Consider the following 56,476-nt stretch of genomic DNA (forward strand, 5'->3'; position numbering starts at 1 on the left):
AAGGAAGATTTGGACGACATCAAAAAACAGTTGGCGGAACTGCAGCAAAAGCTGTCCAAGCTTAACTGACGCGGCCAAAGATGCGCTGGTTGATCCTGAGTATCACGATACTTTGGACGCTACCCGCGCTGGCGCAAGGCGTTTTCTCGGACCAGTGGACCCAAGTTTGTACATTGGGGACACGGGCCGAAGCCGGATGTGACGCGATTCGTGCACGCGAAATTCTTGCGGCCGATCAGCCCCCGTGGCGCGCGATTGGACGTGTTAATTTTTCCAGTCGGGATCAGAAGTCTCACTGCACCGGTGTTCTTGTTTCGGACAATCTTGTCCTGACCGCCGCGCATTGCCTGTACAACACACCGCGTCAGCGGTGGATTCTACCCTCAAGCGTCCGTTTTGCCGCCGGTTATCAGCGCGGAGAAGCCGCTGCGGTTTCAGGCGTGAAAGGGTATCGGCTCCATCCCGAACAGGGCGTTGAAGGCCTGTTTGATGACAGAGCAGACCTGGATTGGGCGGTTCTCGAACTCAGTGCGCCGATTGGGCAGCAGGTCGGCTATCTGCCGCTGGGGGATGATAGCCCCGCGGGCACGTTTGTTGCGGGGTATCCCGGTATCCGGCCCCATGTGCTGAGCAAAACAAAGACTTGCCAGCCGCGCCGCCACTCAAGCGGAGTTCTGCTGGCGACATGTCCGGTCATGATGGGGGATTCCGGCGCGCCTTTGTTGGTCGAGATGGACACTGGTTTGCAGGTTGTCGGAATCCTATCCCGCGTGGCTGCAACCCCCAAGGGGATCACAGCACTGTTTCTGCCGGTCGATCTTTTTGACCTTGGACCTTAGTCGTCGTCAGGTTCCGTACACCGGAACCGGTCCCGTAACCTCGCCCACAGACGCCAGCAGGATATCCGAAATCACGTCCAGCTCTTCGCGCGTCAGGCGCACGGGCAGTCGGACGTCGCAGGCTTTCATAAGCATTGCACGAGTTTGCGGTAGCTCGAACTTTTCCGGCAGGAATTGCCAGTTCCAGAACGCGCGTGCGTTGTCCTGGCTCAGGCCAAAGACCTGAACTTTGACGCCACGCGCCTCAGTCGCCGCAGCGAAGGCGCGGATATCGTTGTCGTCCATGTCCACTAGGTTGAACTGTATGGAATCCGGTGCCCGGCGTTCAGGCGCCAGAGGGGCAGGGACGTCGATATGGGGCGATGTATTCAGCCGGTCTGCAACATAGTCGTGGTTGGACAGGCCATCACGCACACGACGCGCAAGTTCCGGGATTTGTGGCCGGATCACCGCAGCGCTCAGATTGCTCATCCGCAAGTTATAGAGCGGCAATTGGTTCTGCCAGCGGGCGAACGCCTGCTCCAACTCGGGCGAGTTGTCGCCTTGCGGCCCTTTGTGTTTCTTCCAGTTATGTTCATACGCGCCCGACATGATCACGGCTTGCGCCACCAGATCGGCGTCGTCGGTGATCAGAATACCGCCTTCGCCCGCGTTAATCATCTTGTAGGACTGGAATGAGAAACAGCCGATCTTGCCGATCGTGCCAATATTGCCCCCGTGCCAGGTTGTGCCTAGCGAGTGCGCCGCGTCCTCGATCACAGGGATGTCGCGTGCGTCACACAGCGCCATGATGGCATCCATGTCCGAGGTGTGGCCACGCATATGGCTGATGATCACGGCCTGAACGCCGTCCAGTTTGGCTTCGAAATCCGCCATGTCGATGCGATAATTCTCACCCACTTCGCACAGGACCGGGATGCAGTCCGCATGAACGACCGAGGACGGAACGGCGGCAAAAGTGAAGCCAGGAATCAAAACCCGCGCATCCCGCGGCAGACCGAGCGTCTTGAGCGACAAGAACAGAGCGGCCGAGCAGGAGGATACAGCCAGGGCAAATTTACTGCCCAGCAGCTTGGCAAACTCGGCCTCAAGCAAGGCAACCGGCGCGTCCTGCGGCGCGGTATAGCGAAACAGATCGCCTGACTGCATTAAGGCGTCGATGGCTTCTTTTGCTGCTGGGGGGATGGGTTCGGCGGCATGAACGTTTGGCGGAAGCGTCATATTTGATTTTCCCAAATTCTATCTTTGGGAAAGATAAAGCTAAACAAAATGCAATCCAAGCCTTCATTCGCCCCTAAGGCGAAATTTCACCGATCTGTCAAAATTCCTAAAGGTTAGAAACCCAACCGGTCCCGCAGCGCGAACCATGTCATCGCCAGCACCAATAGCGGGCTGCGCAGGGCGGGGCCTCCTGGAAAGGGAAGGGCGGGGACGCGGGCCATTGTGTCAAACCCTTCGGCTTGCCCCTGGATGGCCAGCGCCATCAGTTGACCCGCATGCGTGGCCGTGCCGACCCCGTGCCCGGAATAACCCGAGGCGGACAGGATATTGGGCGCGATCCGCGTCAGATACGGCATCCGACGCATTGTGATGGCCAGAGTGCCGCCCCAAGCGTAGTCGATCTTTACATCCCTCAAGTGCGGGAAAATCTCGGTCATCGGTTTGCGCACTGTTGCCGTGATGTCACTGGGAAAACGGTAGCCGTAGCTTTCGCCGCCGCCGAACAGCAGGCGGCCATCGGCGCTAAGGCGGAAGTAATTCACCACGAACTTGGTGTCGGCGACAGCCACGTCTTTTGTCAGAACGCGGGCGGCATCCGCGCCCAAAGGCTCGGTCGCGGCGATGAAGTTGTTGATGGGCATGACCTTGGTGGCCACCTTGCGGTTCAGATCGCCGAGATATCCGTTGCAGGCCAGAATGACGTGGTCTGCCGTCACATTGCCCTGCGCGGATTTCACAACGGCTGGGGTGGTTTCTTCGACGCCAAGAACCTCGGTGCTTTCATAGATGCGTACGCCTGCTTTTGCCGCTGCCTGAGCCAGCCCCAACGCAAAATTCAGCGGATGCAGATGCGCCGCGCCCATATCCAGATAGCCGCCCCGATAAGAGGGCGAAGGACACAATGCCTGACCTGCGCCTTCGTCCAGAACCTCCATCTGGTCATAACCATAGCGGTCGGACAGATGTGCCGCGTGATCGTGAAGCTCTTGCTGTTCACCATTGCTGAGGCCCAGAACGGCTACGCCGGGTTTCAGATCACAGTCGATCTGGTGCTTCGCGATCAGGGACTTGACCAGATCTTTTGCGTCTTCGGCTAGGTCCCACAGCTTGGCGGCGTCATCATCGCCGACCAGCCGCTCGAGGTCTTCCTGATCCATCCGCTGTGCGCTGCCCAATTGCCCGCCATTGCGGCCCGAGGCCCCAAAGCCAACGCGGTGCGCCTCAAGCAGAACAACATCGAACCCTGCTTCGGCCAGATGCAATGCGGCGGACAGGCCGGTATACCCGCCGCCGACAATGCAAACATCAGCCTTCACATCGCCGGACAGCGCGGGGAAGCGATCCACCGGATTGGCCGTCGCAGCGTACCAGCTGGCCGGATACTCGGCCTTGCGGTCATTGGAATAAAGCAGGTTCATCGGGTGCCTCAGACATTCATCAGCAGATGTTCGCGCTCCCACGGAGAGATGACCTGCAGGAATTCCTCGTATTCGGCCCGTTTGACGATGCCATAGACGCGGGCGAACTCAGGGCCCAGAACTTCGTGCAAGGCAGTGGCCTCATCAAACAGGTCCAATGCGTTGCCCATAACCTGCGGGATATCACCTTCGCCCTCATAGGCGTCACCATAGAATTGGCGGCGCGGGCGCTCTTGCTGGGTCAGGCCCAGATAACCACAGGCCAGAGACAACGCGATGCCCAGATAGGGGTTGCAATCCATGCCGGCGATCCGGTTTTCCACGCGGCGCGCCTCGGGGCCGGACAGGGGAACGCGAATGCCGGTGGTACGGTTGTCGCGCGCCCATTCCAGATTGATCGGCGCGGCGTGGTCTTTCACATAACGGCGGTAGGAATTCACGTATGGGGCCATCACGGCCAGGCCAGCTGGCAGGTGGTTCTGCAGCCCGGCGATGAAGTTGTAGAACGCGTCCGTTTCACCGCCCTGAGGACCGGAAAAGATGTTCTGGCCTGTTTCCATGTCGATAATCGAGTGGTGGATGTGCATGGCCGAGCCCGGCTCATCCTCGATCGGTTTCGCCATGAAGGTAGCAAAGCAGTTGTGGCGCAGCGCGGCCTCGCGGATCAGACGTTTGAAGTAGAACACTTCGTCAGCCAGCTTGACCGGGTCGCCATGGCGCAGGTTAATCTCTAGCTGACCCGCGCCGCCTTCCTGCGTGATGCCGTCAATTTCGAACCCTTGATGTTCAGCAAAATCATAGATGTCGTCGATCACAGGTCCGAACTCGTCCACCGCGGTCATCGAATAGGCCTGCCGCGCGGCTGCCGGGCGACCGGAACGGCCCATCATCGGTTTGATGCCCTGTGCCGGGTCGACATTGGGGGCGACCAGAAAGAACTCCATTTCCGGTGCTACGACCGGTTTCCATCCCTTGTCGTGATACAGCTGCACGACGCGTTTCAGAACATTTCGCGGGCTGAAAGGGATCGGGTTGTCGTCCCGGTCATAGGCGTCGTGAATAACTTGCAATGTCCAGTCACCCGTCCACGGCGCGGCAGATACGGTCGAGAAATCAGGTTTCAGGATCATGTCCCGTTCGATGAACCCGTCCTCACCGGCTGCTTCGCCCCAATCGCCGGTGATGGTTTGATAAAAGATGCTGTCGGGCAGGTGGAAATAAGTCTGCCGCGCGAACTTGCTGGCAGGTACGGCCTTGCCGCGCGCAATGCCCGGCAAGTCCGAAATGATGCATTCGACCTCATCCAGCCGGTGGCCGGAAATATAGGTTCTTGCTGCTTCTGGCAGCTGGTCTGTCCAGTCGGCCATCAGGCCCTCTCTTTCTTCAGAAATTCTGCCATGTGCCGTCCGATGGTCGAGTTGTCGTCGGGGCCGGGCAGCCGGTTAGCGGCAGCTTCCATCAACGGGTCGGGAACAACACCCTTGCCGCGCGTTTCCATCAGGCCCTGGATAAAGGCATCGCCGTATTCCGGGTGGGCCTGCACGGTCCAGATGTTGTCGCCATAACTTACCATCGCATTGCGGCAAAAGTCGTTGGTGCCGATCACACGCGCGCCTTCGGGCAGCTCAACCACCTGATCCTGATGCCAGGCATTCAGGGTGACGGATTGGCCTTCCAAGTCATATTCGGTGCGCCCCACGGCCCAGCCGCCGTTGAACTTTTCGACTTTGCCGCCAAGCGCCTGCGCGATGATCTGGTGGCCAAAGCACACACCGATCAGCGGACGACCGCTGCGTTGAATGGCGCGGATCAGATCCTCAAGCGGTGGTATCCACGCATGATCTTCATACGCGCCATGGCGCGAGCCGGTGATGATCCAGCCATCAGCCTGAAACGCGTCCTTGGGGAATTGGCCGTCTACAACGGCGAAGGTTTCGTAGGTAAAACCATTGCCGTCCAACAGCGCGGCAAACATCGCGTCATATTCGCTGAATTTGTCCTGCAGTTCATCAGGTGGATGGCCGGTCAGTAGGATGCCGATTTTCATGGGTCACCAAATTTGATCAAATTTATTCTAGCCCAGCGGATGCGGGCGGGCAAGGGGGCTCATACGGCTTCGACATAACTCAGCCAATGGTTTTCGGATGGACGCTCGGCGAACCGCTTGATTTCCTGTCGCTTGGTCATGGCGAAATAGCGGATCAGGTCGGCCGGAAAGATGCGCGCGACATTGGGGTCTGTTTCGAATGCTGCAATGGCTTGGGTCCAGTCGGCAGCCAATTGCGGCAGCCCGTCGATCTCATAGGCATTGCCCGAAATCGGGGCAGGCGGTTCCGACTGATCTTCGATGCCGTTCATAGCGGCCCCCAGAACAGCGGCCAACATCAGATAGGGGTTGATGTCCCCACCGGCGACGCGGTGTTCGATCCGCCGCGCAGCTGATGCACCACCGGGAATGCGCACAGCGGCAGTGCGGTTTTCATAGGCCCAGCACGCACCGGTCGGGGCGTGCGCGCCCGGGACCAGGCGCGTGTATGAATTCCCGTGCGGCGCAAAGACAAGCGTACATCCGGGCATCGCGGTCAGGCATCCCGCCACGGCCCAACGCAGTAGATCGGTGCCTTCGGGGCCGCCATTATCGAAAACGTTTCGGCCGTGTTGGTCCACGACCGAGAAATGGACATGCATCCCGTTACCAGCGTCATCGGCGTAGGGTTTCGCCATGAAGGTTGCGGTGAACCCGTGTTTGCGGGCAAGGCCACGCGCCAAGGCCTTGAAAAGCCATGTATCATCGGCACAGCGCATGGCGTTTTGGTGATTCAGGTTGATTTCGAACTGGCCGATACCGCTTTCCGAGATGGCGGTTTGCGCGGGAATATCCATCGCAGCGCACCCGTCATAAAGGTCGGTGAAGAACGCATCGAAGGCATCCATTTCGGCCATCGACAGGACTGCTTCATCCTCCAGTCGTCGCTGGGTCACAGGATTGACCGGCGGCTGCGGGTGCGCACCCGAGGCGTCGAGCAAGGTGAACTCCAGCTCTGTCGCCGCAATGACCGACCAACCGCGCTGTGCATAGCGATCAAGAACAGAGGCAAGTGCATGCCTGGGGTCGCCAGCAAACGGGGTGCCATCGTCGTCATACAGGCACATGGGGACAAGAGCGGTTTCCGTTTCCAGCCAAGGCACAGGCACAGGACCGCGCTCGGTCGGAAGCAAGACACCATCTGCGTCACCGGATTCGAATACCAGCGGGCTGCCGTCGATATCCGCGCCCCACAGGTCGACATTCAACGCTGAAAACGGCATGCGCAGCGTGCCTTTGTCCAGCTTGTCGGCGTAAGAGGGCGGCACACGCTTGCCTCGCATCTGACCATTCAGGTCACATGCGGCAACGCGAAAACTGTGCAGGGCGCTCAGATCCATCACTGACTCCATTACTTGGCTACCCGAGGTGTAATAGAGGAGTGACCTGTTGTCACGAAATTTGATCAAATTTTCTTTGGCTGAGAAAAACCCCGCGCACGTCCAGTGGGACAGGCGCGGGGTTGGCCGTCAGACGAAGCTGACGCCGTTTTCCACCATCGGCAGAGTGGTGACTTTCACGCCGGATAGCGCCCGGATCGCATTGGCCAGCGCGGGGGCCGAAGGCGGTGTGCCGGGTTCTCCAACACCAGTGGGGGCTTCGGCGGAAGGCACGATATGAACGTCAATCTCGGCAATATCGCCGATGCGCAGCGGTTCATAATCAGGGAAGTTGTACTGATCCACCGCGCCTTGGGTCAGCGTGATCTGATCACGCATGACGTGGCCGATACCATATCCGATACCGCCTTCCATCTGCGCGCGCACCACGTCGGGGTTCACAGCAATCCCGCAATCCACGGCGCATGTGACCTTCTCGATCTTGATGCCGTTTTCCGGATCACCGGACAGCTCAACAACCTGTGCGGCATAGGACCCAAAGGACTTATGCACCGCGATACCTTGTGCGCGACCCGCAGAAGCATTGCCCCAACCGGCCTTCTCAACAGCCAGCTTCAGAACTTCTGCTTTGCGTTGCTGATCCGCGTTGTTGGTGTCCGACAGATGGGACAGACGGAACTCTACCGGGTCACGACCTGCGGCCTCGGCAACGGTATCCATCATCGTCTCCATGACATATCCGGTGTGCGTGTGCCCCACCGAGCGCCACCATAGAACCGTTGTTGCCTTGGGGGTGTCGGTTAGGCCCAACGCCATTCCGGGGATGTCATACGGGCTGTCTGCAATGCCCTCGACAGAGCTGTGATCGACGCCGTCATGTACCGCGACGGCCTCAAACGGTGTGCCCTTGATGACCGACTGACCGGCGACCTGATGCTGCCAGCCGACGATTTTGCCATCGGCGTCCAGGCCAACGCGCACCCTGTGGCCGAAGGCGGGGCGGTAGTAACCGCTGCGGATATCATCTTCGCGGGTCCACACCAGTTTGACCGGGCGCGAGCGGTCGGTGACCACAAAGGCCAGCGCAGCCTCAACCTGATAATCCGCATCTGGCGTCGCCCGTCGTCCAAAGGATCCACCGGCCAGCATTGTCTTGATGTGAATCTTTTCTGGTGGCAGTTGGAAGATCTGCTGATAGGCCATATGCGGGCCGGTCGGCATCTGTGCACCATCGTGCAGGACAATGTCACCTTCGGCAGTTTGCTCGATGGTGCAGTTCAACGGTTCCATCGGGGCATGTGCCAGCAGCGGGAAATAGAAGGTCTTTTCAACAACCTTGTCCGCGCCATCAATGGCCGCCGACACCGCTGCGACATCCGCTTTGTTCACGTTATACGTCGCTTCGGCGTCCAGAGCGGCCATGATTTCGGCCTTGATCTGGTCCGAGTCGCGGGTCTCAGATCCGGACATGTCCCAGTCTACCTCAAGCGCGTCGCGCGCCTGAATGGCGGCCCAGGTGTTTTCGGCATAAACCGCGACGCCTGCCTGATTTGGAAGAACCGCCGCGCTGATAAATCCTTTGACCTCTTTTGACGCGCTGTCGTCAAATCCGTTGGCAATACCGCCTTTCGATTCAGGGCGCTTGATCATGGCGACCATCTGGTTCGGCAGATGGACGTCCATCGCGTACATTGCCTGACCGTTGCCCTTGATGGCCGAATCCTTGCGGCGCACCGTTTCGTTTCCGATCAGACGGAACTCTGACGGGTCTTTCAGGCGCGGCTCGGCCGGGGCCTCCAGTTGAGAGGCCGCGGCCATGAATTCAGCGATTGGGGCCGATTTGTCGCCTGCCTTGACGATACCTTCCTCAATGGTGATGCCGGATGCGTCCAGGCCCCAGCTTTGCGCGGCGGCATTGATCAGCATCTCACGCGCCGCCGCACCTGCCTGACGGTATTGCATCCACGAATTCGCCATTGCGGTTGATCCGCCAGTGCCCTGGAAGGGACCGAACAGCAGGTTGTTATAGACCTGCGGGTTGGATGGCGCGAATTCGTATTCGATCTGGTCCATGGTCAGGCCGATTTCCTCTGCGATCAGCGTCGGCAGCCCGGTTGCCGGACCTTGGCCCTTTTCAAAGTGTTTTACGATGGCTGTAACAGTGCCGTCGGCATCGATCTTCACGAATGGGTTGAATTGAGCGGCCTCTGACGAAGCAGCCGCCAGCGCCCCATCAGGGTGAGCGCCAACCAGCAGTACGGCACCGGCAGCAGCGGCACCTTTCAGAAATCCACGGCGGGAGGTGTTGATGGTCATGGATCAAGCCTCCAGAATTTCAGATGCGCGCTGGATGCCGGCGCGAATGCGTTGATAGGTGGCGCAACGGCAGGCGTTGCCATGCATGTAATCGTCAATCTCTTCGACGCTGGGTTTGGGGTTTTCGGACAATAGTCCAACCGCCGACATCACCTGACCCGACTGGCAATAGCCGCACTGGACCACGTCCAGCTCGACCCAAGCTTGTTGAATGGCCGCGCCGATTTTTTCGTCTCCAACCGCCTCGATTGTAGTGATCTCGGCATCTTCGACATCTTCGATATAAGTCTGGCACGAGCGCACAGGCTCGCCGTTCAGGTGCACGGTGCACGCTCCGCAAGATGCGACACCGCAGCCGAATTTGGTTCCGGTCAGCTTAAGCTCGTCCCGGATCACCCATAGCAGGGGCGTGCCGGGTTCGGCGTCGACCGAGTGGGTTTCGCCGTTCAGTTTTAATGTCAGTGCCATGAGGGGGCTCTCCGTGTTGGGCTGGTTACCTGAGTCGGTAAACTGGCGGGTTTACACTAGGCCAGAAATCCGCGCGTGTAAACTGGAGAGTTTACGTAGTGTTTGACCTTGATCTGTCAATGGGTCTATAGCTTTAAAATATGAACGAATGCACAGCGCCGAATGCGTCCAAACATGCCCAGATCATCGAAGCGGCCGTAGCGGAATTCCAAGAAAAGGGGTTCGCCGCTGCCAGCATGGATCGCATTTCTGCGCAGGCCGAAGTGTCCAAGCGCACGCTGTACAAGTACTTTGAAAGCAAGGAAAACCTGTTTAGATCCATCGTGTTGGAACTGTCTAACCGGTTCGCGGCCGTTCGGGACATCCGCTATGAAAAAGGGCGCGACATTCGTAAACAGCTGACCGATCTGGCCTGGGCCGAGGGGCGCATTCTGATGCTGCCCGAAGTGATGGCGATGGCGCGGATGGTGATCAGCGAAACCCTGCGCAACCCTGATCTTGCTGCCGCTGCGCAAGGCAAACTGGACAAAACAGCGATCTTTATCGAGATGCTGAGGGATGCAGCCGAAGACGGGCAGTTGCGGATCGAAAACCCCGAACAGGCGGGACAGGAATTCATCGGCCTGATTAAGTCCAGAGCTTTCTGGCCCATGGTTTTCACTGGTAATGTTCTGAATGAAGCCGAGATGACCGCGACCATAGAAAGCAGCGTCGCCATGATCCTCAGTCGCTATGGCGTCTAGGTTCAATGCAACGACGGGGCGCGCATCTAAGTCTGAAGAAAATGCCCGCCACAGTATTGTTCTTAAGCCGTCATGGCCTGCGGTAGAATGAACGGAACTTGAGCCTTAGGAAGGGTGCTGACCGGCAAGTCGATACCATAAACCTGCTGCATAGTCTGGTCGTTCAGGATCGCAGTTGGTGTGCCTGAGCCCCAAACAGATCCTTCCGATATGACGTACACATAGTCGGCAAACAGCGCCGTCAGGTTCAGGTCGTGCATAACCACAACAACGCCGCCGCCTTGTGTGGCGAAGTTTCTTGCGACGCCCAGCACAGTGAACTGATGCGCAATGTCCAGGCTTGCAACGGGTTCGTCCAGCAACAGCCATCTGGGTTGATCGTGGTATGTCGCGTCCCAGACTTGGGTCAGAACGCGGGCAAGCTGAACCCGTTGCTGCTCACCCCCCGAAAGGTTCTGATAAGACCGGTGCTCAAACCCAGCGAGGTCGACATAGGCCAGGGCCTGCGCTGGCAGACTGTCATCCGCCGCTGCTAGCCCGTTTGCTAGGCCCAGCCGGACGATCTCGAGCACGGTGAAGGGAAATGCAACGGTTGACGATTGCGGGAGAACCCCGCGCATTGCAGCCAATTGCCAAGGCTTCAGCTCGGACATGCTGTGCCCGTTCAGAGAAATCGCTCCATAAGATTCAAGTTCGCCTGATAAGGCTTTGAGTAACGTAGATTTTCCCGAGCCATTCGGGCCGATGATGGCTGTAACTTTTCCGGGTTCTGCGTCAAAGTCCACGCCGTGGAGAATCTCCTTACGGCCGAGTTTGACGTGTATGTTTTCGCCCTTCATCACTTACATTCCCATTGTTCCGTGACGCCGCAGCAGAATCCACAGGAAGACCGGTGCGCCTAAGATTGCAGTTACGATGCCAATCGGCAGTTCGGCCGGTGCCACGATCAGGCGACTGATCATGTCTGCACACAGCAGTAAGCTAGCCCCTAACAGGGCCGAGTTCATCAACAGGCGGTGGTGGTCCGGTCCGGTCGCCAACCGCAGCAGATGCGGCACAACGATACCGATGAAGCTAATGCCTCCGGAGACTGCGACGGCGGCTCCGGTCGCGCCGGCCACGGCCAGAATGGCGATGTTTTTGCTGCGCTGAACCGGGATTCCCATGTGGTGCGCCACGGCTTCGCCCATCGCCATGCCGTTCAGCGCACGGGCAAGGAACTGGGCCGTGAACACGGAAATCAAGATGATCGGAGCGGCCGTGGCTGCTTTGGTCCATGTTGCGCCGGCCAGCGAGCCCATGCCCCAGAACGTCAGGTCGCGCAGCTGTTGGTCATCGGCCATGTAGACCAGAACCCCGGACACAGCGCCCGACAGCGCACCCAACGCGATCCCTGCCAACAGCATGGTTGCAACCGATGTTTGCCCGCCTCGTGTTGAAACGCGATAGAGCAGCAAGACGGACGTCCACCCGCCCAGAAATGCCGCCACGGCGACCAAGCTATTACCGACCCAGGCCAGAATGGAGGCGGGCAGGTACGCACCGAGGATGATCGCGGAAATCGCGCCCAGACCGGCACCTGCGCTGACGCCCACAATTCCGGGGTCAGCCAAAGGGTTGCGAAACAGGCCCTGCATCACCACGCCGGAAACCGCCAAAGCGGCGCCGACAAGAACTCCCATCGCCAGCCGGGGCAGTCGGATATCCCACAGGACGATCCGGTCGAGGTCCGACATGTCCCGCCCTGCAATCAGGTCCGTGAATGCTGCGCGAACGGATGCGTCCGACGCGCCGACCGAGATGCTGCAGATGCTGGTGAAGACCAACAGCGCCATAAGGGCCAGAGTGACTCGGCGCGCCGTCACCCGCCGGTCGCGCCCGGCCACGTTCAGGCCATCGTGATCCATTGCAAGGGTCATGAGCCGCTTTTTCTCTGCAATTCCGCCGACAGATCAGCAATCGCCTCGGCCGTTCGGGGGCCAAAGCCCAGCAGATAGGCCCCCTGCATGCGGATTAGACGTTTTTTCTGTCCAGCGGGCGTTAGCTTGATGGCTGGCATGGCAAACAGGTCTTCATTGGCGGTGATGTGGTTACCTTGTCGATCCATCATCAGAATCACGTCCGGCGCGGTTGTGGCGATCGCTTCGGGTGTCATGGGTTTAAAACCCGATACGTTCCCAGCCGCGTTCACGCCGCCAGCCAGACGGATGATACTGTCCGCCTGTGTGTCCGCGCCGCCAACCATGATGCGATTATCCCGAGCCGACAGGATAAACAGAACCCGGAGTGTGCCGCCCACCGAAGCATCAACTGCATTCGAATGGGCCCCGTCAATCTTGGCACCGGTCTGAGTGGCAAGTTCTTCGGCGGCCTCTTCGACACCCAGCGCGGCCCCAACAGCCCGAATTTTGTCGACCACGCCGTCGCGTGAATAGTCTTCACTTATCGAGACAAAGGGCACACCGGCCTCTCTGAGAACCTCGACAGCTTCCGGTGGGCCGGACCCTTCCAGTGCCACGATCAGATTGGGTTTCACCGATAAGACCCCTTCGGGGGACAGCGCACGTATATAGCCGACATCGGGCAGGTCCAGCACATCAACCGGGTAGGTCGAGGTCCGGTCCCGCCCAACAAGGCGGTCCTGCTGACCTAGGGCATAAACGATCTCTGTCACGGAACTGCCGATGGCGATGATGCGGTTGGGTTCTGGCTCATCTGCTGCGAAGGCCGCTGTTCCGATCAGCGCGCCGGCTAGCGCGACGACCGATGAAAACCTGCAAAGGGGGCTCATCACGCCACCTCAGTTTCTTTTTTGGATTGCAGGCCTGCCACCAGTTGGTCCCAGGCCGGGCGGTGATCGTTTTCGCCTGAACGGCGACCAAATATCTGCAGAATAAGACCACCTTCGGCATCGAACGCCTCAACTGAAACGGCGGGTCCGCGTTGGGTGGGTTTGGTCACGGCCCAAACCTCGGCAATATGGTCTGAGCGCAGGTGCAAGTTGAAGCGCGGATCAAGCACGTTGAACCACGGACCCATCTGGTTAAGCGTCTCAACCGACCCACCGTGAATTTCGATGCACCCACGGTTGCCGACGAAGACCATGATCTCAAGCCCTTGGTCCCGGACCTGTTCGAACATCTGGGAAACCGTTGCCGGTTCAAGCGCGCGAACCAGCGGTTCACCAGCGACGCGGTAGGCGCCCAATCGGTTCATCTTCAGCTTTGAGGTCAGACGCAGGAACTGGTGTGTATCCGTCATCTTGCCCCATTCCGATCGCAGAAGTTCGACCTTGTCGGTGTTCACCTTGGCGACCTCGGTTGGCTTTCGCGGCTCGACACTCAGCGCCTGGGACTGGTCATCCGCCTTCAATTTGCTAACAAGCTCGTCCCAGTGGTTCAGGTCAGAGCTATCGCGCAGAAAGATTTTGTGCACGGCATCTCCGGCTGCATCAAAGACCTGCAGCGATCGTTTCGTCCCATTCTCTGTCTCACGCTCGACCGCGAAAGCATGCACCCAATGGCTGGGGAACATGCGCAGGTCGATATCATCGGTCAGAACCATCGAAGCATGCGCGCCAGAGTGGTAATTGTCATATTGCCCGACCTTTTCAATGACGCAGGAGAGGTTGCGCGTCAGCGCCATGACCTCACCCAGCCCGTTGAGCATCGGGAAGATATCATCAAGGCTTGCCGAAAGCCGCGTTACGTCGATACCCGCAAACGCCGCAACGAGTTGACCTTCGGTTATTCCAAGTGATTCCGCTAAGTCGCGGTCACGTTTTCCGGTGTTTTCAACATAGGCTGCACGAATTTGATCCGGGGCCAGAAGCACCTGTTCCGTCATGGGTTTTTCCATCTTCGATTGTCATGGGTGTCGGGCTGGCACGGCCACCGTTGAACGCGGTGTACTGCTGGCGGCGGTCGTAAGGACGACCAGGAATTTATGTTGACTGTTTTAGTCAACTTTATTAACGAGCACAAGTCGCCAAAAAAGGCGATTCCAAAAATCATAAAAGACTGACCAAGCCAGCGCGGAGCAAGCATTTCCGGTCCTCTTAAAATTTCGAAGGGACAGAAATGCGTTCGCGTATTCAAAAGATGGGGTTGCTTGGTACGGTGTCGTGCCTGAGCATGGTAGCGGCTGGTGCTTCGGCGCAGGAACTGGATGAAGGCTTCCTGGGCACGCTGGAACTGGGTGAAAGCAAACGGGAAATCCCAACGGATACCGCCGTGCCGGTCACCAATATCGATCAGGAAGAGATCAACGACCGTCAGGCCAACACCGTCGCAGAACTGATTGACACGGTGCCCGGTGTGACGCTGGTTAACGGCTCGACTCCGCAAGGGTCGGGGATCAATATCCGTGGGTTCGGTGCTAACGGCACCTTTGGGACCGATCAGAAAGTACTGATCCTTGTCGATGGGGCGACAACCGGCGCGGAAGAGCTGTATCGGATCGGCAATCAGTTGTTCACTGATCCGCAGCTATACAAAAGCGTCTCAGTCATTCGCGGCACAGTAGGCTCGTTCGAGTACGGCTCGGGCGTTGTTGGCGGCGTCGTTCAGCTGGAAACCAAGGACGCGTCGGACTTTACTGGTGGTGAGCCCGGCTTCCGGTTCCGTCAAACACTGGAGGGGTATTCTAACGGGAGCGGATTTGCGTCCTCGTCGATCCTGGCCTGGCAGCCAAACCGTCAGACCGAGTTCCTGTTCAACTATACCTATCGCGATCAGGACGATCAGAAGGATGGGAACGGGGACACGATTGGCAACAGCGCGTTCACGCTGCCGTCGCTTCTGGCAAAAGGCAAATACAGCTTCGGTGACGACCTCGAACACTCGATCACGGCGTCCTACAACCAGTCGACGTCGGAAGAACGCGATGTTCCGTATGACTCGTTCGGCACGACATCGGATTCATTTGGCAACGTAGACCGCGATATCGAAACGAAAATCGGCATTCTGCGGTATCAGTACCGCCCGGCTGGCAATGACCTGATCGATCTGGACGTAAACCTTAGCTACTCGGAACAGGAAATCGACAGCTCTTACGTGCCCGGGTCGTCACGCCTGGAAGGAACGCCATTCTTCCCAAGCATTCGTGGACTGGCCGACGCGACGCACAACTATGAAACCACAAAGCTGACGATCAAAAATACGTCTTACTTCCAGACCGGCGTCGCCGCGCACGATCTGCGCGCTGGGATCGAGTTCATCAATCGCGAGCGTCTGGATGCGCCGTCGGCCCCCGGTGGTACGGATCGCAGGATCGCCTTGTTTGCAGTGGACGACATCCAGATCAGGGACGGGCTGACCCTTACTCCGGCGATCAGGTATGAAACACAGGATATCAAAGGCGACAGCGATGCGCCGACACCGCGCAATGAAAGCTATGACAACAACGCACTGATGGGTGGCCTGTCTGCACGATACGAGTTCGCCAGCGGTTTCGCCGTATTTGGCAGCGGTGCCTACACCGAAAACCTGCCAATCATCGACGATCTGGGCACGCCAGCATACATGACGCAGCCTGAAAAATCGCGCACATGGGAAGCGGGGTTCTCGTACAACCGTGGCGATGTTTTTGCTGCAGGCGACGTAGTTCGCGCCAAGGTAAATTTCTACAAGACAGATCTGTGGGACATCACGTCTTACGTATCTGGCCGGCCTTCGCGCCCGCTGCAGGAAGTTGAAACCAAAGGCGTTGAAATCGAGGCGTCGTATGCCAGCGCGGCTGGGTACTATGTCGACTTCAATGCAAACATCGTCAAAGGGACTGAAACCAGCTCGCTTGGCGTGGACTCACCATGGCGGAACGAGCCGACAGACTCAGCGCGGGTAACAGTCGGCAAACGCTTTGGCGAAACTCTGGACGTCAGCTGGGAGCTGTTCGGCGCCAAGTCAGGCACCGACTCAAGCGGAGATCCGGTTGCTGGCTACGGCGTGAACACCCTGCGCGCGACCTATCTGCCGCAAGAGGGCGCGTTCCAGGGTTTCGAAGTTCGCGCAGGCGTCGAGAACATCTTTGACAAGAACTATCTGCCGAACCTTTCGACCCGCAACTCACCGGGCCGGAACTTCAAGCTGACCCTGGCCAAAACCTTCTGATCCACACGAAAGGACCAGTCATGCAGACAGCAATCAAAAGAAATGCCCGGGTGGTCCTGCTGACACTGCTCCCAATTTTGGGGGCAGGGATTGCCAGCGCAGAGGAAACGCAAAAGCCCGACGGCGTATCAATCGAACTCAGCAGCGCCGAGGTAAAGGGCGAAAGCTGTTTGCTGAGTTTTGTCGCTGAAAACACCCATGACATCGATATCGACGGCGCAGTTTACGAGACCGTTCTTTTCGATGCTGAAGGTCAGGTGGCCCTGCTGACACTGTTGGACTTCGCCAAGCTGCCTTCGGGCAAGCCCCGTGTGCGGCAGTTTCAGTTCAACGACATGGCTTGCGATCAGATCAGCCGAATACTGATCAACGGTGCACAGGAATGTGTGACACAATCTGACATGGCCGATGCCTGCATGTCCGGGCTCACGCTCACCAGCCGCCTTAAAACGGAAGTGATTGGGTGAGGTTATGGGCGCAGTTATAAGTAAAATAATGGAAATTCTGGAATTGGGCGGGCCGGTTGTTGCCATCCTGATCGTGACCTCAATCGCAACACTTTCGTTGGTTCTGTACAAGCTGTGGCAGTTTCGCGTCGCAGGTGTCGGTCGTCATATTGAGCTTTCGCGGGCCATTCAAGCCTGGGATCGCAGGGACCTTGCCGAGACAAAGGCGCATCTGGGCAAAAGTCGCAGCTACCTTGCCCCGGTGATCGCGATTGCCTTGTCTGGTGAGGATCGCACCCTGTCCGAACGTACCGACGCCGAGGCCGAAGCGCGGTTTGCCCAACTTGAGCAGGGGTTCAGCGTCTTGGATATGGTCGCCCAACTTGCGCCGCTTCTGGGGCTTTTCGGGACCGTCTTGGGTATGATCGAGGCGTTCCAAACCCTGCAGGGCGCGGGTAATTCTGTTGATCCGTCGCTTCTTGCTGGTGGTATTTGGGTGGCCTTGTTGACGACCGCCGCCGGCCTTGCGGTCGCTATGCCGACATCAATGGTCCTGACGTGGTTCGAGGCGCGCATGAACCGAGAGCGTACCTTTGCCAACCGCGCTTTGAGAACTGTGTTTGCACCGGGCTATGCTGAGGGCGCGCCGGTGGCTGATCAATCTCCGCAACAGGTTTTCGCCCATGGCACTTAACGTCCGCAGAAGACGGCGCAAGCGCTTGTCGATGACGTCCTTGATTGACGTCATCTTTCTGCTGTTGCTGTTCTTCATGCTGACGTCGACGTTCTCCAAATATGGCGAAATCGAATTTGCCACCGCTGCCGCCGGAGGCACAGAAACAGACCGGACAATCCGTTTTGTCAAACTCGAAGCCAACCGCATTCTGGTGGATGGCTCTCCTGCCGCGTTCGAAGATGTGGCCGCGGTGATGGCAGCTGGTAAGCCTCAGACCGCGTTGATCAGTCTTGGACAGAACGCGACTTCGCAACAGCTGATTGATCTGCTTTCGGTGCTGAAAGGCATCGACCATTTGCGCGCGCAGGTGATCGGATGATTCAACTCAAACGCAAGGCAAAACAGGGTCGAGAGCCAACGATCGCACTGATCAATGTCGTCTTTCTGATGCTCATCTTTTTCATGATTGCAGGCACGCTTGCGCCGCCGCTGAGCAAATCGGTGAAGCTGGTGGAAACCAGTGATCTGGACGGTCGCGAGCCACCTGATGCGTTGGTCATTCGTAGCGATGGTTCACTGGAATACCGGGGCGCCGAACTGACTGGAGTTGAGGCGTATGTGGAACGCGCGTCGATCAACCTGCCGCTGGATGATGTTCGCGTCGTGCCGGACCGGGCTTTGCCTGCTGTTCGGCTGAAAGAGGTCAGTGATACCTTGCGTGCGCTGGGTGCAAAAAGGGTGTACGTGGTCACAGAAAGGGGTTTGCAATGATACCCAGATCTCGTGGCATAGCTGTTGCGGCTTTGGCGCTGGCCGCAGCCACCCATGTTCTTGCCCTGCATGACTTTTCCGCAGGTGAACCGGTGCTTGTCGAAGGTGGCGGGTCGGGCGAAGTTGCTGCGCTGGGGGATGCCTTCAAGGACTATGTGACGGGGGCCACCGCCTCGGCACCCGCTACTGCGCATCAACCGACAGTCGCACCGACACAGCAACAAACGGCGGTTAGCCCAACCTCTCAGGCCCAGGCGTCGGTTCCAGGGGCGATCAAGCATACTGTCGCCGACAGCACAGCGGCTGTCGCGGTGACCCATCGACAAGCATCCGCCGAAGCGCAAGAAGCAGTGCCGTCAGAGACCGAAGCCGTTGCGAAAACCCCGGCCATGAAACCAACGGATCCGACCAAACAAAAGGTCGATCAGGTTGCGTCGCAGGCAGGAAATTCTGAAAAAAGCGCCAGAAAAGGCAACGCATCGGGAAAAACCAGCAAAGGCGCTGCGACGGCCAAAAAGACAAGTTCCATAGCGGCTGGGCAAGGTAACGCTGAGGTCAGCAATTACAGAGGGCACGTAATGCGCAAGATCACCCGTGCCCGACGTAAGAACGTCAATATTCGTGGTGCAGTGTTGGTGAGATTTCGGATTGGCGACAATGGGGCGCTTGTAAGTGTCACCGTCAAGCGCAGTTCGGGGTCGAAACGACTGGATCAGGTGGCACTTGCGCAGGTACGCGCGGCAGAGCCGTTTCGGCCACCACCAACCGCAGCCCGTCGTGATTACATGATTGAGATCGTTGGAAAGTAAGAACGACTTGCGCTGCCCGATCAGAGTTTTGAATCAGACAGAAGGCGGCGCTTTTCAGCCATTGCCTCACGGCGGCGTCTTTCAATGCCAAGCTTGAAGGACTCTTCTACAAAGTCGATGTGGTCATACGCAGCCTTTTCCGCACGTGCTTCGTCGCCTGCGATGACCGCCATTCCCAGTTCGCGATGCTGCTCCATCAACAGCTTGCCCGTGCCGTCGATGGTCTTCAGAAAATCACGATTGTAGAACACGCCTTGCCGTGTGAGTTCGTAGATAGACGCCATCATGTGGATGAGCGTCGCGTTTTGGCTGGCGTCCACAATTGCGGCGTGCAGCGCAAAATCGGCTTCGCGTGAGGCCAATGCATCCTTCTCGTGCCAGGCGCGTTCATCCTCGGTTAGGATATCCGTGATCCGTTCCTTATCCGCTTTGGTCGCCCGTCGCGCAGCGAGTTTGGCGGCAAAGCCTTCCTGTTCGCGGCGGTACTCGAGATAATCAAAAAACGCTGGCTCATGGCGTTCATACAGCGCCAACAGGGCAGGGAGCATGGCGCTGCCCGTCAGTGCGGCAACAAATGTGCCTTCACCATGCTGTGTCGTCACCAGGCCGCGTTCTTCCAGAACGGCCAGCGCCTCACGCAGTTTGGGGCGGGAGACGCGAAGGGTTTCCGCCAGATCGCGTTCCGATGGCAGCTTGCGACCCTGCTTGAGAATGCCCGAAGCGATCAGGTCTTCAATCTGAGCCACCACTGCATCCGATAGTGATTCGTGCCCGATCGGTTCGAAAATCGCTGTCGTGTTCATCGTGGTTTACCCTTCTGAAAAAGATTCAGAACCCCTTTGGTAAATAAAAGTAACCTTTGAGTGTATGTTTTTCAATGCCTGATTTAGCGGAGAAATCTCTCGGATTGTTTGGATTGCAACTGGTTACCAGTAAACAAAAAAAGCCGGAACACGCGCCCAGACTCCGTCGGCGGCGGCTTTCTTAAGTCTAGGCGGTCTGGGTCGTCTTCAGGCAATTAACAATCGAACCATTGGTAAATAAAGTTGTTGACTGAAATGTTTGGTCAACTTTATTTACCAGTGTGGCGCGGAAAGATATCGCGTCACAAATTCATCGGACGCCAAGTCCGACCGACCCTGGAGGAGATTTCATGAAAAAGACCCTGACGAGCCTTGCCGTGGCTGCCAGCCTGATGGCGGCCCCTGTGGTTGCTGCTGACAAACTGCTGCTGAAAACCCCGATTGCGTTCTCGACCGAGCTTCCAGGGCTGGGTTCCCCGATCCCTCGTGTTGCCGAGCAGCTTGACCTGATGTCTGGCGGCACACTGAAGATGAAGGTCTATGAGCCGGGCAAACTGGTCCCGCCGTTCGAAATTCTGGATGCCGTGTCGACCGGCAAGATTAACTCGGGCTACACCACTGCTGGTTACTGGGCAGGTAAAATCCCGGCTGCGCCGCTGTTCTCGGCGGTTCCGTTTGGCCCTGAGGCGGGCGAATACATGGCGTGGCTGTATTACGGCAACGGAATGTCGCTGTACCAAGAGATGTATGATCAGGCGGGATACAACGTCCACGTCATCCCCTGCGCGGTTATCGCCCCTGAAACGTCCGGCTGGTTCGCGACCGAGATCAACTCCCCTGAAGATCTGAGTGGCCTCAAGATGCGCTTCTTCGGACTGGGCGGCAAAGTCATGCAGAAACTGGGCGTGGCGACCTCGCTGCTGCCGGGTGGTGAAATCTTCCCCGCGCTGGAAAAAGGCGCCATTGATGCGACTGAATTCTCGATGCCTGCCATCGACGCGCGTCTTGGCTTTCACAAACTGGTCAAGTTCAACTATTTCCCCGGTTGGCACCAGCAGGCGACCGTGTTCGAGTTGATGATCAACAAGGACGTCTGGAACGAAACCAGCGAGCAGCACAAGGCGATCATCGAAAACGCCTGTAAGGCATCGATGGCTGACAGCTTTGCCGAAGGTGAGGCCATTCAGCACGCAGCCCTGATCGACAACGTTGAAAACAACGGCGTCACCATCAAGCAGTGGTCGCCCGAGATGCTGGATACTTTCCAAGCGACCTGGGAAGACGTTGCTGCCGAAGAGGCCGCCAACGATGCCTTCTTTGCCAAGGTTCTGGCCGATCTGAACGAATTCCGCGACGGTTACGACCTGTGGAAAACCAATGCGTTCCTCCCCCGTCAGTAATCTGACTTACTGACGCGTCCGGGGCGGCGGGCTCCTCCGCCTCGGACTCCATCAGGATTTTATACCTGCATTCCCTTGACCGCGCTCGCGCCGGTCAACTGAGCGAGGATTACCCATGGCCACGCAAAAGACCCTAAGTGATCCAGTCGAAGCCTATGAAGGCATCCTGGAACATCCCGACACCGACCGTCAGAAGATCGCCGTTGCTATTGATACAGGTGTCAAAGCCGTTGGGCACGTAGTGATGTGGGCCAATGTCCTGTTGATGGCCGCGATTTTCAGTCAGGTCTCGCTGCGCTATCTGTTCAGCCAGAACTATCCCAAACTGGACGAGATCCAGTGGCACTTTTACGGCATCGTCACGATGATCGGCATATCCTATGCCTTGATCACAGACAGCCATGTGCGCGTTGACGTTTTGCACATGCAACTGTCCCGTCGCGCGCAGCGAGTGATAGAAGTGACCGGCATCCTGACCCTGCTGACTCCGTTCATCTATCTGATGATCGATCAGGGGTACGACTATTTTTACGAAAGCTTCCGCGTTAGCGAGCGCTCGGACAGCCCCACTGGTCTGCCTGCGCGCTGGGCCTTCAAGGCGGTCATTCCGATCAGTTTTGTTCTGCTGGGCTTGGCTGCGATGGCGCGGCTGATCCATGATGGGCACGCGTTGATGTACGGACCGGCATCAGAGCGCGATGGCGCATCGCTGCGTCGCATTCTGCTGGTCCTTGCTGTATTCGCAGCTGTCTGCGTTGGCCTGACTTTTCTGGTCGAAACGACCGAGGAAAAACTGGTCATCGCAATGTTCCTGACATTCATTGCGCTGCTATTTACCGGATATCCTGTGGCCTGGGTGTTGGCCGGGGTCGGCGTTGCATATTGCGGGCTGGCCTATCTTTTTGACAACGACTTGATGCTGTGGACGGGGCTTGAGAGCACGTTCACCGGGCTGGATTACCTGACGCTTGGCGCAGTGGTAAACCGTGTCTATGCGACCATGTCCAACGCAGTTCTGGTGGCCCTGCCGATGTTCATCTTCATGGGCCTGATGCTGGACGAAAGCGGCGTAGCCGAACGTCTGATGTCTTCGATGCAGCGCCTGTTTGGCACCGTGCGTGGCGGTCTGGCGATCACGGTCACGCTAATCGGGATCATTCTGGCAGCCTCTACGGGCATCATCGGTGCTTCCGTTGTGCTGCTGGGCGTTCTGTCACTGCCGTCAATGATGCAGCAGAAGTATCAGCCCACCTTGGCCGCTGGGGTGGTTTCAGCCTCTGGCACGCTGGGCATCCTGATCCCGCCGTCAATCATGCTGGTGATCATGGCAGACCAGATGGCTTTGTCTGTGGGCGATCTGTTCATGGCTGCGGTCTTCCCGGGCGTCATCATCGGTGGCCTGTACCTGACTTACATCTTCATCCTGGCATTGGTGAATCGCGATGCGGCTCCTGTGCCCGAGGGCGCAACGGCCCCAGACTGGGCCGCCGTGAAGGACGTTCTGATCGCAGTCATACCGACGCTATTGCTGATCCTCGCGGTTCTGGGTTCAATCTTTGCCGGTTTGACGACACCGACCGAAGCCTCGGGGATCGGTGCGCTGGGCGCGACGCTGTTGGCGCTGGGGTATCGCAAATTGACGTTCGCCAAGCTTTGGAACGTATTGGTATCGACTTTCAACACCACCGCCTACATCTTTGCGATCTTCCTGGGAGCGACCGTATTCTCTTATGTCCTGCGGGAACTCGGTGGGGATGAGTTGATTGAACATGTCGTGCAGTCCACCGGCTTTGGGGCCAATGGCACGATCCTTTTCATCCTGTTCATCGTCTTCCTGCTGGGCTTTGTGCTGGACTGGATCGAGATCACGCTGATCGTGCTGCCCCTGATGCGCCCCATCGTAAATGGGCTGGGCATCGACATCCCAGGTTTCGGTGTTCTGGATGAACCAGCCTTGGTGTGGTTCGTCATTCTGGTGGCGGTGACGCTGCAAACCAGCTTTCTGACGCCGCCTGTTGGTTTCGCGTTGTTCTATCTCAAGGGCGTCTGCCCGCCCGAGATAAAACTGACCCATATCTACAAGGGCATCATTCCGTTTGTCTTACTGCAATTGACCGGGCTGGCGCTTGTCTTCCTGTGGCCCACGCTTGCCACCTGGTTGCCATCTGTCGCCTATTAAGGAGGAAGAGACATGCGCCTGAAGGACTGCCATAACTTCCAGGACTTCCGCAGGCTGGCCAAGCGCCGCCTGCCGGGGCCGATCTTTAACTACATCGACGGCGGCGCGGACGATGAGGTGACGTATCGCGAAAACACCCGGACGTTTGAACGATGTGATCTGTTGCCCTCCGTTCTGCGCGGGGTGAAAGACGTGGACATGTCCGTCACGGTCATGGGCCAAAAGCTGGATATGCCGGTCTATTGCTCGCCGACTGCGCTGCAACGGTTGTTCCACCATCAGGGGGAGCGTGCAGTGGCCGCGGCGGCCGAGAGATTCGGGACCATGTTTGGTGTGTCGTCGCTGGGCACTGTTTCGGTAGAAGAATTGCGCCAGAAGCATAAGAACCCGCAGGTCTATCAGTTCTACTTCCACAAGGATCGCGGCCTGAACTCTGCCATGATGCAGCGCGCCAAAGAGGCGGGCGTCGAGGTCATGATGCTGACCGTCGACAGCATTACCGGCGGCAATCGTGAACGTGACTTGCGAACGGGATTCTCGATCCCATTCCGCCTGACTCTGGGTGGGATGATCCAATTCGCGGTCAAACCGATGTGGGGCATCAATTATGTCACGCATGAAAAGTTCCGCCTGCCGCAGCTGGATGAACATGTGGATATGGGTGGCGGTGCCAGCTCGATCGGCGGCTATTTCACCGATATGCTGGACCCGTCGATGGACTGGGATGATGTGGCCGAGATGGTGCGTGAGTGGGATGGCCAGTTCTGCCTTAAAGGTATCATGACAGTCGAGGACGCACGCCGCGCGGCTGAGATCGGGTGTACCGGAATCATCCTTTCAAACCATGGCGGTCGACAGTTGGACGGCTCGCGCACCCCGTTTGACCAGTTGGCCGAAATCGTCGATGCGGTCGGCGACCGTGTGGACGTGATGATGGACAGCGGAATTCAGCGCGGGACCCATGTGCTCAAGGCGTTGTCGCTGGGCGCCAAGGCGGTCGGGGTAGGGCGGCACTATCTGTATCCGTTGGCCGCCGCTGGCCAACCGGGTGTCGAACGGGCGTTGGGATTGATGCGGGCTGAGATCGAGCGCGATATGAAGCTGATGGGCGTTACGCGGATCGATCAACTGACGCGCGGTAACCTGCGCGTCCGTGAACCAGCGACGGATCTGGGCAAAGTGCAGCGGAACGCGGCATGACCAATAAAGCCCTCATAGCCAACTTCCGCGCCATCGTTGGCCCGCGCTATGTCTCAACAGACGCAGGCGCGACCGAACCGTTCCGCCAAGGATTCACAACGGTTGAGGGTTAGGCGCTGAGCGTTGTTCTACCCGGTACCCTGCTGGAGCAGTGGAATGTACTGCAGGCCTGTGTCGCCACCGAACAACGGGTGCCAAATCGTCAGCCTCCAGGATGATACGTTGTTTGTTTTGGGAAAGCTGGCTGATCCAGTGGGAAACATACCACAGTCTGTGATGATGCTCGTGGGTTGGGGATTGCAACAATTTTTGGTTGCTCGTTGGTTGATCTTATGCCGGCTTGTACCTCCGTTCAGCTGTACCCGTCCGGTGATCTCAAACTTACGCATTTGGTACAGCCGGTCTTTTTGCCAGCGGCGATTGGTTCCGGGGGCCGTTGTGGCCATTTTCTGAAGATCATCTGGTGAGATATCAGCTAGGGTCCTTGCTCTCTAAGCGGCTGGAGAAAGGCCGATTTATGTGGCCCGTAGCGAAGGATGGCAAGATCAGCGTGACGCTTGCGCACTCGTCGATGTTGCTGGAGGGCATCGACCGGCGGCTGCCGCAATAGACCTGACCGCGGCTCAACACGGAATAGATCAATAAACATAGGTCTTTTGTCCTTTTTAGGATTCACCTGGCTTCGCCGATCCAGTACATGATCAGCGATGCCGAATGACATTGACATCGGATCCAATGACCCTGCCGAACTGCGCCGAACCAAAGTGCTGCTGGCGGTCGAGGTCAACTCTCAGGCGTTGGCGATAGAGAAGCTCCAGCAACAACTGACTGGCCACAACCGGCATCGCTACGGGTCAATTTGGAGAACCTGATTCAGCGCTAACTTTCGTTCGAAGAAGATAAACGGATTTCAACGTGAGCCAAGGTACAGGCTGATCTCACGCCTACTGTTGAAGAAAGCAAGCCCACCCGGCAACACAGCCGCAAACCGTTTCCTGAGCATCTAGATCGGCAGCAGTAGATCCTTTCGCTAGGGAAGGAATGCACGCATTGTGGCCGAATACTGAAGTCTCTGGGCGAAGATGTGACCGAAGAACTGGAATATGTTTCGGGCCGGTTTGTCGTGAACTGTAGCGTCTGGCCCGGCAAGGCTTGTCCGGATTGTGTGGCTTTTATTCAATCCGCACCTCACTCGCACCCGATAGAACGCTAGCGATCAGGGCCAGGCTTGTCGGCCCATATACTGGCCTCAAAGTATGCGGACTACCTTCCACTCTACCCAGAATTAATACCACGATGGTATCGATCTGGAACGCTCGATCCTGACCGACTGGGTGGGCCAGTCCATTGCCGTGCTGGAACCACTGGCAGATGCCATACGAGCCTATAGTGTCACAGGGTGAGGCTGTTTTTGCTGATGATATGGTGGTGAAGACGCGGGCGCTTGGTCAGAAAAAGACCAGAACCGCGCTAGTCTAAACCTAGGTTCGGGATGAACGACCGTAGCTGGGTCTGTGCGCCAAAGATGCACAATCTGACAATCTGTCCAGCTTTGCTGGACGGGCTCCACTACGTCCTTGGTATCAGTTTTCTGTCGACCGGAGGGGGGAGAATTCCATTAGTCATCTATCCGGATACAAGGGTTGGATTCACGCCAAGTCTATTCGGGCTTCAATGGGTTGTTCGAAGAAAATACTGCCCGCGAGGTGACCTGATTGGCGCACGTCCGGCACAAGTTCATCGGATTTATGCTGCACAGGGTTCGGCAATTGCCAGGAAAGCCATCCGCCGTATTGCGAAGCACTACGTCATGAAAAAAAGAGGCGCGGGTCGGATCGCTTAAGTAACCATTCGGTGTTTGTTTGTGCATCATTGCAGCCTGTTTTGTTTTCAACGCATACGCGTTGTCCTTGCGGCATGGATACATCCTATGCTCAAACCATGATGATCATAGAGATACCTGCATCCAGATCGGCCGCGTTGTGGACAACAATCGCAGTTTCGTTCCCAACGAAATCCATTTGGGCGGATCAGGCGAACAAGAGGTGAAATCCACAATGACAATGGTCGGTCCATACCATCTCCGTAAAACATCAATGTGAGCCAGATCGCTCGACGCTATTTCGATTGAGGCTGAGGGTGCTGAAATTAAGAAAACGCAACACGCATCTTGGACCAGGAGAACTTGGCCCTGCGTACTCTGACTGAACCCGGCTTGTGTTGGGAATACCATTTTTAGGGTGAAATTAACTTTGGTGTTACCACGGATGGCTTCAGCCCGGTTCCTCATCTCAATTCATTCTTTAGGATCATAAGCAGGACGACAGGCAAACCAACCTCCTCAAATTCGTCATGAGGTGGCTAGCGCCCAACCGAAAAACCAGGTGTTGCCGTAGTCCCGTGTGCCGCGTTCCTAAAATGTAATAGAACGGTTGGGCTCACAGGGCGGACACGTTTAGCCGGCGTCGGTGACCTATGTGCAGGTTAAGGTAAGCGGTTGATTTTAAGGTATTTCGTGGAAGAATTCCGCAGTGCAGCAATAAAACTCTTGCAATGCTGCGGTGCGGCATCCATATTGTCCTCAAGCTGATGAAAACCGGGGTGGGCCCGGTTCGGCAAAAGGATTTAGAACAATGGCAAAGACGCAAGATTTCACCGCGACCCTGAAAGACGTTATGGGCGCGTTCCCCGTTGACACCACCGCTCTGGAAGGTGCTTTCAAATCGACCGCGACGCTGAACGAAAAGCTGTCGGGTGTTGCACTGGAAGCGGCTGAAAAGTCGGCTGAGATCTCGAACAAATGGACCAAGGACACCCTGGCCAAGCTGACCGAGATGTCGAAAGCCAAGGCAGAGCCTGCAGATTACGCCAAAGCGGCCACCGACTTCGCCAGCGCATCGGCTGAAGTTGCAGCTGAAAACATGGCAGCCTTCGCAGAGATCGCGAAAAAAGTTCAGTCCGAAACCGTTGAGCTGCTGATGGCAGCTGGCAAAGACGTCGCCGAAGACACAACCGCGGCCGTCAAAAAAGCCACCAACGACGTGACAGCAGCTGCCAAGAAAGCCGCTGCTGCCAAGTAAGCAAACGCCGCGAGGCGCACCCACTCTTCCCAATCGGTGCAATCGCGCAGGGCAGGTCGAAAGACCTGCCCTTTCTTTTTGTGCTGGAGTGCCTTTTAGGTACGCGTCTTGACCACAGCGCCCTTGGTTGCGAAACGCCGTCCGGTACAGTAAGCCACCTATTCAGTGTACACCGAGACCCATCCATGACCGCACCGTCAAACCCTGTTTCGCAGCGCCAACCGGCTTCCAAAGGCCTTGTCACCAAGGCCGCGAGGCTGTCGGTTGCGCCGATGATGGATTGGACAGACCGGCATTGCCGATTTGTGCACCGACTGCTCAGTCAGCAGACACTTCTTTACACGGAAATGGTAACCGCCCCGGCGTTGGTGCGGGGTGGCGCATTGCATTTGTTGGACTTCAGTTCGCAGGAACACCCCGTCGCGCTGCAATTGGGCAGTTCAGACCCAGAGGAAGTGTCGCAGGCGGCCCGGTTGGGCGCGCAAGCGGGGTATGATGAGATCAACCTGAATTGTGGTTGCCCCTCGGATCGGGTGCAATCGGGCACTTTCGGGGCCGTGTTGATGAAGGACCCCGTCCGTGTTGCCGACTGCGTTGCCGCGATGCGCGATGCGGTTGATGTTGAAGTCACTGTCAAATGCCGTATTGGGGTTGATGATCAGGATCCGGAACAGGTCCTGCCTGAGTTTCTGCAGGCCATTCATGAGGCCGGATGCCAGCGTGTGACAATCCACGCGCGCAAGGCTTGGCTGCAAGGGCTTAGCCCTAAGGAAAATAGGGATATCCCGCCCTTGGACTATGATCTTGTGCACCGGATGAAGGGGGCGTTCCCGGACCTGCATATCTCAATCAATGGCGGTATCACGTCTTTGAATCAGGCGAAGGCGCAACTGGATGCCGGATTGGACGGGGTTATGATCGGCCGCGCGGCCTATCATCAACCCACGGATATTCTGGCCGAGGCGGATGCCTTGATTTTTGGCGGCGGTCAGGTGGCTGATCCGATTGATGTCGTTCACAAAATGGTGCCCTATGTCGAAAACCACCTTGCCGGGGGCGGGCGTCTGCACCAGATCACGCGTCACATGCTGGGCCTGTTTGCCGGACGTCCCGGCGCGCGCGCGTGGCGTCGAGCCCTTTCCGAGGGCGCGGTCCACGACGGGGCAGGCCCCGAAGTGATGCTGCAAGCTCTGGACAGTATCGCGCCTTTGGCAGAGGTTTGACGAGAACGGAATACGGCCAAATGGCCGGTTTGGGGGGATGATGCCCGAGACGATGTTACTGGCCCAGATGTTGGGCCTTTTGCTTGTAATCGGGGCGCTGGCCGGTGTCTTGGCTGGCTTGCTGGGTGTCGGCGGCGGCATCGTTTTGGTGCCCGCGTTTTTCTATGCGTTCCAAACACTTGGATATGGCGGCCCACAGTTGATGCAGCTGTGTCTTGCGACCTCGCTGGCAACCATCATCATCACATCACTACGATCCGTCCTGGCGCATAACAAGAAAGGCGCGGTGGACTGGGATATCCTGCGCGGTTGGGGGCCGGGAATTGCAGTGGGGGCCATTGTCGGAGTGCTGGTCGCTTCGGCACTGCGAACCGAGGCGTTGCAGGCGTTGTTCGGCGTGTTGGGTATGGTCATTGGCGCATATCTGGGTTTGGGTAAATCAGAATGGCGGCTTGGTGATGCGATGCCAAAAGGCGTGAAGCGGGCCGTTTTGTCACCTTCGGTCGGGTTCCTTTCAGTTCTGATGGGCATTGGCGGCGGCAGCTTTGGCGTGCCGCTGATGAGCCTGTTCAACGCGCCCATTCATCGGGCGGTTGCAACGGCGGCCGGGTTTGGTGTGATCATCGCGGTGCCTTCGGTTTTGGGCTTCCTGTTCCTGGACATCGCGCCTGAACACCGCCCTCCGTACACAATCGGCGCGGTCAACCTGATCGCTTTTGCAATTGTTGTAGCCATGACGATGATCACTGCGCCCTGGGGCGTAAAGCTGGCGCATGCGATGGATCCCAAGCCGTTGAAGCGTGTGTTCGCGGTTTTCCTAACGCTGGTCGCCCTGAATATGCTGCGTAAGGCGCTGGGGCTGTGACCGATTTTTGGGACAAAGGTTGGATCAGGTTTCCGCACGACCCGACGCTTGCCCGATGGGTTGAACATGCTTTGCCGCAAGCCCGCGCCTCGGTCACAGATCCGGTCTATGCGGAATGGCTGGATTGCGAAGGCACATGGTTCATCGGTGTGGACGCGTTGGACAACGATCCAGAGGGCAGGGTGGCGCGATCGGACGTTTTGTCGGGAAAGGCCATGGACTTTATCTCTGAACACTATGGGCGGTTGCCACTGCACAAGGGGCAGGTCTCGGTCGTTTATCCCGGTTACCCCCGACCACGTCGCGGCGAGGGTGAAGCGGCCAGCAGATACCGGCGGAACCGTGATGCGGCGCATGTGGATGGATTGCGCCCCATGGGGCCGGATCGTCGACGCCGGGTGGATGAACCGCACGCATGGATTCTTGGCATCCCGCTGACCGAGGCCAGCACGGATGCCGCGCCGATGGTTCTGTGGGAGGGCAGCCACAAGATACTGGGGGCTGCGTTCGCACAAGCGATGAAAGGCCAACCAAAGGACAGCCTCCACTTGATCGACGTAACCGACATATATCAGGCGGCCCGTCGCGAGGTGTTTGAGACCTGCCCCCGGATCGAGCTGCCAGCAAAACCGGGTGAGGCCTATCTACTGCATCGCCACTGCCTGCACGGCGTCGCGCCTTGGGCCGAGGCGGCGACCGCTGGCCCGGATGGACGGATGATCGCCTATTTTCGCCCCGAATGCGCCGGGGGAGTAGCCGAGTGGATCGAATCCTCCTAACCTGTTGCCATTATTCAGGTTTGGAGATTTTCGATGATTACGGTTCACACGGATTCTGATGGGGCCCAGATCGAGGTCGAGCTGTCCGGCGAAGTGACAAGCAAAGACTACAGCGAGACATTGGTCCCCGCGATCGAAGCGGCGCTTGAGGCGCATGATGCGGTGCGTCTGCTGGCAATCGTGCAGCCAGAGTTCAAAGGCTATGATCTTGGGGCCGCGTGGTCCGATACCAAGCTGGGTCTCAGCCACTGGCGCGGGTTTGACCGTATCGCGGTTGCGGCTGATCAGGGCTGGGTACAGACAAGCATCCGTCTGGCCGCGCCGATCCTGCCATGCCCCGTTCATGTGTTTGAACTTTCGGAACTTGAGGCCGCGCGCCGTTGGATGCGCGAGTCTCTGGGGGCCATCCATGTGACCGATTTGGGCGGACCCTGCGTGCAGATCAGCCTGATGGGCGAACTGGACCCCGAAGAATACCAACAGGCTGAGCGTGATCTGGATACCTTGCTGAGTTCAAAGAACGAGTTCCGTCTGTTGATCGACCTGCGCGAGTTTGACGGCTGGCAGGGGCTGACCGCACTGGCCGCACATTTCCGCTTGGCCCGAGGGCATGTGGGAATGCTGGATCGCGCCGCCATAGTGGGGGACAAAGCGTGGCAACATATGGCGCAGCGTGTCGCCAGTCACGTTCTGGGTGCCCGCACGCAATTCTTCCCTTCTGAGGATTTCGAAAACGCAAAATCCTGGCTTGCGGCGGGGTAGGGCGATGCTGATCACGGCGCCAGTTCTCGCCTTACTTTACCATTACGTAAGGTTAATTTACCGACCGTTCAATTTTTCTTGATCGGTCGGTCAAAAATCGCTTAAACCTGAATCGTTCTTCCGCCTGACCACGTCGGAAGACCATTTTGCTGAAAGGCGCTGCTGTGGGTTGCCACTCACTTACGCATGTCTTCGAACTTGATCCCCCCTCGGAGTTCAGACCAACCCGCAGCAGCGCGAACTCAGCCTAAAAGCCAGAAGTGGATATCAGGATTTGTTCATGCGCGCCGCGCGTCCGCCGCGCCGTTTGGCGAGGCGTGGCTTGCGCGCGGGCAGATCTTCCATGATCTCAGCACGTTCATCGCTGCCCATTTTCGACCAGCGTGTGATCTCATCAATGGTGCGATAGCAACCAGTACAGATGCGCTCGGTCGGGTGCACGACGCATATCTGGATGCAAGGGCTTTCGACCTCGTTCCTTTTCCAGACCATGTTTGTCATCGGTGTACCCCGTCGCCCTTAAAGAAAGCGCAGCCTATCCAGCGCTCCTTGCAGAATATAGCCCGCCGCGACGTGATCGATAACCTGTCCGCGACGTTTTCGTGTCGTATCCGCCTCAAGCAGTGCCTTTTCTGCCGCTACCGTGCTGAGCCGTTCATCCCAGAATCCGATCGAAACTTCGGTCAGACGTGACAGATTTCGGGCAAAAGCGCGGGTCGATTGGCACCGGGGGCCTTCGGTTCCGTCCATGTTTTTGGGCAGGCCAAGCACAACACCACCAATCTCGCGATCCGCGATGATTTCCAGCAATCGGGCCGAATCCAGGGTAAATTTCTTGCGCCGTACGGTCTCAAGCGGGCTGGCCACGCCGCGCATCCGGTCGGACACAGCCACGCCGATGGTTTTTTCGCCCAAATCCAACCCCATCAGGGCAGTCATGGGTGACAATGCAGCGGCGAAGTCTTCGAATTCGTCATAAATCATTGTGCGATACCTGCTTGAAGCGCAGCGGCGTCGATGATTGCAAGGGCATCGGCATTGTCGGCAAAGACTGCCATGGCTTCGTTCCTGATGTCGATGGCGCGCTGTCCTTCGCCCAGAACCCCCAGTGCCGCGATCAGACGGGCCCAATCCTCGGGCGCGCCCCCTTCGGTAGCCAGCCGATCTGATAGCTGGTTGACCATGCCGCGGATCATCTCTTGCCTTTCTTCCGGGGTCAGCGCGGCCGCAGCCTCGACGTCTTCCTGGCTCGGGCCGGGGCCTGCCGGGGCTGACATCTCAGGCGCGTTGAACACGCCAGCGCGAAACGCCAGCTCATCCAGTTGGGCCAGAATTGCGTCGACCCATGGCGCGCCAGCTGGTGCGTTGCGCAGCGCGTCGGTCCAGATGCGATACCCGATGTCGGGGCGCCCGACCTGCACCATCATTTGGCCCAGATAATACAGTGCCGGACCATGTCGCGGATCGCGTTTCAACGCTTCGCGCAATGCAGCTTCGGCTTCGGGGGATACATATCCACCCGCCGACAGGATCATCATTTCGGCCAGATGCGAATAAGCATCTGCTGGGACAGCGTCACCGGACAGTTCGATCACGCGCTGCTGCGCCTTGTAAGCGGCCGGAAAGTTGCCTGCGTTCGCCTCGTGCTGCGCCAGCAGAATATGACCTTGCAGATCATCGGGACGCGCTTCGACGGTTTCACGCAACTGCTCCAAAAGCGCGGCATAGCTCTCTTCCAGCTGAGGCAAAGGCGCAGGTGTTGTGGTGGCCTCAAATTCAGCCTGGCTGGGGCGTTCCGCGCGCAAGTTTTCCGCCTGCGCAATACGCAGCGACAGGGGCTGATCCGGCAACCCCGCCGCACCCATCCGGTCATACATCCAAGCCGCACCGCCGACCAGGATAAGACCCACGGCTGCGATCGCGGTGACAGAGGCCCAAAGTGGCGGTCCCGGTCGAGTCGACTGTGCCTGCATCTGGGCGTCTGCGGCCAGAATACGACGTGAAATCTCCGTGCGAACACGCTCGGCGTCTGCTTCGCCGATTACACCTCGGGCCAGATCCTTATCGACGCTCGCCAGCTGTTCGCGATAAACCCGCAGGTCATACGCCGCTGCGGGTTCGCGTGCGTCGCGCGTTCGCAGGATGGAATAGCCCAGGAACACTGCAATCACAGCAGCGGTTAGGATGATCAGGACCCAGAACGACATGGTTTCTCCGAATTGGCTGTCCTGACTTAGACCTCTCGGCGGGTCGACAAAAGGGACAAATGGCCGCTGGTCGCCTTCATGTCGCAATAATGGGGCCTATGTCGCAATAGTGCGATATTATGGCGTTGAACGGCAGGGGCGCGCTAGCGTTACGCGGCATATCTTCGCGCAATCACCGAACCGGATGGATTCGCCTATGAAACACTATTCAGCCTTTGCTGTAGCGCGCGAAGCGTTGCGCTATCACACCGGATGGGAGCGCGCCTGGCGTTCGCCCGAACCCAAGAAGAAATACGACGTAATCATCGTCGGTGCGGGCGGCCATGGTCTGGCGACTGCGTATTACCTGGGTAAGAATTACGGCATCCAGAATGTCGCTGTGATCGAAAAGGGCTGGCTGGGCGGTGGTAACACCGGTCGGAACACGACGATCATCCGCTCAAACTATCTGCAGGACCCTTCGGCAGCGATCTACGAAAAAGCGCGCAGCCTGTACGAAGATCTGAGTCAGGAACTGAACTATAACATCATGTTCAGCCCCCGTGGCGTCATGATGCTGGCCCAGACTCAGCACGAAATTCGCGGCTATCAGCGCACGGCTCATGCCAACGCGTTGCAAGGTGTTCAGACCGAGTGGATCACCCCTGAGCGCGTTAAGGAGCTGGTTCCGATCATCAACATCGACGGTCCACGCTATCCGGTTCTGGGCGCATTGTGGCAAGAACGCGGAGGTACCGCGCGTCACGACGCCGTGGCTTGGGGATATGCGCGCGCATGTTCCGCAATGGGCATGGACATCATCCAGCAATGCGAGGTCAAGGGTGTCCGTTCCGAGAATGGCCGTGTTGTCGGTGTCGACACCACCAAAGGTTCGATTGACTGCGACAAGCTGGGTATGGTGGTTGCGGGCCATTCCGGTCAGCTGGCCGAGATGGCGGGATTCCGTTTGCCGCTTGAGGCGATTGCCCTGCAGGCGTTGGTGTCCGAGCCGATCAAGCCCTGCATGGACGTGGTGGTGATGGCCAACACCGTGCATGGTTACATGTCACAGTCCGACAAGGGTGAGATGGTGATCGGCGGCGGCACTGATGCTTTCAACAACTACACCCAGCGCGGCAGCTTCCATCATATTGAGGAAACCGTTCGCGCACTGGTCGAAACCTTCCCGATGATCTCGCGCCTGAAAATGCTGCGCCAGTGGGGCGGGATTGTGGACATGACCGGCGACCGGTCTCCGATCCTGTCAAAAACGCCTTTGGGCGGTTGCTTTATCAACTGTGGCTGGGGCACGGGTGGCTTCAAGTCGATCCCCGGATCGGGATGGGGCATGGCGCAGCTGATGGCCACAGGTCACTCACCGCTGACCGAAGCCTTTACGCTGGACCGCTTCAAAGAGGGCCGCTTCATCGACGAAAGCGTCGCGGCCGGGGTGGCACACTGATGTGTGGACTAATGTTAATCCCTGCATATTCCCCTGCACACAATAGTTGCGTTGCGATACCGTCAGATCGCGCTTGTGGCTTCGTTCGTTTGGCGCAAGGAGCACGGCTGTGAACCTGAACGACCTACCGACTTCCGTGCCGGGGCGACCCCGCAAATCCAAGCTTGCCATGCGGGACTTCCTGCTTGCCTGTTTGGATGCTCGGGCCGAGCACGTGCACGTTGTCCAAGTCGGTGCAAATGACGGTAAGCTGGAAGACCCGCTTTTTCGCTATTGGTCAAAAGACACTTGGTCAGGTGTGCTCATTGAACCGCATCCGGTGTACTTCCAGGAACTTGAGGGCTTGCATGGGAATAATCCAAACGTTGTCTTGGTGAACGCTGCGGTTTCTGAGACACCGGGTAAGATGGCATTGTATCATATGGATGAACGCCTGAAGAGCAGCTGCCCGGGATGGTTGCGTGGATGTGCCTCCGTCGAAAAAGGTCGAATGGAAAGCGCGGTGCAACGTGCCAATCGTAAACAGGGATTAACCATTCCGGAAAGCGCGGTTGTCAGCACAGAAGTGCGTACCAGACGTTTGGATGATATTCTGACTGAGCATGGAACTCGCAAAGCTGATGTACTTGTGGTGGACGTTGAGGGACACGAAGTCACTGTCCTAAACAGCGTCGACTTTTCCAGCCTCGAAGCCAAGGTTGCCTTGATCGAATGCAATGTTGGCAATCGTGAAGCCAAGGGATCGATCGTTTCCACATTGAATGCTGCTGGAATGATTGCGTATCAGATTGCGGATGACATTGTCGGAGTGCGCCCGAACGCCATCACTATCCCCATCGAAGCCATGTTCCACTTTGAAAACATGGTTCCATTGGCTGTCGAAGAACAGCCCGTACCTACTCAATGAAAATAGGTGTGATGAACAAATGCTGATCCTGAATTGCCCCTACTGTGGCGTTGACGCCGAAGAATCTGAACTATCCGCCGGAGGTGAGGCGCATCTGAAACGCTTCGGTCCCGGCTCGTCGGATGGCGAATTCCACGACTACCTGTTCATGCGTGAAAACCCCAAAGGCGTTCATTTCGAACGCTGGCGCCACAGCAACGGCTGCGGCAAGTGGTTCCACGCCGCTCGCTGCACACAAACGCTCGAAGTGTTCGGAACCTATTCCGCCCAGACCACCGAGCCGCCGAAAGAACTCAAGGACGCGATCACTGCAAAGCGTCCTGGCTGGACGTGGAGAGAGTACGAATGATCCACGCTGCCATCCCTAATTCCGCCTGCGAAAGGTCAGCAACATGAGCACCCGTCTCGCAAAACAAGGTCGGCTGATTGACCGGTCGAAACAGGTCACCTTCACCTTCAACGGCACCTCGATGCAGGGGTACGAGGGCGATACGCTTGCCTCGGCCCTGCTGGCCAATGACCAGATGATGATGGGCCGGTCGTTCAAATACCACCGCCCGCGCGGTGTTGTGGCCAGCGGCGCGGAAGAGCCGAACGCGCTGGTCGGCCTGGGGCAGGGTAACCGGTTCGAGCCGAACCAGCGCGCCACCACGACCGAGCTGTTCAACGGTCTGACCTCAATTTCACAGAACCACTGGCCGAACCTGGAATTCGACATCGGTGCCGTGAACACAGCGCTGGCGCGGTTCCTGCCAGCGGGCTTCTACTACAAGACGTTCATTCACCCCAAGCCATTCTGGAAACACGTCTATGAGCCGATCATCCGGCGGTCGGCCGGTCTGGGTAAAGCACCCGACAAAGACAACCGCGACGCAGACACCTACGAGCACTTCTACGCCTTCACCGACGTTCTGGTGATCGGTGGCGGTGTCGCCGGGTTGCAAGCGGCCAAGGCGGCGGCCGAGACCGGTGCGAAAGTTCTGCTGATCGAGCAAACCGCGCATTGGGGTGGGCGCGCTCCGGTTGATGGCGGGACCATCAATGATGAGCCTGTGGATAAGTTCGTGGAACAATTGGTTTCCAAATTGGAAACAATGGACAACGTTATCATGCGCAACCGCTGCATGGGCGCGGGCGTCTATGACCATGGTTATGTGCTGGGGTATGAGCGTCTGAACGACCATAAACCGGGCACACAAGGTCCACGCCATCGCCTGTGGCGTATCCGGGCCAAGCAGGTCGTCACTGCGACAGGTGCAATCGAACGTCCGCTGTCATTTGCGGGCAATGATGTGCCGGGTGTCATGCTGGCCGCGGCCATGCGCGACTATGTGGTGAATTGGGGCGTAACCCCGGGCGAACGTGTAATCGTCGCGACCAACAATGACGACGCATATCGCACAGCGATCATCCTCAAACAGGCAGGTGTCGATGTTCTGCGTGTGATCGATGCACGCGCTGCGGCTGGACCACTGGCAGAAGAGGCGCGACAGCTTGGCATCCGGGTCGACCCCGGCAAGGCCATTGCTAAAGTCAAAGGCGGCAAGCGCGTCAAAAAGGTCGAGATCTGCAATCAGGAAGGCATCGGTGGCGCTCGCGAAGAAGTTGAGTGCGACGCGGTTGCCATGTCTGGCGGTTGGTCCCCGGTTGTTCACATGTGGTCGCATTGCGGCGGCAAGTTGATTTGGGACGAGGCGCACGCGCATTTCCGCCCCGATCCGGCACGGCCACCACTGGGCGCGAACGGCGAGGGATTTGTTGTGGCTGCTGGTGCGTCTAATGGCGCTCTGGCATTGGGCGATGTTCTGACGGACGCGCACGCTGCGGGCAAAGCGGCCGCCAAAGCAGCTGGCTTCAAGCCAAAGAACACCAAGGCTCCGGCTGGTGAGGCCACGCAAGAGGCCGCTATGCAAGCGGTCTGGCTGATGCCCGCCAACGCCGACGTGCAGCTACGCATGAAATCGTGGCTGGACTTCCAAAATGACGTCAAGGTTTCGGACGTTCAACTGGCCGCGCGCGAAGGCTATGAAAGCGTCGAACATACCAAACGGTACACCACGCTGGGCATGGCGACGGATCAGGGTAAACTGAGCAACATCAACGGTCTGGCGATCCTAGCTGATGCGTTGGAGTCGGAAATTCCGAAGGTTGGCACCACCACCTTCCGCCCGCCGTATACCCCTATCTCGATGGGTGCGATTGGCGGCGAAGCGCGGGGTGAGGTGTTCCAGCCGATCCGTCAGACACCGATGCATGACTGGCACGACAAGAACGGCGCCGATTGGGAACCGGTCGGTCACTGGCGCCGGACCTATGCCTATGTGCGACCCGGCGAATCCGTGCATGACGCCGTGAATCGCGAGGTGAAGAACACCCGTGATAATCTCGGCCTGCTGGATGCCTCGACACTTGGCAAACTGATCGTCAAAGGCCCCGATGCCGGCAAATTCCTGGACATGATGTACACCAACATGATGTCCACGCTGAAGATCGGCAAATGCCGCTATGGCCTGATGTGCTCGGAAAACGGGTTCCTGATCGATGACGGCGTTGTCGCCCGCATCGACGAGGATACCTGGTTGTGCCACACAACCACCGGCGGAGCCGAACGCATCCATGCCCATATGGAAGAATGGTTGCAGACCGAGTGGTGGGACTGGAAAGTCTACGTCGCCAACGTGACCGAGCAGTACGCTCAGGTGGCAGTGGTCGGCCCCAATGCCCGCAAGCTGCTTGAAAAGCTGGGCGGCATGGATGTCAGCGCTGAGGCGCTGCCATTCATGGAGTGGCGCGATGGGCAGATCGGTGGTTTCGATTGCCGTGTCTACCGGATTTCATTCTCAGGTGAACTGAGCTGCGAAATCTCGGTCCCGGCCAGCCAGGGGCAAGCCTTCTGGACCGCTCTGATGGAGGCAGGCAAAGAGTTCGGAGTTATGCCGTACGGCACCGAGTGTCTGCACATTCTGCGGGCTGAAAAGGGCTTTATCATGATCGGGGACGAGACCGACGGCACCGTGATCCCGCAAGATCTGGGGCTGCACTGGGCGCTCTCGAAAAAGAAAGAGGACTACCTCGGTAAACGCGCCCATTCGCGCAGCCACATGGCCGATCCAGACCGCTGGAAACTGGTTGGTCTTGAGACTGTGGATGGTTCTGTCATCCCTGACGGAGCTTACGCAGTCGGTGAGGGCGTCAACGCCAACGGTCAGCGTAACATGATCGGTCGCGTTACCTCGACATATTACTCGGCCAACCTCGGAAAAGGCATCGCCATGGGTCTGATCAAGCACGGTCCAGACCGCATGGGCGAGATCGTCGAATTCCCGGGCACCGATGGCAAAACCTACAAAGCTAAGATCGTGGACCCGATCTTCTTCGACAAGGACGGGGAGAAGCAGAATGTCTGAACCCATCAGCGCACTGAACCACGCAAGCTATGATGGCATTGCCAAGGTCCAGGAATGTGGCCTGCAGGGCATGATTACCCTGCGCGGCGACCTGTCCGACAAGGTGTTGGCCAAGGCTGTCAAGGACGCAACGGGTCAAAAAATGCCCGGTCAGCGCGAAGCTCTGGTCGACGGTGAGTCCGGCGTTTGCTGGATGTCCACCGATGAATTACTGGTGCTTGTTCCCTACGCCGAGGTTGAGGCCAAACTGGCGACCATGACCAACGCGCTGAGCGGTGCACACGCGTTGGCCGTCAACGTCTCGGACGCCCGCGCGGTGTTCCGTATCTCGGGCAGCAATGCGCGTGAGGTGCTGGGCAAACTTGCCCCGGTGGAGCTGTCGGCTGAGGCATTTCAGCCAGGCCAGATCCGCCGTTCGCGTCTGGCGCAGGTGGCAGGGGCGTTCTGGATGGATGACGCCGATACCTTCCGTGTTGTCTGTTTCCGGTCGGCCGCAGACTACGTGTTCAAGCTGCTTAAAGTTGCGGCGCAGCCCGGCAGCGAAGTCGGGGTTTACTGAACCGAAGTGAAGTGAAAAGCCCCGGCCACACCGGGGCTTTCTTTACCCGGTGGTTACGCTGCATACTCCGGAACCATAAGGCTTGTTAGAAGCGCTTATGTGCGCAAAACTGGCGCGGACTTTGACCGTGTTTTTCGCTGAATTAAGATCTGCCTGATATTTCATACGCAGGCTTTGCCCTTCGCTTGACCGGAGGTCGACGTTCCAAAACATGCGGTATTCGCCACTGTTTTTCACTTTGAGTTTGGCGCTGGTCCAATCGTGATGGCCGCTGACAACTTGGGCTTCACGAGTGTTGGTGTCTACCTGAAAGTGATACTCGGGCGCGATCCAGCTATGGCCGTCCGTCTTCGTAATCTCACATTTGTTTTCGTCGGTACCAGCTAAAGCTGATTGCGCGGAAACAATCATCGCAGCAATCGCCGTAAGCGAAGCTTTCATTTTGGTTACCCATCAAACTATTCCGTGGGAGCTCTTCAACAAGCTCACACCTGGGTTGCAAGTGGGGAAACACCTACTTCGACAGGGCTCATGGCTGCCTTCTAGCCAGTAAACAAAACCGTACGGTACCGTGTCATTTCCGTTGGACTGAGGGCTTTCAGAACATCCAGCGGGCGCCCGGTTTCGTCAGTAATTTCAGAGTAAAAGGAGAGACTTTTCAGCAGGTCTGAGGTCCGCTGGTGTCTGTCCTCTTCAGCCAAAAGAGGCGAGTGGAGCGAGAGGTAGAGAGTAGGTCGCGTCCGTTTCAACCAGGGCAGGATCGTTGGCAGTACAAAAAACTCAGCCCCCTCAATATCCATCTTGACCAGCGAGACACCCGACAGGTCATTCGCGGCCTCGAACTGGTCCCATGCGATCGTCAAAGCGTCGTTGCCATGTGTTCCGTCATGCAAAAGTGAGCTGGTGGAATCGCCCGGCTCGCCGCGCACCGACGCAATGCGGGCCACTCCGAACTGATCCGACAACGCCACGCCAAAGGCCGAAACATTGCGGATGTCGTTCAGGTCGAGGTTCCAGGCCAAATGCCGAAAAGCCGTCGGATCCGGTTCGAAACACCAGACGTGCCGCGCTTGGCGGGCACCGTACAGAACCGTGGGGCCAATCCACGCACCGATGTCCAGATAATCCCGATCAGCCGACAGAAACCTGTCGAGCACCGCGAAGGTTTCAGGCTCCCACTTGCCATCTGACACCTTGCGCCAGAATTTCGAATGATATGGGTCCAGTCGAAACGGCTCGCCATTTAGCTGGCCCGCATAGTATCCGCGGGCGCGGTAAAACATCTTGCGCGCCTGTGTAAGCATCGCCTGCCTCCGGGTTTTCTTGTCTCGGCTCTTGACCTGCGGCGGCTGCCAAAGCATTTAACCTTGGGAACCGCAACTTACATTTTTAACAGGGGGCCGATATGGCTTTTGAACTTCCTGATCTTCCTTATGCACATGACGCGCTGGCAGCCAAGGGTATGTCCGCGGAAACACTGGAATATCACCACGACCTGCACCACAAGGCCTATGTCGACAACGGCAACAAGCTGATCGCTGGTACCGAGTGGGACGGCAAGTCGCTGGAAGAGATCATCGTTGGCACCTACGACGCAAACGCCGTCGCGCAAAACGGCATCTTCAACAACATCAGCCAGCTGTGGAACCACAACCAGTTCTGGGAAATGATGGGGCCCGGCGGCAACGCAATGCCCGGTGAGCTTGAAAAAGCACTGACTGAAAGCTTTGGCTCGGTTGACGAGTTCAAGTCGCAGTTCAGCGCTGCTGGTGCCGGTCAGTTCGGCTCGGGCTGGGCGTGGCTGGTCAAGAACGCAGACGGTTCGTTGGCTGTGACCAAGACTGAAAACGGCGTGAACCCGCTGTGCTTTGGTCAAACCGCGTTGCTGGGTTGCGACGTGTGGGAGCACTCCTACTACATCGATTTCCGCAACAAGCGTCCGGCTTACCTGTCGAACTTCCTCGACAATCTGGTGAACTGGGAAAACGTTGCATCGCGGATGTGATTGTTAACCCAATAAGGGTTTTTCAAGGGCCTGTTGGCGGTGACGCTGGCAGGTCCTTTCTTGTTTAGATAGCTGTTTTTGATGGTGATGCTGCGTTTTGCAATCCGCATCGATTGACTGCTTCGAGCCCGAAGCAACTGATGCTTCAGGTCGTACGATTGTCGGCAATTAGAAAACCGTTTTTTTCGTTTGTCAGCGCCTCAGTTCTGCACGAGTAGGTTTTGCCTGATCGCCTCCACCTCCTTATCACTGATGCCAAGAATATCGCGGCGATAAGTGTCAAAAGAGCCATGAGCATCCTTGACCGCCTGAAGAGAGGCTGTGATTTGTTCCGGATGCGCACCGAAGGCCGGGCGCAGCGAGTGGGGGCCCTTGCCAACCAGTTGCTCGAGCTCGTCGTAGGTGAAGGCATTGGAGGTCAGGTAATCGCGCACGACATCCTCTTCGGAATAGCCTAACGTCAACATGGTGACGGCCGCCATGTATCCTGTGCGGTCCTTTCCGCCTGCGCAGTGAAATAGCATCGGAAAGTTGTTCGCATCGGTGAGCAGATGCAGGAACCGGGACACCTGCGGATCAAACTTGGTCGCAAAGTCCCGGTAGCGGTCAATCCTGATCTGGCGCAGGTCGACATCGTGATCCGCAAGCATCTGGTCGATCTCATCGAACTTGCCGTCAAACCACATTGGGCGGATTTGAGACGCGATCTCGATGGGCATGATCTTGGCGATGTCGGCTGGATCCGAGCCAATGGGCAGATTGGCGTTGAAATCCACCGAAGGAATCTGCGCGTTTGGGTGCGTTTCCAGTTCTTCCGGGGTACGCAAATCAACGATGGTCTCGATAGCGAGGCCATTCAGCTCGGCAATGGCGGCATCGGAAAGGCCATCCAACTGATCCGAGCGAAAGAGCACACCGGGCCTGATCCCCGCATCAGGAGTTGTGAGTTCGCGAAAATTCTCAAGCCCATGGACCGGATGGGTAACTTTCACGTCTTCGCACTCCGATGGCAGATCAATGTCCAAAGCAGTATTGCAGGCTGTTGTTTGCGCGGTCGCTGTGCCGACAGTGAATGTGCACGCAATTACCGCTGCCAAGCTCAAAGGGGAGTGCGCTTTCATACCGTGTGCCCTCAATGCAGAAATCTCTTGATCAGACGCTTTTTTAATCAGAGGAAGGATAGATATAGAAAGTTAAAGTCCATATGATTTTCCGATGGAGTTACGAATGCCCGAGATCGAGCAGTTACGCGCTTTTGTCACCGCAGTTGAGTGTGGTTCGTTCTCTGCCGCTGCGCGAAAACTGGGCAAAGCACAATCTGCGGTCAGCGCGACGATCTCCAATCTGGAAATCGATCTGGATCTGTCGCTATTCCACAGAGATGGCTATCGCCCCGTGTTAACGGATGCCGGTGAGTCATTGCTGAAGCACGCAAGGTCGGTATTGAGCAGCATGGACATGCTCCGAGGGCAAGCCGAAGCGCTGAGCGGATCTATTGAGCCCAGGTTTTCCTTCTTTGTCGAAGATGGGTTGTTGGTGGATCGTGTTCGAAGCCTGTTAACTGGCACAGCCGATAGGTTCCCAAGCTTAGAACTCCGTGTGGAGCAGCTTTCGAGGCCTTCTGTTCTCAAGGCAGTTCAATCAGGTGATGCGGACGCTGCTTTTGTATGTGAGGCACCCAAGGAGGCTCAAAGCTACAGATGCCTCGGCGTCGGGTTTCAGAGGGTCGTGCCTGTGTGTCACGCTGACCACCCGCTGGCTAAACTGGCGACCGTGGGGCGGAAAGACCTGTCGCAATACCGTCAAGCGGTGGAACCGAGTTCAGTCGCTTCAATCGCTGGAGACCGCATTTTCAGCCCGGACATTTGGATCTCAAGTACCCCGATCACCAGAAAGGCGCTTGTGATAGGTGGCTTGGGCTGGGCAGAGTTGCCGGTCGTTTCGGTGGAGCGAGAAATCTTAGACGGCGAGTTAAAGGTTTTGGAGTACGAATTCGCACAGAACGCGATCCTGAGGACGGTGGATTTCCTCACAATAAACGCGACCGGCCAAGGGCCTGTGATGAGGTGGTTGACGAGTGAAATCACAACCTGGGATCAGCGCGCCTGGATTGGCGATCATCAGGTTGGCAGGCGTTAGCAATGCCGACATTCAAGCAAATTCAGCGAATTCACTGTTTGTCTGCAAAGCTGAATTGAATCGGCAGAAAACCTGCCATTTCAACTTTCTGTACTGCCGCAAGTCCGGTCTGAGCCTAATTTGCACAATGCTGCACTAAACACCTATGACTGCTTTGCGCGGCGAATGAGCTTCGCAGGGGCTAGTGCTTCCTTTCAAAAGGCCAACTACAATTGCATTTCGTTTAAAGGTTTTCAGCACTCGGCAGCGCATCAAGGCAAAACCTTAAGGGAGTGCTTTTGGGCAGCGCACAGTAACCTTTTGACGGCAAGATGTCCGAAGGTGAGCTTCCGCCTCCGATCAATATAAGGAGGAAATCCTCCAAAGGCGGCAAAAGCTCACGTGAGTTTGCTGCCGTCTGCTCCAATGACAGTGATTGAAAAGCGCTAAAAAGCGGAATTTCGATAGTGCCGTCAGTACCCTCGGGATATTCGTGCAGGTATTGTCGCGCACCCCAGACAGGCTCAGTAAAAAAATCGCGATAGTAAGCCCGGTCCAACCGACTGAACTGAATCCCCAAACCTTCTTGTTCAATTTTCCCGCTGCGGACACTCTGGTAAATGTCCGTTATTCTCTCATAGACTTCGGGCCACTTCACGGCCTCAACTGTGGCGCTTAGCGAGATAATCGCCTTTTTCTTACCCATGACAACGAAGTCTGAGCGTGGATCGTAAGCCGCGCGCAATTCCTGGCGGATAATACGAAACATCTCGGATCCTTGACTGGCACCGATGTAATCCACCAAGACATTTGTCCCAACCTGGTCAATCTCATCTTCAAACTCTTCAGCTTTGACAAAAAGGATCAGCATCTCGGTAGAGTCAGGATCGGCAAAGTGAATGACACCCGTCGGAAGGCTGAAATCTTCCTCATTCGTGCCAATCAACGCTTCAGCCCATTTTGCGAAAGGCAAATTCCACTTTCCCTTCAGGCGCGGAAGCTTGCTGACCAATCGAAGAGTGCGGCGTTCTACTTCTTGGTCTCCGGATCTTAGGATTGCCTGAATGGGTTGACCAAAACGAAATTCGCCACCCCCAACCTCAGCATCTGCGTCGCCAGGTTCGTACTCCAGGAAATGCGCCACTTCCTTCAGAACATCTTCTGGCCTCCTGGTTCTGGTAGACTTGGTAGAGTTGGAATACTGCAGCTCTCTTGCATACCAGTCGTCCGAGTATTCCGCCTCAAGCAAGAGGTTTTCGAGGTGAACGATGGTCTCTGGAAAGACTTCGTTTGGCGCCGAGACCGTGAGCATCAGACTACGGCGACTTGTTTCGACGTAATGCTTGATCCCTTTCAACTGCTTGTACTCAGCAATTTTGTAGGAAGAACGGCTTGATGTTCCTCCAGAAATTACACTTGAGAGACCTGCACGCAATGCGGCCACCCGGTCTATCGTCGGTCGATCTATCGGCCAAACCAAGGTGAGCTCAGAAATGCCGTTTTCCAGAGGCATCAGATAGGCAAAATTTGCATCACCGGTCGTTGCGATCAGCTCCGCACGGACCTGCTGCGCTGACAGCAGGCTGAGAACCAATAAAAGAGAGGAAATGAACCGGCTTTTTAATGTCTGCATGTTACTCTGCTTTTTCGGCCAACACGACCGAAGTGGCTGATGGCTTGATGACCTTTTCGGCAAAATCAATAACGTCCTGATCTGTCGTATCGTTCAAGATGTCGACAAATACAGTCGGTGTGAGAGGGGGGAAACCATCAGAAGCCACATTCGACAGGAATGATAGAAACTCTGTGGGCCGGCGCGCGGCATTTCTGGATCCAACGACCTGCATCCGGCGCGCTTGATTGATTTCATCCCTGGTGATCGGTTCGTTCAACAAATTGGCCAGAGTTTCTGTCAGATGGTTATGCGCCGCGTCCAAGCTGAAGCCGGGCATTAGGTGCAAATCTATGGTAAGTTCCAGATCCGCATTTTTGGCAAAAAACCAGTCAGCGTCGACGCTGAAAACGCGCTCGTCTTGATAGTACAGGGCCTTGTAAAGCCTTTCGTTCAAAACATCGGTGGCGATAAAAAATGCGCCCTGCATATCGATACTGGTTGATCGATCTTCGAAGTCCACGAATTTCGCAAACTGGATTGTGTCATGCGCCAACTTGTCCGACCGAATGCGTTCAACAAACCGAACCTCAGGGTCTGGTTTGTCGTCTAACCAGCGTTTTTGAGGGGCCTCAGAAGGTTCTGTGTCCCCAAATATACGAGCAACGAGTTCTTCGGCTTTACTAGGTTCAATTTTTCCCGACACGATTAACGTCACATTGGACGGCGTATAGTGAGTTTTGTGAAACTGATAGGCCTTCTCAAAGTTCAATTGCGGAAGATCTTCAATGGTGTTGTCTGCACGGCCGCGCAAAGTGCCGTAGAGGTTTTGAAGTGCAATTCTTCTGAGCCAACGAAGCGGAGACTGCCTTTCACGAAGAAATGTTTCACGCTGTACGATACCAATTTCGCTTTCCGCAAATCCTTCTGGCAGCGATGGCGTGTCAAGGACGGCCCGAGACAGCTGCAGCAACATTTCTATGTCAGAAGGTACGCCGGAATTCGTGTACACCGTTGATACGTTATGCGTTGTCGCGTAGATATCGCGCTCTCGGGGCTTTCTGAGTATTGTGGCGTCCGCTGAAAACGCAGCCAGATGCTCAGCTAGATGAGCCGTACCGGATGGTTCCGGATCATCATACGCTCCCGATAGAACAATTAGCTGCACGTCCACACGGTCGAAGTCATCCCTCGGAACCACATAGGCTGCGTATAATCCGCCTTTCTCAGAAAGAGGGGTGACGCCTTGAGCATGAGCAGTTCCAGAAAACACCAAGAGGACAAGCGAAAAAAACAATACGACTGTGCGCATCATAATCCTTTAAATTATGTCACTTAGTCCAAAAAAACGTCCGTCATCAGGCGTTTAACGAATGCGACAGTGATTTACTAAATGCTTGTGGGATACGAGCTGCTATTTCAAGCCGCCAATTGAAAACTTGCCGAAATGTGTTCGACACGAGACTAAATACGCGCGGAACCCGTACCTCAGCTCTCTATGGAGAGATCACCCAAAAGTAATACATCGTAGAGCAGCAGCGAGTGGCAGTTATCCAGAGATCAAGAGGGAAGTGTCTGCTTTGCCCGGCGATCCAGCTCTCAGTAGGTTCTGTACAGCATCACGCGTGAACCTAGGAGCGGCAGAAGTGCACGCGCGAGATCTGGATCTGCCTCGATCAATGGTATGACCCGTTCGTCGAAAGACCCCTGATCAACATGCGACGGCAATTGCTGGCCGAAGACCCTGAACAAGCCGCGGACTTCGTTGGTCAAATCGATGCATTTCCTTTGAACAGCCGTGCGGCTTCTCAATAGTGTTCTTAACGCGTGTGCCATGCGGCTCTTGATGAAAAATTTACTGAACCACCCAGATCGCAACACCTCTGCAATCCCTCGCGCATGCGTTTTGTCGGTCTTGTTACGCATCGCTGAACGAGCCGCGTTCACTTGCCGTGCTTCCATCCAGACCACATCAAGACCAGCGGCCCGAAGCCCATGACGCAGGTGCAGGCTCATCGAAGCAGAACCAAATTCAATCCGACACTGACTGGCAGACCCATCAATCTGGTTAGCCCAAATACCCATGCTTCGTCCCGCAAGCTGATATTAGCCGAAAAGCTATTCGACAGTGCCGGCGTGACCCTGCAACTCCGCCGCAGGAGAAAACCTGCCTATACGTCAACTTTCGAATTGAGACCTATTGTACGCCGCCCTGCAATACCTAGCTAAAGTATGCGGAGGGAGAGAGCCGCAAACCACTAAGAAAAAGGTCAGGCAACGCGCTGAATGAATTTGGCGCGTCTCGGGAAAGCTGTGCCTGACGCATGAGAGATGGCAAAAAATATGTCATTACAGGAGAACACAATGGTCGAACTTGCACAGGGAACATGGGTTGTCATCGCCGACGGGGAAAAGGCGCTGTTCATGGAGAATATCACCGACGCTGATGATCCCAATCTGGTTGTCGTATCCGTAGAAGAAAGCGACGGACCAAGGACCAAGCCTTCGGACCGGGCCGGTCGTCGTTTTGACACGGCACCACATCAGAAATCGGCCGTGGAAGAGAGCAAATGGAAAACCCATGCGAAATCCCTGTTCGTGCAGGATGTCGCCAACCTGTTGAACCGTAAGGGTTTAAAAGGGGCCTATAAACGATTGGTCCTGGTAGCCAGCCCGCATGTTCTAGGGTTGCTGCGCCGGCGGTTGCACAGCGAAGTGCTGGGCAAAGTGGTTGCCGAGGTCGATAAAACTCTGACCAATCATCCGATGCATAAGGTCGAACAGGTGCTGCGACAGCGCCTTGCTCCGGCGACTTGAATTTGACGATGGCAAACGGGCGGTTCTGGCCGCCCGTACATCTGTCAGCCTAAGTCAGAACTTTCCTGAGCGTTGACATTGCAGCCTCCGGGCCATCGACCCATGTGATGAAGTCCGACAGCGATGCGTCGGCAAAGCCTTGGCCGATGACCTGTTGCAACAGCTCGTGCAGCGTATCCCAATAGCCATCCACATTCATGACTAGAATGGGTTTGTCGTGCAGGCCCAGCTGCCGCCAAGTGAGCGCCTCGAACAACTCATCCAGCGACCCCGGACCGCCGGGCAGGACAATAACCGCATCGGCATTCATGATCATGACCTTCTTGCGCTCGTGCATCGTCTCGGTGACCACGAAACGGGTCAGGTCCGTCTTGCCGACTTCGCGTCGCAGAAGGTGCACCGGGATGACGCCGAACGTGTCACCACCAGCGGCTTGCGCGGCTCGCGCGACCTCGCCCATTAGCCCCACATCCCCGGCCCCGTAGACCAGCCGCCAGCCTTCTTTGGCCAAAAGGGTTCCAAAGTGTTGCGCCGCGTCGGAATAGGCCGGATTCGCGCCATTTCGTGACCCGCAATACACACAGACAGATTTCTGAGACATGGGTTGGCTTCTCCGGGCTTGTATATGGTGTTTTGACCCGTGATAGCGGGATTGATAGATTGGCTCAACCGTTAGGCAGAATGTGTTTTGCTCAAAGCACTTGCGCTGCGGAGCGAAAGGAAAAGAATGAACTCCAAGTCGGGAAGCGAAAGCTCCGGTACTTTCATCTGGGGGGTGATTGCCGGCATCGTTGCATTAGTCGGGGCGGGCGGGTTGTACCTGTCCGGCGTCTTCGGGACGGGTCCTCAGGAAGCTTCACCGCAGCAAGACACCTCTGTCCAAACCACGGAAGAGGCCAGTTCGGTTTCCACCCCGTCCGAGGATCAGATCACAGCAATTGAGGAACCGGAAACCGCTGATCCGTCTGAATCCGCGACCGCACCAGCGACGGAAACGGCTGAGGCTGACCCGGCTGTCGCGCCACCGACTCTGGACCAGATCTTTGTTGAGCCGGACGGCAATACCGTTCTTTCCGGCAATGCAGAGCCAGGCACGGATGTTCGTGTCTTGCTGGATGGTGAGCAAGTGCACAGCTTTATCGTCGATAACACCGGTCAGTTTGCCGAGTTCCTTTCGATTCCATTTTCAGACGATGCGCGCGGGCTTACGTTGGAAACTGCGGGCCAGGATCAACCCGTTCGTTCGGACGACTATTTGATTGCAGCCTTGCCTGAACCTGAACCTGAACCTGAACCGACGACCGAGCAGGTCGCCGCTGCCGAAACGGGTGACGCTGCGCCCTCCGGCGACGAAACAGCAGGGGCACAAGACACACCCTCGTCAGAGCCAACAGATGAAACGACGACCGGGGATGTCGAAACGGCGGATGCGCCCGCAGAACCGTCTGCGGATCAACCCCAGGAGACGGCACAAGAAACCGCTGAAGAAGGCGATGAAAATCAACAAGTTGCTATTTTGCGTTCAGGTGAAGACGGGGTTGAACTGGTTCAATCTCCAACAGCCGAACCCGATACTTCGGATGAGGTGGCGTTGGACACGATTGGGTATTCTGACGTTGGCGACGTTGAATTGACAGGCCGGGTGCCGGACGGGTCTGCGGTGCGGCTGTATCTGGACAACCAGCTTGTCGCCGATCTGCCGCTGGTTGATGATGGTAAATGGCGCAGCGAGTTGGAAGGGATTGACCCCGGGATCTACACCCTGCGTGTGGATGAAATCGCCACGGATGGCACCGTGGTCAGTCGCCTTGAAACGCCGTTCAAGCGCGAACCACTGGAAGCTCTGCGCGCGGCAGAGGGTGGTGACCAGCCCGAGGGCGAAACAGATATCCCCCCGATCCGCGCGGTCACCGTGCAGGAAGGCGACACGCTTTGGGCCATATCGCGTGATCGGTTCGGCGATGGTATCCTTTACGTGAAATTGTTCGAGGCTAACCGCGACGCGATCCGCGATCCTGATTTGATATATCCCGGTCAGATATTCACCATCCCGGAATGAACTATTGCTGCTGGCCCTTGGTGGGCCAGCGGTCTATCTCTGACCGCAGATCAGGTACGTGATGAGACGAGCAGCGCCAATGACCTCAGCCGATACGCCCACGCCCGACGACCGCCGCTCTGGCTGGCGCACGATCCGGAAGGTTGCGCCTTATATGTGGCCCGAGGATGAGCCTTGGGTAAAACGACGCGTCGTTCTGGCCATGGGCATGCTGGTTCTGGCCAAGCTGATCGCGGTCTATACTCCGATCCTTTACAAGGGCGCTGTCGATGGGCTGGCAGGTGAGGGCGTACCGCCGCTGGCGTTGGGCGCGGTTGGTCTGACCGTGGCCTATGGTGTCGCACGGATGATGACCGTTGGCTTTCAGCAGCTACGCGATGCGGCCTTTGCCCCTGTAGGGCAGCGGGCCTTGCGCGCACTGGCGTTGGAGACCTTCCAGCACATCCACCAGCTGTCCATGCGTTACCACGTGACGCGTCGCACCGGAGGGCTTAGCCGGATTATCGAGCGTGGTGTGAAAGGCGTGGAATTCCTGTTGCGCTTTTTGCTGTTTTCGATTGGTCCGCTGATCCTGGAACTGCTGTTGGTCGCGATCATCCTGATGTGGCTGTTCGACGTCTGGTATCTGGTTGTCGTTGCTGTCACCATCGCGCTGTACATCTGGTTCACCTTTGCGGTGACGGAATGGCGCGTGAAGTTGCGCCGCGAAATGAACGATCAGGATACTGAGGCCAATCAACGTGCCATCGACAGCCTGCTGAACTTTGAAACCGTCAAGTATTTCAATGCTGAATCGCGCGAGGCGGCACGGTACGACGTGTCGATGAAAGCCTATGCCGGGGCAGCGCTTAAGACGGCGTATTCGTTGGCCTTCCTGAATTTTGGTCAGTCCCTTCTGATCACCTGCGGACTGATCGGCGTGATGGTTCTGGCGGCCATGGGGGTGCAACAGGGAACGCTGACCGTCGGCGATTTCGTCATGGTCAACGCCTATATGATCCAGATCACCGTGCCGCTGAACTTTCTGGGCACTGTCTACCGGGAAATCCGTCAATCGCTGGTGGACATGGGGCAAATGTTCGACTTGCTGGAACAACCGACCGAGGTGCAGGACAAGCCCGGCGCGCCAGATCTGGTGGTCAGTGGTGGTGAGGTGACATTGGACAATGTGCGCTTTGGCTATGATGCGGACCGCGAGATCCTCAAAGGTGTGTCGCTGACGGTACCTGCTGGTCAGACTGTTGCAATTGTCGGTGCCACAGGTTCGGGTAAGTCAACGATAGGCCGCTTGCTGTTCCGGTTCTACGATGTCACCGGGGGCGCGTTGAAGATCGACGGGCAGGACGTGCGCGACGTGACCCTGAACAGCCTGCACTCAGCCATCGGTGTCGTGCCGCAGGACACAGTGCTGTTTAATGATACGATCCGGTACAACATCGCTTATGGCCGGGACGGGGCCACGCAGGAAGAAGTCGAAGCAGCTGCTAAAGCTGCGCAGATCCATGATTTTATCGTGACGTTGCCAGAAGGCTATGACACCAAGGTTGGAGAGCGGGGCCTGAAGCTGTCGGGTGGCGAGAAACAACGGGTGGGCATTGCGCGCACCCTTCTGAAGAACCCGCCGATCCTGCTGTTGGATGAGGCGACCTCGGCGCTGGATACGGACACCGAGCAGGACATCAAGGATGCCTTGGCGCGGGCGGGCGAGGGACGGACCGTGTTGACAATCGCGCACCGGCTTAGCACGATCGCCGAAGCGGACCGCATTGTCGTTCTGGAACGCGGTGAAATCCTTGAACAAGGCACCCATGACCAGCTTTTGCAGCGCGCGGGCCGTTACGCGCAGCTCTGGAGTCGCCAGCAAGCGGACGCGGCCTGATCCGGTCATGAGGGTAATTCCTGAGGCCGGGCAGAACAGCCCTGCAAAAATGCGTTCATTCCCGCAGGTTTAATTTGACGTTCATTTTCCTTGGTGACAAATCACCTAAAGTCACGGTGCCAGGTTCTTTGGCCGGACCTTAACTAAAGGAATATCTAATGAAAATGCGTGCAGCAGCAGCCTTGGCCGCAACTGTTCTTACGGCGACTTCGGCATTTGCCGAGGATCTTGAATTTCTGGTTGTGAATGAATCCAGCGCGGATCTGGTCGAGTTCAATGTCTCGCCTGCGTCTTCCGGCAGCTGGGAGGGAAACCTGCTGAGCGGTGGCTATGTCGCGCCCGATTATGAAATCGATGTTGTCATCGCGGATGGCCTGACCACATGTGTCTACGATATTCGGGGGGCGTTCGACGATGGGTCGTCGGCTGAAGACTTCGGTCTGAACCTGTGTGATTTGGGTGAATATGTATTCACCGACTAAGTCTTAGAGACTAAGTCCTGGAGAAGAAAAATGGCGAACCTTGCGGTTCGCCATTTGCATTACTCGGCTGCCTTTAGGGGTGACGTTGGAGGGTGATCGGGACGCTCATCCTTGACTGCATCCGGTGCGGGCGCAGGCGGCGTCTCATCCCCCCAGACAACCTCAGTGGCCTGTACCTGACGGGCAGCATGACCAACCGCCATATCCTGAGCGATTTGGCTGGAACGACCCGCAGTGGCCCGTGCCAGTGCCTTGGCCAGCCATACCGCATAGGTGGTGACCCACACCCTTAGCGCCAGGAACGATGGCGTCACGATCAGCGTCAGAACCGTTGCAATACCCAGCCCAAACACAACTGCCGTAGCCAGCTGTTTCCACCACAGCGCAGTTGGGCTGTCGATGGAGTAGCCGCCATTGATGAAGTCCAGCGACAATCCGAACATCATCGGCGTCAAACCGGCCATCGTGGTCAGGGTGGTCAGCAGAACCGGGCGGATACGCGCCTCTGCCGTGCGGATGATCGCTTCGATCCGGGGCATATACCGGCTGTATTCCTGATAGGTATCGATCAGAACAATGTTGTTGTTCACCACGATCCCCGCCAAGGCCACAATCCCTGTCCCGGTCATGATGATCGAGAAAGGCTGCTGCATGACCATCATCCCGATCAAAACGCCGGTGGTCGAAAGCACAACAGCCAGCAGAACCAGCACCGAGTTGTAGAACGAGTTGAACTGCGCCAGCAGGATCACAAACATCAGGCCTAAAGCAGCCAAGAAAGCGCTGGACAGGAAAGCCTGGCTTTCTGCCTGATCTTCCTGATCGCCGGTCCATTCCCAACTGACGGTGCTGCCGAAGGGATTGGTTTCTAGCCACTCAGTCAGCACTGCAATGCGTTCGTTGGGATTGATCAGGCTAATCCGGGCGTTTCCAGATTCCAGATCGGCGCGCACTGCATCGACATTTTCCGCACCCGTCAACATGACAAGTTCGAAATTGCTGCCTGTCGGTCCAGTGAAGATCGCACCTGTGGGTTCTGTACCTTCCACGACGCCGCGCGCAACTGCCAGCCGCTGTTCCGTGCCGTCCGCGTTATCTATCACAACTTTGCTCAGACCCGGCTCAACATCCGCTTTCACATCGTAATAGCGCTGCTGGTTGATCCGGTTGATCTCGGCCAGTTTGGCCACAGGCTTGCGGGTGACAAAGTTCGACAAAGGCACTAGCCCATCCGGCGTACGCACCTTGAGCGTATCCAATGTCGACAAAACCCGGTCTTCATCGGGCAGGCGAACGCGGATTTCGATTTCCTCGTCCACGCTGTCGGGGCGCATTTCGCCCAGCAGCAGCCCGCGCGTGACCAGTTGCACCATCGCGCCGACGGTTGCCACATCCGCGCCGAAACGACCCGCTTTGGCAACGTCGACGTCGATCTGCCAGTCGATGCCGGGCAACGGCAGGGTGTCTTCGATCTTGATCAGGCCGGGTGTTTCATCGAACATCTTACGGGCGGCAGCAGTGGCTGAGTTCAGTTCTTCCCAGCCATCCGCCTTGATGCGCAAATGAACGGGTTTGGCCGAGGCCGGACCTTGTTCCAGCGGTAGGATTTCCACGATGAAGCCTGGAATCTTCGCAAGTTCGGCGTTCAACTGATCGAGCACGAAGTCACCGTCATATTCCGGGGCTACCGTTTCACGGTCGATCAACCCGCCGAAGATCGGTTCGGACACGTTCGGCCGGTCTTCCCACGGGATGATTTCGAACTGGACGCGACCGACAGTGTCTGCTGGTGCTTGCGCACCTCCATTGTTTTGGTTCAGCCCGCCTTCTCCGGCAAAGGAAAACACGTTCACGACTGCGGGGTGCGCGCTGATAATTTCTTCGGCCGCCAGTACCATCTGGTCCTTTTCGATCAGCGATATGTTACCGCGTGCTCGAACATAGGCCGTGGCTTGCTCGGGTTCGCTTTCGACGAAGAACTCTACGCCCCTATTGTTGTTCCCAAATGCGGTCATGACTGACATCACGGCGAAGCCAATGACGACAATCGAAACAATCGGCATGATCGGGTTGCCGACCAGAAACTTGATGACATAGCCAAAGGGTGTGTGTTCGCGCGCTGTATGCACATGCTGATCGGGCGCGCGTTCTATTTTGGCGGCACTCAACGTAACAGAACCGGCAAATGCCCCAAAAATGAACAGGAAGGCACCAAGCAGAACTGCACCAAATGCGCCTTCGGGCAACAGATAGGTCGGATTCAGCAGTTGCATCGCACCAAGGAAGATCAAGTACAGCGATGGCGGCACCATAACCGCACGAACCCACCACCGGGTGCGCGCGCGCAGCCAGTCGGAGGTGCGGTCAAAGACGCGGCTCAGACGTCCCGAAACACCGCCCATGACAGGCAGATAGATCAGTGCAACGATCAACGAGGCAGACAGAACGAAGATCAGCGTGACAGGCAGCATGCCCATAAACTCACCCGGGACACCCGGCCAAAACAGCATCGGCAGGAAGGCACATAGGGTTGTGGCTGTGGATGACACGATAGGCCAGAACATGCGCTGCGCAGCCTCGACATAGGCGTGCATCGGGCCAACGCCCTCTTTAATGCGCCGGTCAGCGTATTCCACAACAACAATGGCCCCGTCGACGAGCATACCCACTGCAAGGATCAGGCCGAACATCACGATGTTCGAGATGCTGATGCCCATGACTGCCAGGAACGCAAAACACAGCAGGAATGAGGTCGGGATCGCAAAACCTACCAGCAATGCCGCGCGTGTGCCCAAAGAGGCCAGAACAACGATCATTACCAGCGCGATGGCCGTTAGAACCGAGCCTTCCAACTGGCTGACCATCGAACCGACGATGCGGCTTTGGTCGTTCGAGGTGCCCAGCTGGATTGCGGCCTGCATCTCGGGTGGCCATTTGGCCTGCGCAGCGGCAATGGTTTGTTTCACACCCTCGACTGTGTCGATCAGGTTGTAGCCCTTGCGCTTGACCACCTGCAACGCGACGGTTTGTTCGCCGTTGAAACGGGCGGTGCCTTCGCGGTCCTCAAAGGTATAGTTAATCTGCGCCAATTCCCCCAGGGTGACGACCCGGTCGCCGTTCACTTTGACCGGCAGGCCATAAACATCCTGCGCAGTTTTGAAGGAAGAGGGGATCTTGACCGCGAATGTGCCCTGTGCGGTTTCGACCTCACCGGCAGCGATCAGCTGATTGTTGTTGCGCACCACATCGATAAGCTCGGCAGCGGTGACGTTGTACGCCTCAAGCCGAAGTGGGTCGATGATGACCTCAAGCAATTCGTCGCGGTTGCCTGCGATACCGGCTTCGAGCACCGAATCCATCGCCTCAAGGTCGTCCTTCAACGCCTTGGCGACTCGCGCCATAGTGCGCTCGGGGACTGCACCCGTCAGGTTGACGATAACGATTGGGAA

The 56,476-nt window shown here is 57.1% G+C and carries 54 protein-coding genes (2 of these 54 running past the window's edge); 31 read left to right on the plus strand and 23 right to left on the minus strand.

Features of this window, described 5'->3' with window-relative positions:
* On the plus strand, positions 1-69 hold the 3' end of the coding sequence (gene phaR / locus AC2FI8_RS05225; protein WP_058274099.1) for a polyhydroxyalkanoate synthesis repressor PhaR. Its footprint begins 486 nt before the window's first position; 69 of the gene's 555 nt are visible here — the last part of the coding sequence; the start codon falls outside the window, past its left edge; the stop codon is at positions 67-69.
* 11 nt (positions 70-80) lie between these two features.
* Positions 81-839 carry a trypsin-like serine peptidase gene (locus AC2FI8_RS05230; RefSeq protein ID WP_496777606.1) on the plus strand — a complete coding sequence of 253 codons (759 nt, stop codon included), beginning with the start codon at positions 81-83 and terminating at the stop codon, positions 837-839.
* 6 nt (positions 840-845) lie between these two features.
* Here AC2FI8_RS05230 and AC2FI8_RS05235 read toward each other — a convergent pair whose 3' ends face one another.
* From AC2FI8_RS05235 to AC2FI8_RS05265, 7 genes are all read right to left on the minus strand, one after another.
* Positions 846-2,060 (minus strand): DegT/DnrJ/EryC1/StrS family aminotransferase, encoded by a 1,215-nt coding sequence (locus tag AC2FI8_RS05235; protein WP_496777609.1) that lies wholly within the window; start codon positions 2,058-2,060, stop codon positions 846-848.
* A gap of 113 nt (positions 2,061-2,173) precedes the next feature.
* Complete coding sequence (locus AC2FI8_RS05240; RefSeq protein ID WP_496777612.1) at positions 2,174-3,478, minus strand: NAD(P)/FAD-dependent oxidoreductase; 1,305 nt, start codon at positions 3,476-3,478, stop codon at positions 2,174-2,176.
* 8 nt (positions 3,479-3,486) lie between these two features.
* Positions 3,487-4,845 carry a glutamine synthetase family protein gene (locus AC2FI8_RS05245; RefSeq protein ID WP_496777614.1) on the minus strand — a complete coding sequence of 453 codons (1,359 nt, stop codon included), beginning with the start codon at positions 4,843-4,845 and terminating at the stop codon, positions 3,487-3,489.
* Positions 4,845-5,525, minus strand: coding sequence for a type 1 glutamine amidotransferase (locus AC2FI8_RS05250; protein WP_496777616.1), 681 nt, complete (start codon positions 5,523-5,525; stop codon positions 4,845-4,847). The genes AC2FI8_RS05245 and AC2FI8_RS05250 overlap by 1 nt, the downstream gene beginning before the upstream one ends.
* Before the next feature lie 59 nt (positions 5,526-5,584).
* Entirely contained in the window at positions 5,585-6,904 is a 1,320-nt protein-coding gene (locus AC2FI8_RS05255) for a glutamine synthetase family protein (protein WP_496777618.1), read from the minus strand.
* A gap of 129 nt (positions 6,905-7,033) precedes the next feature.
* Positions 7,034-9,220 (minus strand): xanthine dehydrogenase family protein molybdopterin-binding subunit, encoded by a 2,187-nt coding sequence (locus AC2FI8_RS05260; RefSeq protein WP_496777620.1) that lies wholly within the window; start codon positions 9,218-9,220, stop codon positions 7,034-7,036.
* A gap of 3 nt (positions 9,221-9,223) precedes the next feature.
* A complete protein-coding gene (locus AC2FI8_RS05265; RefSeq protein ID WP_496777622.1) occupies positions 9,224-9,688 on the minus strand; it encodes a (2Fe-2S)-binding protein in 465 nt (154 codons plus the stop codon).
* Positions 9,689-9,828: 140 nt separating this feature from the next.
* On the opposite strand from AC2FI8_RS05265, the gene AC2FI8_RS05270 reads away from it, so the two are divergent.
* Positions 9,829-10,431: a TetR/AcrR family transcriptional regulator gene (locus tag AC2FI8_RS05270; protein WP_496737727.1), complete on the plus strand. Its 603-nt coding sequence runs from the start codon at positions 9,829-9,831 to the stop codon at positions 10,429-10,431.
* Between the two features lie 62 nt (positions 10,432-10,493).
* Here the strand turns inward: AC2FI8_RS05270 and AC2FI8_RS05275 are convergent, their stop codons facing one another.
* From AC2FI8_RS05275 to AC2FI8_RS05290, 4 genes are read right to left on the minus strand one after another with little or no spacing between them, the layout of a single operon-like run.
* Positions 10,494-11,270 (minus strand): heme ABC transporter ATP-binding protein, encoded by a 777-nt coding sequence (locus AC2FI8_RS05275; protein ID WP_496766906.1) that lies wholly within the window; start codon positions 11,268-11,270, stop codon positions 10,494-10,496.
* A 3-nt stretch (positions 11,271-11,273) separates the two neighbouring features.
* A complete protein-coding gene (locus AC2FI8_RS05280; protein ID WP_496766907.1) occupies positions 11,274-12,350 on the minus strand; it encodes a FecCD family ABC transporter permease in 1,077 nt (358 codons plus the stop codon).
* The gene (locus tag AC2FI8_RS05285; protein ID WP_496777624.1) at positions 12,347-13,222 is read right to left on the minus strand and encodes a heme/hemin ABC transporter substrate-binding protein; all 876 of its coding nucleotides are present in this window, start codon (positions 13,220-13,222) and stop codon (positions 12,347-12,349) included. Before AC2FI8_RS05285 ends, AC2FI8_RS05280 begins: the two co-directional genes overlap by 4 nt.
* The gene (locus AC2FI8_RS05290; RefSeq protein WP_496777626.1) at positions 13,222-14,277 is read right to left on the minus strand and encodes a hemin-degrading factor; all 1,056 of its coding nucleotides are present in this window, start codon (positions 14,275-14,277) and stop codon (positions 13,222-13,224) included. Before AC2FI8_RS05290 ends, AC2FI8_RS05285 begins: the two co-directional genes overlap by 1 nt.
* Before the next feature lie 233 nt (positions 14,278-14,510).
* Here AC2FI8_RS05290 and AC2FI8_RS05295 point away from each other — a divergent pair, with 233 nt between their 5' ends.
* Genes AC2FI8_RS05295 through AC2FI8_RS05320 form a run of 6 tightly spaced genes read left to right on the plus strand, consistent with a single transcriptional unit; the run spans position 14,511 to position 19,243 of the window.
* Positions 14,511-16,541, plus strand: a complete 2,031-nt coding sequence (locus AC2FI8_RS05295; protein WP_496777628.1) for a TonB-dependent receptor domain-containing protein — start codon at positions 14,511-14,513, stop codon at positions 16,539-16,541.
* Between the two features lie 20 nt (positions 16,542-16,561).
* Positions 16,562-17,008, plus strand: a complete 447-nt coding sequence (locus AC2FI8_RS05300; protein WP_496777631.1) for a hypothetical protein — start codon at positions 16,562-16,564, stop codon at positions 17,006-17,008.
* Positions 17,009-17,036: 28 nt separating this feature from the next.
* Positions 17,037-17,681, plus strand: coding sequence for a MotA/TolQ/ExbB proton channel family protein (locus tag AC2FI8_RS05305; protein ID WP_496777636.1), 645 nt, complete (start codon positions 17,037-17,039; stop codon positions 17,679-17,681).
* Positions 17,671-18,042: a biopolymer transporter ExbD gene (locus tag AC2FI8_RS05310; RefSeq protein ID WP_496777638.1), complete on the plus strand. Its 372-nt coding sequence runs from the start codon at positions 17,671-17,673 to the stop codon at positions 18,040-18,042. Before AC2FI8_RS05305 ends, AC2FI8_RS05310 begins: the two co-directional genes overlap by 11 nt.
* Entirely contained in the window at positions 18,039-18,434 is a 396-nt protein-coding gene (locus tag AC2FI8_RS05315) for an ExbD/TolR family protein (RefSeq protein ID WP_109313885.1), read from the plus strand. The genes AC2FI8_RS05310 and AC2FI8_RS05315 overlap by 4 nt, the downstream gene beginning before the upstream one ends.
* On the plus strand, positions 18,431-19,243 hold the full coding sequence (locus tag AC2FI8_RS05320; protein WP_496777640.1) for a cell envelope integrity TolA family protein: 813 nt from the start codon (positions 18,431-18,433) through the stop codon (positions 19,241-19,243). The genes AC2FI8_RS05315 and AC2FI8_RS05320 overlap by 4 nt, the downstream gene beginning before the upstream one ends.
* 20 nt (positions 19,244-19,263) lie before the next feature.
* Here the strand turns inward: AC2FI8_RS05320 and AC2FI8_RS05325 are convergent, their stop codons facing one another.
* Positions 19,264-20,046, minus strand: coding sequence for a FadR/GntR family transcriptional regulator (locus AC2FI8_RS05325; protein ID WP_496723569.1), 783 nt, complete (start codon positions 20,044-20,046; stop codon positions 19,264-19,266).
* Positions 20,047-20,396: 350 nt separating this feature from the next.
* On the opposite strand from AC2FI8_RS05325, the gene AC2FI8_RS05330 reads away from it, so the two are divergent.
* The 11 genes from AC2FI8_RS05330 to AC2FI8_RS05380 all read left to right on the plus strand — a co-directional run bounded on the left by AC2FI8_RS05330 (position 20,397) and on the right by AC2FI8_RS05380 (position 31,534).
* Positions 20,397-21,446, plus strand: a complete 1,050-nt coding sequence (locus AC2FI8_RS05330; RefSeq protein ID WP_496723567.1) for a TRAP transporter substrate-binding protein — start codon at positions 20,397-20,399, stop codon at positions 21,444-21,446.
* A gap of 115 nt (positions 21,447-21,561) precedes the next feature.
* Positions 21,562-23,625 (plus strand): TRAP transporter large permease subunit, encoded by a 2,064-nt coding sequence (locus tag AC2FI8_RS05335; RefSeq protein ID WP_496723565.1) that lies wholly within the window; start codon positions 21,562-21,564, stop codon positions 23,623-23,625.
* Between the two features lie 12 nt (positions 23,626-23,637).
* Positions 23,638-24,825 carry an alpha-hydroxy acid oxidase gene (locus AC2FI8_RS05340; RefSeq protein ID WP_496777641.1) on the plus strand — a complete coding sequence of 396 codons (1,188 nt, stop codon included), beginning with the start codon at positions 23,638-23,640 and terminating at the stop codon, positions 24,823-24,825.
* 517 nt (positions 24,826-25,342) lie between these two features.
* Entirely contained in the window at positions 25,343-25,435 is a 93-nt protein-coding gene (locus AC2FI8_RS05345) for a hypothetical protein (RefSeq protein ID WP_496777802.1), read from the plus strand.
* A gap of 97 nt (positions 25,436-25,532) precedes the next feature.
* Positions 25,533-25,697, plus strand: coding sequence for a hypothetical protein (locus tag AC2FI8_RS05350; protein ID WP_496766918.1), 165 nt, complete (start codon positions 25,533-25,535; stop codon positions 25,695-25,697).
* A 149-nt stretch (positions 25,698-25,846) separates the two neighbouring features.
* Entirely contained in the window at positions 25,847-26,038 is a 192-nt protein-coding gene (locus AC2FI8_RS05355) for an IS66 family transposase zinc-finger binding domain-containing protein (protein WP_496767051.1), read from the plus strand.
* A gap of 1,420 nt (positions 26,039-27,458) precedes the next feature.
* Positions 27,459-27,905, plus strand: coding sequence for a phasin family protein (locus AC2FI8_RS05360; RefSeq protein WP_496723562.1), 447 nt, complete (start codon positions 27,459-27,461; stop codon positions 27,903-27,905).
* Between the two features lie 185 nt (positions 27,906-28,090).
* The gene (gene dusA / locus AC2FI8_RS05365) at positions 28,091-29,128 is read left to right on the plus strand and encodes a tRNA dihydrouridine(20/20a) synthase DusA (RefSeq protein ID WP_496723560.1); all 1,038 of its coding nucleotides are present in this window, start codon (positions 28,091-28,093) and stop codon (positions 29,126-29,128) included.
* A gap of 40 nt (positions 29,129-29,168) precedes the next feature.
* Complete coding sequence (locus AC2FI8_RS05370) at positions 29,169-29,993, plus strand: sulfite exporter TauE/SafE family protein (protein ID WP_496740484.1); 825 nt, start codon at positions 29,169-29,171, stop codon at positions 29,991-29,993.
* Positions 29,990-30,772 carry a hypothetical protein gene (locus tag AC2FI8_RS05375; protein WP_496740483.1) on the plus strand — a complete coding sequence of 261 codons (783 nt, stop codon included), beginning with the start codon at positions 29,990-29,992 and terminating at the stop codon, positions 30,770-30,772. Before AC2FI8_RS05370 ends, AC2FI8_RS05375 begins: the two co-directional genes overlap by 4 nt.
* A 33-nt stretch (positions 30,773-30,805) precedes the next feature.
* Positions 30,806-31,534, plus strand: a complete 729-nt coding sequence (locus tag AC2FI8_RS05380; protein ID WP_496777642.1) for a SpoIIAA family protein — start codon at positions 30,806-30,808, stop codon at positions 31,532-31,534.
* A 267-nt stretch (positions 31,535-31,801) separates the two neighbouring features.
* Here AC2FI8_RS05380 and AC2FI8_RS05385 read toward each other — a convergent pair whose 3' ends face one another.
* Genes AC2FI8_RS05385 through ccmI form a run of 3 tightly spaced genes read right to left on the minus strand, consistent with a single transcriptional unit; the run spans position 31,802 to position 33,741 of the window.
* Positions 31,802-32,035, minus strand: coding sequence for a DUF1289 domain-containing protein (locus AC2FI8_RS05385; protein ID WP_496740481.1), 234 nt, complete (start codon positions 32,033-32,035; stop codon positions 31,802-31,804).
* A gap of 18 nt (positions 32,036-32,053) precedes the next feature.
* Positions 32,054-32,518, minus strand: coding sequence for a Holliday junction resolvase RuvX (gene ruvX, locus AC2FI8_RS05390; RefSeq protein WP_496777644.1), 465 nt, complete (start codon positions 32,516-32,518; stop codon positions 32,054-32,056).
* Entirely contained in the window at positions 32,515-33,741 is a 1,227-nt protein-coding gene (ccmI, locus tag AC2FI8_RS05395; protein ID WP_496777646.1) for a c-type cytochrome biogenesis protein CcmI, read from the minus strand. Before ccmI ends, ruvX begins: the two co-directional genes overlap by 4 nt.
* A gap of 196 nt (positions 33,742-33,937) precedes the next feature.
* Here ccmI and AC2FI8_RS05400 point away from each other — a divergent pair, with 196 nt between their 5' ends.
* The 5 genes from AC2FI8_RS05400 to AC2FI8_RS05420 all read left to right on the plus strand — a co-directional run bounded on the left by AC2FI8_RS05400 (position 33,938) and on the right by AC2FI8_RS05420 (position 40,055).
* On the plus strand, positions 33,938-35,182 hold the full coding sequence (locus tag AC2FI8_RS05400; protein WP_108860433.1) for a sarcosine oxidase subunit beta family protein: 1,245 nt from the start codon (positions 33,938-33,940) through the stop codon (positions 35,180-35,182).
* A 109-nt stretch (positions 35,183-35,291) separates the two neighbouring features.
* A complete protein-coding gene (locus AC2FI8_RS05405; protein ID WP_496777648.1) occupies positions 35,292-36,089 on the plus strand; it encodes an FkbM family methyltransferase in 798 nt (265 codons plus the stop codon).
* 19 nt (positions 36,090-36,108) lie between these two features.
* Positions 36,109-36,438 (plus strand): sarcosine oxidase subunit delta, encoded by a 330-nt coding sequence (locus tag AC2FI8_RS05410; RefSeq protein WP_109311456.1) that lies wholly within the window; start codon positions 36,109-36,111, stop codon positions 36,436-36,438.
* 43 nt (positions 36,439-36,481) lie between these two features.
* Complete coding sequence (locus AC2FI8_RS05415; RefSeq protein WP_496777650.1) at positions 36,482-39,496, plus strand: sarcosine oxidase subunit alpha family protein; 3,015 nt, start codon at positions 36,482-36,484, stop codon at positions 39,494-39,496.
* A complete protein-coding gene (locus AC2FI8_RS05420; RefSeq protein WP_496723548.1) occupies positions 39,489-40,055 on the plus strand; it encodes a sarcosine oxidase subunit gamma in 567 nt (188 codons plus the stop codon). The genes AC2FI8_RS05415 and AC2FI8_RS05420 overlap by 8 nt, the downstream gene beginning before the upstream one ends.
* Positions 40,056-40,097: 42 nt before the next feature.
* Here AC2FI8_RS05420 and AC2FI8_RS05425 read toward each other — a convergent pair whose 3' ends face one another.
* Both AC2FI8_RS05425 and AC2FI8_RS05430 read right to left on the minus strand, forming a co-directional pair.
* Positions 40,098-40,496, minus strand: coding sequence for a hypothetical protein (locus tag AC2FI8_RS05425; protein ID WP_496723547.1), 399 nt, complete (start codon positions 40,494-40,496; stop codon positions 40,098-40,100).
* 101 nt (positions 40,497-40,597) lie between these two features.
* A complete protein-coding gene (locus AC2FI8_RS05430) occupies positions 40,598-41,359 on the minus strand; it encodes an FkbM family methyltransferase (RefSeq protein ID WP_496777652.1) in 762 nt (253 codons plus the stop codon).
* Between the two features lie 101 nt (positions 41,360-41,460).
* Between AC2FI8_RS05430 and AC2FI8_RS05435 the strand changes: the two genes are divergently transcribed.
* Positions 41,461-42,060 carry a superoxide dismutase gene (locus AC2FI8_RS05435; RefSeq protein ID WP_113789565.1) on the plus strand — a complete coding sequence of 200 codons (600 nt, stop codon included), beginning with the start codon at positions 41,461-41,463 and terminating at the stop codon, positions 42,058-42,060.
* Between the two features lie 200 nt (positions 42,061-42,260).
* On the opposite strand, the gene AC2FI8_RS05440 is transcribed toward AC2FI8_RS05435, so the two are convergent.
* On the minus strand, positions 42,261-43,085 hold the full coding sequence (locus tag AC2FI8_RS05440) for a tyrosine-protein phosphatase (protein WP_496777654.1): 825 nt from the start codon (positions 43,083-43,085) through the stop codon (positions 42,261-42,263).
* 202 nt (positions 43,086-43,287) lie between these two features.
* Between AC2FI8_RS05440 and AC2FI8_RS05445 the strand changes: the two genes are divergently transcribed.
* Positions 43,288-44,199, plus strand: coding sequence for a LysR family transcriptional regulator (locus AC2FI8_RS05445; protein ID WP_496777656.1), 912 nt, complete (start codon positions 43,288-43,290; stop codon positions 44,197-44,199).
* 223 nt (positions 44,200-44,422) lie between these two features.
* On the opposite strand, the gene AC2FI8_RS05450 is transcribed toward AC2FI8_RS05445, so the two are convergent.
* From AC2FI8_RS05450 to AC2FI8_RS05460, 3 genes are all read right to left on the minus strand, one after another.
* Positions 44,423-45,811 (minus strand): hypothetical protein, encoded by a 1,389-nt coding sequence (locus AC2FI8_RS05450; RefSeq protein ID WP_496766933.1) that lies wholly within the window; start codon positions 45,809-45,811, stop codon positions 44,423-44,425.
* A 1-nt stretch (position 45,812) separates the two neighbouring features.
* Entirely contained in the window at positions 45,813-47,102 is a 1,290-nt protein-coding gene (locus tag AC2FI8_RS05455; RefSeq protein WP_496777658.1) for a M16 family metallopeptidase, read from the minus strand.
* A 287-nt stretch (positions 47,103-47,389) separates the two neighbouring features.
* Positions 47,390-47,875 carry an IS110 family transposase gene (locus tag AC2FI8_RS05460; RefSeq protein WP_496740469.1) on the minus strand — a complete coding sequence of 162 codons (486 nt, stop codon included), beginning with the start codon at positions 47,873-47,875 and terminating at the stop codon, positions 47,390-47,392.
* 279 nt (positions 47,876-48,154) lie between these two features.
* On the opposite strand from AC2FI8_RS05460, the gene AC2FI8_RS05465 reads away from it, so the two are divergent.
* Positions 48,155-48,607, plus strand: coding sequence for a baeRF12 domain-containing protein (locus AC2FI8_RS05465; protein ID WP_496740468.1), 453 nt, complete (start codon positions 48,155-48,157; stop codon positions 48,605-48,607).
* A 49-nt stretch (positions 48,608-48,656) separates the two neighbouring features.
* On the opposite strand, the gene AC2FI8_RS05470 is transcribed toward AC2FI8_RS05465, so the two are convergent.
* Positions 48,657-49,208, minus strand: coding sequence for an LOG family protein (locus AC2FI8_RS05470; protein WP_496766935.1), 552 nt, complete (start codon positions 49,206-49,208; stop codon positions 48,657-48,659).
* Positions 49,209-49,334: 126 nt separating this feature from the next.
* Between AC2FI8_RS05470 and AC2FI8_RS05475 the strand changes: the two genes are divergently transcribed.
* The 3 genes from AC2FI8_RS05475 to AC2FI8_RS05485 all read left to right on the plus strand — a co-directional run bounded on the left by AC2FI8_RS05475 (position 49,335) and on the right by AC2FI8_RS05485 (position 53,027).
* The gene (locus AC2FI8_RS05475) at positions 49,335-50,666 is read left to right on the plus strand and encodes a LysM peptidoglycan-binding domain-containing protein (RefSeq protein ID WP_496777660.1); all 1,332 of its coding nucleotides are present in this window, start codon (positions 49,335-49,337) and stop codon (positions 50,664-50,666) included.
* Positions 50,667-50,745: 79 nt separating this feature from the next.
* Positions 50,746-52,545 (plus strand): ABCB family ABC transporter ATP-binding protein/permease, encoded by a 1,800-nt coding sequence (locus AC2FI8_RS05480; RefSeq protein ID WP_496777662.1) that lies wholly within the window; start codon positions 50,746-50,748, stop codon positions 52,543-52,545.
* A 158-nt stretch (positions 52,546-52,703) separates the two neighbouring features.
* A complete protein-coding gene (locus AC2FI8_RS05485; protein WP_496777664.1) occupies positions 52,704-53,027 on the plus strand; it encodes a hypothetical protein in 324 nt (107 codons plus the stop codon).
* Positions 53,028-53,086: 59 nt separating this feature from the next.
* Here the strand turns inward: AC2FI8_RS05485 and AC2FI8_RS05490 are convergent, their stop codons facing one another.
* Positions 53,087-56,476: the 3' portion of an efflux RND transporter permease subunit gene (locus AC2FI8_RS05490; protein ID WP_496777668.1), read on the minus strand. The gene runs 408 nt beyond the window's last position; 3,390 of the gene's 3,798 nt are visible here — the last part of the coding sequence; its start codon lies beyond the right edge, outside the window; it ends in the stop codon at positions 53,087-53,089.

It is taken from the genome of Ruegeria sp. CDSB029, assembly GCF_059611125.1.

What these genes read in the sequence shown, in the direction of transcription:
- AC2FI8_RS05335 (WP_496723565.1), top strand. Translation starts at nt 21,562, where the DNA reads ATGGCCACGCAAAAGACCCTAAGTGATCCAGTCGAAGCCTATGAAGGC.
- AC2FI8_RS05485 (WP_496777664.1), top strand. Translation starts at nt 52,704, where the DNA reads ATGAAAATGCGTGCAGCAGCAGCCTTGGCCGCAACTGTTCTTACGGCG.
- AC2FI8_RS05255 (WP_496777618.1), bottom strand. Translation starts at nt 6,904, where the DNA reads ATGGATCTGAGCGCCCTGCACAGTTTTCGCGTTGCCGCATGTGACCTG.
- AC2FI8_RS05460 (WP_496740469.1), bottom strand. Translation starts at nt 47,875, where the DNA reads ATGGGTATTTGGGCTAACCAGATTGATGGGTCTGCCAGTCAGTGTCGG.
- AC2FI8_RS05230 (WP_496777606.1), top strand. Translation starts at nt 81, where the DNA reads ATGCGCTGGTTGATCCTGAGTATCACGATACTTTGGACGCTACCCGCG.
- AC2FI8_RS05370 (WP_496740484.1), top strand. Translation starts at nt 29,169, where the DNA reads ATGCCCGAGACGATGTTACTGGCCCAGATGTTGGGCCTTTTGCTTGTA.
- AC2FI8_RS05310 (WP_496777638.1), top strand. Translation starts at nt 17,671, where the DNA reads ATGGCACTTAACGTCCGCAGAAGACGGCGCAAGCGCTTGTCGATGACG.
- AC2FI8_RS05265 (WP_496777622.1), bottom strand. Translation starts at nt 9,688, where the DNA reads ATGGCACTGACATTAAAACTGAACGGCGAAACCCACTCGGTCGACGCC.
- AC2FI8_RS05470 (WP_496766935.1), bottom strand. Translation starts at nt 49,208, where the DNA reads ATGTCTCAGAAATCTGTCTGTGTGTATTGCGGGTCACGAAATGGCGCG.
- AC2FI8_RS05430 (WP_496777652.1), bottom strand. Translation starts at nt 41,359, where the DNA reads ATGCTTACACAGGCGCGCAAGATGTTTTACCGCGCCCGCGGATACTAT.
- AC2FI8_RS05400 (WP_108860433.1), top strand. Translation starts at nt 33,938, where the DNA reads ATGAAACACTATTCAGCCTTTGCTGTAGCGCGCGAAGCGTTGCGCTAT.
- AC2FI8_RS05250 (WP_496777616.1), bottom strand. Translation starts at nt 5,525, where the DNA reads ATGAAAATCGGCATCCTACTGACCGGCCATCCACCTGATGAACTGCAG.
- AC2FI8_RS05240 (WP_496777612.1), bottom strand. Translation starts at nt 3,478, where the DNA reads ATGAACCTGCTTTATTCCAATGACCGCAAGGCCGAGTATCCGGCCAGC.
- AC2FI8_RS05350 (WP_496766918.1), top strand. Translation starts at nt 25,533, where the DNA reads ATGCCGAATGACATTGACATCGGATCCAATGACCCTGCCGAACTGCGC.
- AC2FI8_RS05360 (WP_496723562.1), top strand. Translation starts at nt 27,459, where the DNA reads ATGGCAAAGACGCAAGATTTCACCGCGACCCTGAAAGACGTTATGGGC.
- ruvX (WP_496777644.1), bottom strand. Translation starts at nt 32,518, where the DNA reads ATGATTTATGACGAATTCGAAGACTTCGCCGCTGCATTGTCACCCATG.
- AC2FI8_RS05315 (WP_109313885.1), top strand. Translation starts at nt 18,039, where the DNA reads ATGATTCAACTCAAACGCAAGGCAAAACAGGGTCGAGAGCCAACGATC.
- AC2FI8_RS05435 (WP_113789565.1), top strand. Translation starts at nt 41,461, where the DNA reads ATGGCTTTTGAACTTCCTGATCTTCCTTATGCACATGACGCGCTGGCA.
- AC2FI8_RS05425 (WP_496723547.1), bottom strand. Translation starts at nt 40,496, where the DNA reads ATGAAAGCTTCGCTTACGGCGATTGCTGCGATGATTGTTTCCGCGCAA.
- AC2FI8_RS05410 (WP_109311456.1), top strand. Translation starts at nt 36,109, where the DNA reads ATGCTGATCCTGAATTGCCCCTACTGTGGCGTTGACGCCGAAGAATCT.
- AC2FI8_RS05340 (WP_496777641.1), top strand. Translation starts at nt 23,638, where the DNA reads ATGCGCCTGAAGGACTGCCATAACTTCCAGGACTTCCGCAGGCTGGCC.
- AC2FI8_RS05465 (WP_496740468.1), top strand. Translation starts at nt 48,155, where the DNA reads ATGGTCGAACTTGCACAGGGAACATGGGTTGTCATCGCCGACGGGGAA.
- AC2FI8_RS05275 (WP_496766906.1), bottom strand. Translation starts at nt 11,270, where the DNA reads ATGAAGGGCGAAAACATACACGTCAAACTCGGCCGTAAGGAGATTCTC.
- AC2FI8_RS05345 (WP_496777802.1), top strand. Translation starts at nt 25,343, where the DNA reads ATGTGGCCCGTAGCGAAGGATGGCAAGATCAGCGTGACGCTTGCGCAC.
- AC2FI8_RS05455 (WP_496777658.1), bottom strand. Translation starts at nt 47,102, where the DNA reads ATGCGCACAGTCGTATTGTTTTTTTCGCTTGTCCTCTTGGTGTTTTCT.
- AC2FI8_RS05420 (WP_496723548.1), top strand. Translation starts at nt 39,489, where the DNA reads ATGTCTGAACCCATCAGCGCACTGAACCACGCAAGCTATGATGGCATT.
- AC2FI8_RS05260 (WP_496777620.1), bottom strand. Translation starts at nt 9,220, where the DNA reads ATGACCATCAACACCTCCCGCCGTGGATTTCTGAAAGGTGCCGCTGCT.
- AC2FI8_RS05295 (WP_496777628.1), top strand. Translation starts at nt 14,511, where the DNA reads ATGCGTTCGCGTATTCAAAAGATGGGGTTGCTTGGTACGGTGTCGTGC.
- AC2FI8_RS05330 (WP_496723567.1), top strand. Translation starts at nt 20,397, where the DNA reads ATGAAAAAGACCCTGACGAGCCTTGCCGTGGCTGCCAGCCTGATGGCG.
- dusA (WP_496723560.1), top strand. Translation starts at nt 28,091, where the DNA reads ATGACCGCACCGTCAAACCCTGTTTCGCAGCGCCAACCGGCTTCCAAA.
- AC2FI8_RS05280 (WP_496766907.1), bottom strand. Translation starts at nt 12,350, where the DNA reads ATGACCCTTGCAATGGATCACGATGGCCTGAACGTGGCCGGGCGCGAC.
- AC2FI8_RS05285 (WP_496777624.1), bottom strand. Translation starts at nt 13,222, where the DNA reads ATGAGCCCCCTTTGCAGGTTTTCATCGGTCGTCGCGCTAGCCGGCGCG.
- AC2FI8_RS05305 (WP_496777636.1), top strand. Translation starts at nt 17,037, where the DNA reads ATGGAAATTCTGGAATTGGGCGGGCCGGTTGTTGCCATCCTGATCGTG.
- AC2FI8_RS05235 (WP_496777609.1), bottom strand. Translation starts at nt 2,060, where the DNA reads ATGACGCTTCCGCCAAACGTTCATGCCGCCGAACCCATCCCCCCAGCA.
- AC2FI8_RS05450 (WP_496766933.1), bottom strand. Translation starts at nt 45,811, where the DNA reads ATGCAGACATTAAAAAGCCGGTTCATTTCCTCTCTTTTATTGGTTCTC.
- AC2FI8_RS05245 (WP_496777614.1), bottom strand. Translation starts at nt 4,845, where the DNA reads ATGGCCGACTGGACAGACCAGCTGCCAGAAGCAGCAAGAACCTATATT.
- AC2FI8_RS05380 (WP_496777642.1), top strand. Translation starts at nt 30,806, where the DNA reads ATGATTACGGTTCACACGGATTCTGATGGGGCCCAGATCGAGGTCGAG.
- AC2FI8_RS05270 (WP_496737727.1), top strand. Translation starts at nt 9,829, where the DNA reads ATGAACGAATGCACAGCGCCGAATGCGTCCAAACATGCCCAGATCATC.
- AC2FI8_RS05385 (WP_496740481.1), bottom strand. Translation starts at nt 32,035, where the DNA reads ATGACAAACATGGTCTGGAAAAGGAACGAGGTCGAAAGCCCTTGCATC.
- AC2FI8_RS05415 (WP_496777650.1), top strand. Translation starts at nt 36,482, where the DNA reads ATGAGCACCCGTCTCGCAAAACAAGGTCGGCTGATTGACCGGTCGAAA.
- AC2FI8_RS05290 (WP_496777626.1), bottom strand. Translation starts at nt 14,277, where the DNA reads ATGACGGAACAGGTGCTTCTGGCCCCGGATCAAATTCGTGCAGCCTAT.
- AC2FI8_RS05480 (WP_496777662.1), top strand. Translation starts at nt 50,746, where the DNA reads ATGACCTCAGCCGATACGCCCACGCCCGACGACCGCCGCTCTGGCTGG.
- AC2FI8_RS05445 (WP_496777656.1), top strand. Translation starts at nt 43,288, where the DNA reads ATGCCCGAGATCGAGCAGTTACGCGCTTTTGTCACCGCAGTTGAGTGT.
- AC2FI8_RS05475 (WP_496777660.1), top strand. Translation starts at nt 49,335, where the DNA reads ATGAACTCCAAGTCGGGAAGCGAAAGCTCCGGTACTTTCATCTGGGGG.
- AC2FI8_RS05300 (WP_496777631.1), top strand. Translation starts at nt 16,562, where the DNA reads ATGCAGACAGCAATCAAAAGAAATGCCCGGGTGGTCCTGCTGACACTG.
- AC2FI8_RS05320 (WP_496777640.1), top strand. Translation starts at nt 18,431, where the DNA reads ATGATACCCAGATCTCGTGGCATAGCTGTTGCGGCTTTGGCGCTGGCC.
- AC2FI8_RS05325 (WP_496723569.1), bottom strand. Translation starts at nt 20,046, where the DNA reads ATGAACACGACAGCGATTTTCGAACCGATCGGGCACGAATCACTATCG.
- ccmI (WP_496777646.1), bottom strand. Translation starts at nt 33,741, where the DNA reads ATGTCGTTCTGGGTCCTGATCATCCTAACCGCTGCTGTGATTGCAGTG.